Below are 57,671 nucleotides of genomic sequence, written 5' to 3' on the forward strand. Positions count from 1 at the left end.
GTTTTCGCCGATGATAGCCAGGTGCTGGATTACCAGCACAAACCCAGCCTGACACCCAATTTGCAGACCCGTCTGGATAAGGCACTGGAAACCTTCTGGCAAGCGTTGCACCGCCGGGACATTCAGGCGCCGGATTTCCACCTACCGCAAGGAGTCGCGCATGTTTAATCTATTCAAAAGCCGCACGCAATGGCTGGCGTTAAGCGGTTTATTGACGCTTTCCGCCTGGACACAGGCCGCCGAACCGGCACCGGAGAGTTTGCGTATTGGTTACCAGAAAGGCAGCGTCAGTATGGTGCTGGCAAAAAGCTATGACCTGCTGGAGAAACGCTACCCGAACACCAAAATTACCTGGACCGAATTCCCGGCAGGCCCGCAAATGCTGGAAGCGCTGAATATTGGCAGTATCGATCTCGGCAGCACGGGCGATATTCCGCCGATTTTTGCCCAAGCCGCTGGCGCGGATCTGCTGTATGTCGGCGTTGAGCCGCCAAAGCCGAAAGCAGAGGTGATCCTTGTTGCCCAAAACAGCCCGATCAAAACAGTTGCCGACCTGAAAGGGCATAAAGTCGCTTTCCAGAAGGGTTCCAGTTCGCACAATTTACTGCTGCGCGCGCTGCAACAGGCCGGGCTGAAATTCAGCGATATTCAGCCGGTGTTCCTGACACCTGCAGATGCACGTGCCGCGTTCCAGCAAGGTAACGTTGATGCATGGGCTATTTGGGATCCTTACTACTCGGCGGCACTGTTGCAGGGTGGCGTGCGTGTATTAAAAGACGGCACCACGCTGAAACAGACCGGCTCCTTCTATTTGGCCTCGCGTCCCTATGCAGAAAAGAATGGTGCATTTATTCAGGGCGTTCTGGATACGTTTAGCGAAGCCGACGCGTTGACGCTTAGCCAGCGTGACGAAAGCATCGCGCTGTTTGCCAAAACGCTGGGACTGCCCCAGCCGGTGATTGCCACCTATTTCGATCACCGCCCACCAACAAAAATCTCGCCGGTCGATGAAACCACCGCCGCACTGCAACAGCAAACGGCCGATCTCTTTTATGAGAACCGTTTGCTACCGAAAAAAGTCGATATTCGCACCCGCATCTGGCAACCGGCCAAACAAGGAGCCAAGTCATGAGTTTAAATCTGTTCTGGTTTTTACCCACCCACGGTGATGGTCACTATTTAGGTACCGACCACGGCTCGCGCCCGGTAGATCATGCTTATTTGCAACAGGTCGCTCAGGCTGCGGATCGTTTAGGGTTCAGCGGGGTACTGATCCCCACCGGGCGCTCGTGTGAAGATGCCTGGCTGGTCGCCGCCTCGCTTATCCCGGTGACACAGCGATTGAAGTTTCTTGTCGCCCTGCGCCCCAGCGTTACATCACCGACTGTCGCTGCGCGCCAGGCGGCTACGCTGGACAGGCTCTCAAATGGACGTGCGTTGTTTAACCTGGTGACCGGCAGCGATCCGCAAGAACTGGCCGGAGACGGCGTGTTTCTCGATCATACGCAGCGTTATGAAGCCTCTTCGGAATTTACCCACGTCTGGCGGCGTCTGCTGGAAGGCGACACCGTTGACTTCGACGGTAAACATATCCATGTGCGCGGCGCAAAACTCTTTTTCCCACCGGTGCAGCAGCCACGTCCGCCGCTCTATTTCGGCGGATCGTCCGATGTAGCACAAGATCTGGCCGCTGAGCAGGTTGACCTCTATCTGACGTGGGGCGAACCGCCTGAGCAGGTAAAAGAAAAAATTGAACAGGTGCGCGCCAAAGCCGCGGCTCACGGGCGTAAAGTGCGCTTCGGTATTCGCCTGCATGTGATTGTCCGGGAAACGAATGCAGAAGCCTGGCAGGCGGCGAACAACCTGATCGCCCATCTGGATGATGCCACGATTGCTAAAGCACAGGCCGCTTTCTCGCGTCAGGATTCCGTTGGTCAACAGCGGATGGCGGCGCTTCATGGCGGCAAACGCGATCAACTGGAGATCAGCCCCAACTTGTGGGCTGGCGTTGGGCTGGTGCGCGGCGGCGCGGGAACCGCGCTGGTGGGTGATGGCCCGACCGTCGCGGCAAGAATCAATGAATACGCCGCCCTCGGCATCGACAGCTTTATTCTTTCCGGCTATCCACATCTGGAAGAGGCATATCGCGTCGGCGAACTGCTGTTCCCGCATCTTGATGTCGCGGTTCCGCAAATTCCGCAGCCACAGCCGTTGCAACTGCAGGGCGAAACGGTGGCGAACGAATTTATTCCCCGTAAAGTGGCGCAAAGCTGAGGTAATTATGGCAGCAGAAAAGAAATGGCTACTGCACATTGCCCCCTGGCTGCTGCCTGCAGGGGTTGTGGTGGTGTGGCAAGTCGCTTCCTCCACCGGCTTGCTCTCCACGCGGATCCTTCCCTCGCCGGAAGGTGTGCTGGAAGCGTTCTGGACATTAAGCGTAAGCGGTGAATTGTGGCAACACCTGGCGATCAGCTCCTGGCGTGCAGCGATTGGTTTCTCAATTGGCGGCAGTATCGGCCTGACACTTGGGTTGATTAGTGGTCTGTCGCGCTGGGGAGAACGCCTGCTGGATACTTCTATCCAGATGCTGCGCAATGTGCCGCATCTGGCACTGATCCCACTGGTTATCTTGTGGTTTGGTATTGATGAGAGCGCGAAGATATTCCTCGTTGCGCTTGGCACCTTGTTCCCCATTTATATCAATACCTGGCACGGCATCCGCAACATCGACCGGGGATTACTGGAGATGGCACGCAGTTACGGTTTGTCCGGTTTTTCCCTCTTTGCCCATGTGATCCTGCCCGGCGCTCTGCCGTCGATTATGGTTGGCGTACGCTTTGCGCTCGGCCTGATGTGGCTGACGCTGATTGTAGCCGAGACGATTTCCGCCAATGCCGGGATTGGCTACCTGGCCATGAATGCACGTGAGTTCCTGCAGACCGATGTTGTCGTGGTAGCCATTATTCTCTACGCCCTGCTCGGCAAACTGGCAGATGTGAGTGCCCAGTTGCTGGAGCGTCTGTGGCTACGCTGGCATCCCGCTTACCATATCAAGGAGGCAACAGCATGAACACTGCGCGACTCACTCAGGGGATCCCGCTGTTATTGAACGGCGTGAGTAAGCACTACGGCAATAACACCGTGCTGAGCGGGCTGGATCTGCATATTGGCGCCGGGCAGTTTGTCGCCGTGGTAGGCCGCAGCGGCGGAGGCAAAAGCACGCTGCTGCGCCTGCTGGCCGGGCTGGAAACCGCCAATGCAGGAGAACTGCTGGCAGGCAATACGCCGCTGGCGAACATTCAAAACGACACGCGAATGATGTTTCAGGATGCCCGGCTGCTGCCATGGAAATCAGTGATAGATAATGTCGGTTTAGGGTTGAAAGGCCGCTGGCGGGAAGCTGCGCAGGATGCGTTACGCGCGGTCGGGCTGGAAAAACGAGCCAGCGAGTGGCCTGCGGCGTTGTCCGGCGGTCAGAAACAGCGGGTCGCGCTGGCACGTGCGCTGGTACATCAACCGGGGTTGTTACTGCTGGACGAACCATTAGGCGCGCTGGATGCGTTAACCCGGCTGGAGATGCAGGCACTCATCACACAGTTATGGCAGGCACACGGGTTCACCGTGGTACTGGTGACACATGATGTCAGTGAAGCAGTGGCAATGGCGGATCGCGTGCTGCTAATAGAAGATGGAAAAATCGGGCTGGACTTAGCCGTCGATCTGCCGCGTCCACGCCGCCTGGGATCGGTGAGGCTGGCAGAACTGGAAGCGGAAGTATTGAACCGGGTGATGAAACGCAGCGAGTCGGAAACCGTTCCGTTACCTCAAACTCGTCACGCTTAATGTTCTCTGTATTAACCGGCACAGGTCCGCCCATTAAGGCTTATTGCTTACGGCAAACCACGCTCTGTCGGCGTGATCAGCCACCGGTTTGGGTTCTGTCTGGTTGGCTTTGGGGTTAAATCACGAACTGGCAGACGCTTCTTTATAACGGTCTCGACGCGCCCTTTGCGGGGGAAATTATTGCCGCCTTCGGTGAAGGCGGCATTTTTATTACGCCAGTGCTTTGCTGACTTTCTCGTACAGATCGCCGGAAAGGTTCGGCAACGCTTTTAACTGCTCCAGCGCCGCACGCATCATCGCCTGACGTTTAGCGTCATAGCGTTTCAGGCGGATCAGCGGCTCAATCAGACGCGATGCTACTTGTGGGTTGCGGCTGTTCAGCTCAGTGAGCATTTCAGCCAGGAACTGATAACCGCTACCATCCAGCGCATGGAACGCTGCCGGGTTGCTGCCGGCAAAAGCGCCAATCAACGAGCGGATGCGGTTCGGGTTGCTGAGGGTGAACGAGCGGTGTTTCAGTAGGCTGCGCACCGTTTGCAGTACATCTTCCGCCGGGCTGGTAGCCTGCAGGATAAACCATTTATCCATCACCAGACCGTCGTGATGCCATTTGTCATCGTACTCCTGCATCAGCACCTCGCGGCATGGCAGCTGTGCGGCAACTGCCGCTGAGAGCGCCGCCAGCGCATCCGTCATGTTATCCGCACTGTGATACTGCTGGCTCACCAGTTTGTCTGCCAGTTGCGCATCGCCAAACGCCAGGTAGCGCAGACAAGTGTTGCGCAAGGAACGTTTGCCGATATCCGCATGTTCAACGCGGTAGCTATCGAGTTTGTGCGCGTTATACACAGCCAGACACTCATCGGCGAGTTCGGTGGCAAGCGTGCGCGTCAGCGCTTCACGTACCGCTGCGATGGCCACAGGATCGATGGTTTCAAATAGCTCGGCGATCTCATTTGCCGACGGCAGCGTTAGGATCTCCGCAGCCAGCGCTGGATCAATCGTCTCGTCCAGCAGGATCGCGCGAAAAGCATCCGCGACATGCAGTGGCAGCGACAGCGCCTGGCCTTGTTGGTGGCGCGCAACGTTCAGCTTAATATGCGTTGCCAGCAGGCTTTGCGCCGCGTCCCAGCGGGAGAAATCGTTACTTGCGTGGCGCATCAGGAAGGTGAGTTGCTGATCGCTCCACTTATATTCCAGCTTCACCGGCGCGGAGAATTCACGCAGCAGCGACGGCACCGGCTGGAAATAGACATTATCAAAGATAAACGTCTGCTCCGCCTGAGTGACGTTCAGGACGTGATGCACCGGATGACCGTCTTTCTGCAACGGGATCACTTTACCTTCGTTATCGTACAGTTCGATATCGAACGGAATGTGCAGCGGCTGTTTGTCTTGCTGCTCGGCAGTCGGCGGCGTGCGCTGGCTAATGGTCAGCGTATATTGTTCGGTGTTCGGGTTGTAATCATCGTGCACCGTAACCACCGGCGTACCGGCCTGGCTGTACCAGCGGCGGAAATGCGACAAGTCAATATTCGACGCATCTTCCATGGCCTGCACGAAATCATCGCAGGTCGCTGCGCTACCGTCATGACGCTCAAAATAGAGCTGCATCCCTTTCTGGAAATTCTCTTCGCCAAGCAGCGTATGCATCATGCGAATCACTTCCGCGCCCTTTTCATACACCGTCAGGGTGTAGAAGTTATTCATTTCAATGACTTTATCCGGGCGGATCGGGTGCGCCATCGGGCTAGCGTCTTCAGCGAACTGCATACCGCGCATGGTGCGCACGTTATTGATGCGGTTTACCGCACGGGAACCCAGATCAGAGCTGAACTCCTGATCGCGGAACACCGTCAGGCCTTCTTTCAGGCTGAGCTGGAACCAGTCGCGGCAGGTCACTCGGTTACCGGTCCAGTTATGGAAGTATTCGTGACCAATTACGCGCTCAATATCAAGGTAGTCTTTATCGGTAGCGGTATCGGTGCGGGCAAGCACGTATTTCGAGTTGAAGATGTTCAACCCTTTGTTCTCCATGGCACCCATATTGAAGAAGTCGACAGCGACAATCATATAAATGTCGAGATCGTATTCGAGGCCGAAACGCTCTTCGTCCCATTTCATGGAATTTTTCAGTGAGGTCATCGCCCACGGCGCACGATCGAGATTGCCGCGATCGACATACAGCTCCAGCGCCACTTCACGCCCGGAACGGGTGGTGAACGTGTCTCGCAGAACGTCGAAATCTCCGGCGACCAGCGCAAACAGATAGCAGGGTTTCGGGAACGGATCCTGCCACTGTACCCAGTGACGACCATTTTCCAGCTCGCCCTGATCAACGCGGTTGCCGTTAGAGAGCAAGAACGGATAGCGGGTTTTATCGGCAATCAGCTTGGTGGTAAAACGCGCCAGCACATCCGGGCGGTCAAGATACCAGGTAATATGGCGGAAGCCTTCCGCTTCACACTGCGTGCACAGCGCTTCACCGGACTGGTACAGCCCTTCGAGCGCAGTGTTCGCGGCCGGGCTTATCTCATTCACAATGCGCAAGGTAAAACGCTCTGGCAAGCCATCGATCACCAGTTGGGAGCCTTCTTCTTTATAGTTGGTCCAGGGCTCATCATTTACGTGAATGGAAATCAGGGTCAGCTCGCCGCCATCCAGGCGCAGCGGCACAGCAGAGGCGCTATGGCGTGACACTTTGCTCAGCGCGGTGACGACGGTTTTGGCGGCGTCAAGGTCAAAGGTCAAGTCAATATCGCTAATCAGGTAGTCCGGCGCACGGTAGTCGTGGCGGTATTTGGCTTGTGGCTGTTGTGTCATAAAAAACCTTTAGCATCTTCTGTTGGTTACGACTCCAGTCTATTCCGGTTGCCGCAAACGTGCCACGCAGAATCTTCATCTTTTCAGAGGGAAAAGCTCTGTCTGCTACATTTTTATAACAGGAGGCACGAAATGCCATCGACCCGTTCTGTGCGTTATGGTGTGATCAGGGTTCAATAACCTGGTAAACAAGGTATACTCCAGCGACTATTTGCTTTGTTTATTGTACTAAACGCTCCTGTAAGAGGATGCTACTGCGCACCATGACTCAACTCGCTTTCTCTGGGCTGCAAACGCTGCTGGATACCGACGCTTACAAGCTGCACATGCAACAAGCGGTGTTCCACCACTATTATGACGTGCATGTCACGGCTGAATTCCGCTGTCGCGGTGATGACCTGCTCGGTATTTATGCCGATGCCGTCCGCGAACAGGTCGAGGCCATGCAGTCGTTGCGTCTGCAAGATGACGAGTATCTGTGGCTGTCCGGCCTCCCCTTCTTCCAGCCTGACTACCTTAACTGGCTACGTCATTTTCGTTACGACCCGCGCCAGGTCACGATTACTAACGACAACGGCAAGCTGCATATCAGCCTTTCCGGCCCGTGGCGTGAAGTGATCATGTGGGAAGTACCGCTGCTGGCCGTGATCAGTGAAGTGGTTCATCGCTGCCGTTCGCCGCAGACAGGCGTTCAGCAGGCTCTACTGCATCTGGAAGAGAAGCTGGCGGATTTTGCTGCGCGCACCGCGCAGGTTGATATGTCCGGTTTCCGTCTGATGGATTTCGGTACGCGCCGCCGTTTCTCCCGCGATGTACAACTAGCCATAGTCGAACGGTTGCAACAAGAACCCTGGTTTATTGGTACCAGTAATTATGACCTGGCCCGCCGCCTGTCGCTGACCCCCATGGGCACCCAGGCGCATGAATGGTTCCAGGCACACCAACAGATCAGCCCCGATTTGGCCACCAGCCAGCGCGCGGCGCTCGCGGCATGGCTCGAAGAGTATCCAAACCAATTGGGGATTGCGTTAACAGACTGTATTACGATGGATGCGTTTTTACGTGACTTCGGCCCGGAATTCGCAACCCGTTACCAGGGGCTGCGCCATGATTCTGGCGATCCAGTGGAATGGGGTGAAAAAGCCATTGCCCACTATGAGAAGCTCGGCATCGATCCTCTGTCGAAGACGCTGATATTCTCGGACAATCTCGATCTGAACAAAGCGCTGGATCTCTATTGCCACTTTGCCGAGCACGTCAAGCTGGGCTTTGGTATCGGGACACGCCTGACGTGTGATATTCCCGGCCTGAAACCGCTGAATATTGTTATCAAACTCGTTGAATGCAACGGAAAACCGGTGGCGAAATTATCCGACAGCCCCGGCAAAACTATCTGCCACGACAAGGCGTTTGTCCGCGCACTACGCGAAGCATTTGACCTGCCGCAGGTCAAAAAAGCCAGTTAATCACCGGGAGCCTGAAGGCTCCCTTCTTTTTTGCCGATAATTTATTAATTGTTCCTGCGAATTCTGCTTGTCTGATGGCGTACGCCAGGTAACATAGATATCCCCCCTTATCGGGCGGACAAGTGTTTATTTTTTCCGACTATTAACAGAGAGAATATTATGAGCGTTGTGCCTGTAGCCGACGTATTCCATAGCCGCGTTGCCGTTGACAGTGAAGTCACCGTACGCGGATGGGTACGCACCCGCCGAGATTCTAAAGCTGGTATCTCCTTCCTCGCCGTTTATGACGGCTCCTGCTTTAATCCTGTACAGGCCGTTATTAATAATTCTCTGCCCAATTACAATCAGGACATTTTACGCCTGACCACAGGTTGCTCGGTGATTGTGACCGGTAAAGTTGTGGCCTCACCGGGCGAAGGCCAAAGCCTTGAGATTCAGGCGACCTCTGTCGAAGTCACCGGCTGGGTTGAAGATCCGGATACCTACCCGATGGCGGCCAAACGCCACAGCATTGAGTATCTGCGCGAAGTTGCCCATTTGCGCCCGCGCACCAACCTGATTGGCGCGGTTGCGCGCGTTCGCCACACGCTGGCGCAGGCGCTGCATCGCTTCTTTGACGAACAAGGTTTCTTCTGGGTCTCCTCGCCGCTTATCACCGCGTCAGATACCGAAGGTGCAGGCGAAATGTTCCGCGTCTCCACGCTGGATATGGAAAACCTGCCACGTACCGCGGAAGGCAAAGTTGATTTTGATAAAGATTTCTTTGGCAAAGAAGCGTTCCTGACCGTTTCCGGCCAGTTGAATGCGGAAACCTATGCCTGCGCCCTGTCCAAGGTTTATACCTTCGGCCCGACTTTCCGCGCGGAGAACTCCAACACCAGCCGCCACCTGGCTGAGTTCTGGATGCTGGAACCGGAAATCGCTTTCGCCGATCTCGACGATAACGCCCGTCTGGCTGAAGCGATGCTGAAATACGCCTTTAAAGCGGTTCTGGAAGAGCGTCTGGATGATTTGAAATTCTTTGAAGAGCGTGTGGACAAAGACGCGATTGGCCGTCTGGAGCGTTTCATTGCGGCCGATTTCGCCCAGGTTGATTACACCGATGCGGTCGCCATTCTCGAAAAATGCGGAGAGAAGTTCGAGAACCCGGTTTATTGGGGCGTTGACCTGGCTTCTGAACATGAACGTTACCTGGCCGAGAAACACTTCAAAGCGCCGGTGGTGGTGAAAAACTATCCGAAAGATATCAAAGCCTTCTATATGCGCCTTAACGAAGATGGCAAAACCGTGGCGGCGATGGACGTGCTGGCACCGGGTATCGGTGAAATCATCGGCGGTTCGCAGCGTGAAGAGCGTCTTGATGTCCTGGATGCCCGTATGGCGGAAATGGGACTGAATAAAGAAGACTACTGGTGGTATCGCGATCTGCGTCGTTACGGCACAGTACCGCACTCCGGTTTCGGTCTCGGTTTTGAACGCCTGATTGCCTATGTGACCGGCGTACAGAACGTGCGTGATGTAATTCCATTCCCGCGCACGCCACGCAGCGCAACGTTCTGATGTTCTAAAGGCCAGTGTTATCGCTGGCCTTTTTCATTTATGTGATACCCGTCAACTTTTATTAACAGCACCTCGGCGCGCTCATCGAATTTCACTGCTTTTTTACCCTTCTTTGCACATTTTTACGCCTGAAAACCTTCACTACAAAAAACACCCCATCCCTTTATTACGGGATATGTCAGCCTGTTAATTAGCACTTTTGGTTAAAATTCGCACAGACATCCAGATGGCTGAATGTCATTATTAGAAAAAACGTGCCGCAGACATTTACTGGATAAGAAAAGCCTTTATCTTAATTAAATATAAGTAATTCATATAAATAGTAATAGACACGCTCAATAAACCAGCACTCTGTGCCGAATTTTGAGATGGTTCACAAAGTTCCCTTAAATACACAAACTCTTACACAATATTTCTTTTTGTTACTGCTTTAATACATTTGTAGCACTTTCAGACTAGCGAAACGTTGTTATGTTTGGAAAGATGCCTTTCAGACACAGAAAGACACCAAACTCTCATCAATAGTTCCGTAAATTTTTATTGACGGAATTTATTGGCGGCAGTGGCAGGTGTTCAAAAAAAACCAATGAGGGTAATAAATAATGATGAAGCGCAATATTCTGGCAGTGGTTATCCCTGCTCTGCTGGCAGCCGGTGCAGCTAACGCTGCAGAAATCTACAACAAAGACGGCAACAAAGTAGACATCTACGGTAAAGCTGTAGGTCTGCACTACTTCTCTAAAGACAACGGTGCCAACAGCTACGGCGGCAACGGCGATAAAACTTACGCTCGTCTGGGCTTCAAAGGCGAAACCAAAATCAACGACCAACTGACCGGTTACGGCCAGTGGGAATACAACTTCCAGGGTAACAACTCTGAAGGTGGTACCGATGCTCAGAAGGGTAACAAAACGCGTCTGGCATTCGCTGGTCTGAAATTCGGCGACGCAGGCTCTTTAGATTACGGTCGTAACTACGGTCTGGTATACGATGCAATCGGCGTAACCGATATGCTGCCAGAGTTCGGCGGCGACACCGCGAACAGCGACAACTTCTTCTCCAGCCGTAACGGTGGTCTGGCGACTTACCGTAACAGCAACTTCTTCGGCCTGGTTGACGGTCTGAACTTTGGCGTTCAGTACTTGGGTAAAAACGAGCGTGCTACAAAACTCACTGATAGTGCGGATGATATTACTCGCTCCAACGGAGATGGCTGGGCGACGTCTGTAAGCTATGACTTTGAAGGTTTTGGTATCGTTGGTGCTTACGGCGCAGCAGATCGTACCAATACGCAGGAAGCTAACGATGCGTCTGCGACTGGCTACGGCGCGGCAGGTAAGAAAGCTGAGCAGTGGGCGACCGGTATCAAATACGATGCTAACAACATCTACCTGGCAGCTCTGTATGGTGAAACCCGCAACGCAACTCGCCTGAATACTACACCTCCGGGCAGCGTTGAGCGCAATGGTTACCTGAACAAAACTCAGGACTTCTCCGTTGTTGCACAGTACCAGTTTGACTTCGGTCTGCGTCCGTCCATCGCTTACTACAAATCTAAAGCGAAAGATGTTGCAGGTATCGGTAGCGAAGATTACATCAACTATGTTGAAGTTGGCGCAACCTACTACTTCAACAAAAACATGTCCACCTATGTTGACTACATCATCAACCAGATTGATAAAGACAACAAACTGGGCGTAGGTTCTGACGACACCGTAGCAGTTGGTATCGTTTACCAGTTCTAATAGTCACCCTCGACTGTTATATGCATATCAAACAGGGCCATTGGCCCTGTTTTTTTATGCCTGCAAGATTAATTACGATGAGTTTTGAAAAGCATCGCGCTTTTTATCGCAAACGGTTGGCAATTCCTGTGTCAGCCGTTAACCTGATAGCGGATCTCCCTTCTGTCATCAAAATGGAACCTCGTCATGTTTGAGAATATAACCGCCGCCCCTGCCGACCCCATTCTGGGTCTGGCCGATCTGTTTCGCGCCGATGAACGCCCCAATAAAATCAACTTAGGCATCGGTGTATATAAAGATGAAACCGGCAAGACCCCGGTACTGACCAGCGTTAAAAAAGCCGAGCTTTATCTGCTGGAAAACGAAACCACCAAGAACTACCTCGGTATCGACGGTATTCATGAGTTTGGCCGTTGCACTCAGGAACTGCTGTTCGGCAAAGGCAACGCGATTATCAATGACAAACGTGCGCGCACCGCGCAAACGCCTGGCGGTACGGGTGGCCTGCGTGTGGCGGCGGATTTTCTCGCCAAAAACACCTCCGCAAAACGTGTCTGGGTGAGCAACCCGAGCTGGCCGAACCACAAAGGCGTGTTTAATTCAGCCGGTCTGGAAGTGTGTGAATACGCTTACTATGACGCGCAAAACCATGCGCTGGACTTCAATGGTTTGCTGGCAAGCCTGAATAACGCCCAGGCTGGCGACGTGGTGCTGTTCCACGGCTGCTGCCATAATCCGACAGGTATCGACCCAACGCTCGAACAGTGGGAAACACTGGCGAAGCTGTCCGTTGAAAAAGGCTGGCTGCCACTGTTCGACTTCGCTTACCAGGGCTTTGCTCGCGGTCTCGAAGAAGATGCTGAAGGGCTGCGCGCGTTTGCTGCGCTGCATAAAGAGTTACTGGTGGCTAGTTCATTCTCGAAAAATTTTGGCCTGTACAATGAGCGCGTCGGTGCCTGTACATTGGTGAGTGCAGACGCGGAAAGCGCCGATCGCGCCTTCAGTCAGATGAAAGCCGTTATTCGTGCCAACTACTCTAACCCGCCAGCGCACGGCGCGTCGGTGGTTGCAACCATTCTCGGTAACGAGGCTCTGCGTGCCATTTGGGAGCAAGAGTTAACGGACATGCGTCAGCGCATTCAGCGTATGCGTCTGCTGTTTGTTAATACCTTGCAGGAGAAAGGGGCTAATCGCGATTTCAGCTTCATCACCAAACAGAACGGTATGTTCTCGTTCAGCGGCCTGACCAAAGAGCAGGTGCTGCGCTTGCGTGAAGAGTTTGGGATCTACGCGGTTGCTTCAGGACGCATTAACGTCGCGGGTATGACGCCGGATAATATGTCGCCGCTGTGCGAAGCTATCGTTGCCGTACTGTAAGTTACAGCAGCAACAAAAAGGGTCGCCGAAGCGACCCTTTTTTTATTTACCAGACCGGTAATTCATCCTGCAGGAACGGATTGTGCAACCGCTCATTTCCCAGCGTAGACATCGGGCCATGGCCGGGAAGGAAAGTAACATCATCGCCCAGTGGCAACAATTTGCGCTTGATGGAATCAATCAATTGCCCATGATTGCCTTTCGGGAAATCGCTGCGGCCCACGCCACCTTTAAAAATCACGTCGCCGGAAATCAGCAAGCGGGATTGGGCGTCGAAGAACACAATATGCCCCGGCGTATGACCAGGACAGTGCAATACCTGCAGCGTTATTTTACCCACTGTTACGCTGTCGCCTTCATTTAACCAACGATCGGGCGTCAGCGGCTGGCACTCATCCAGGCCAAACATCCGGCTTTGTGCCGGCAGGCCTTGCAGCCAGAACTCATCTTCTTTTTCCGGGCCGATAATCGGCACACCATAATGCTGCGCCAGTTCGGCTGCCGCGCCAACATGATCAAGGTGACCATGCGTAAGCAGGATCTGCGTGAGTGTCACGCCAGAGGCGTCCACTTCCTGAATAATCCGTTCGGCGTCACCGCCGGGATCGACCACGGCGGCAAGTTGGGTCTGCTCACACCAGATAAGCGAACAATTCTGGGAGAACGCGGTAACCGGAATAATACGATAGTTCATACTGCTCCTGTAGCTCAGCCTGAGTTTTACCAGTGCCTTACCGGCCCGGTATCAATATGCACAAAGTTGCTGCTGGGGTAGTATCCTACACCACCCGCGCGCAGAGATAACGCGGCTTTGCGAATATTACTCAGCGAAATCCCTTCAATATGAAAATCCATTGCCTGACCTTTGGTGTGATAGCTCTGTTTCGCCACACCGCGGCTGTGTGCGCGGAGTTCATTGTTGGTATCAACAGAACGGTAGCCGGAGATCAGTTGCACAGGTTTGCGTGTTCCCAGCAGCCCCTGCAAACGGAAAAGATGCTCGAACAAACGAGGGTCGATGGTTTTGATTTTATTCGCGCGGTAATCACGGAAAAAATGGTTAAGTTTTGCTAATTCATCCTGAATATAGCCCCTGCCATCGAAGAACTCAGCTTTAATAGATTCACCGGTATTAAGATTACTCAGCGTCAAAATACGCGGTCGTGGCGTGGAAAGGGTTGCAAAAGCCGGTGTTGGTAAGATGGCAGCACCGAGTGCGACCCCACCCAACGCCAGCAATTTGCGGCGATTAGCGTCAAATTTATCCATGATAATAAATTCTACAGATAAGCAATGTTGAACAAAATTTATGCACTCTTTTAGCGCACGAGAGGCACCTTACCGGGCAACAAACGCCACGTCAAGGCTGCCTCATCCCAGCAAATACGGGCTCTGTGGCCTTCAGAGCCCGTTTTATGCCAGTTATTACGACAACACGCTGACTGAAACTGCTTCATTTATCTGATCAATTGTTCAGCTTTCGACAAGATTTGTGCACCCGATCGCGCCGTCAGATCATAATTGTAAATATCTGTACGATACTGCGTCCGGCCGTCGGCACCGACAAAAGCGGTCAGGTAGTAGAGATTGACCGGGATATCATGACGAATATTGACATACCGCGTATCCCCCTGTTTTAGCGCATCTGAAATCCGCGTATCGTTCCATCCCGCATCCTGCAAAAGCATATTAGCGAGCTCAGAGGCTTTATTGACGCGTACGCAGCCCGAGCTTAATGCCCGCGCCTCTTTCTGGAACAGATTATGGTTCGGCGTGTCATGCAAATAAATGGCATCCGAACTCGGCATATTGAATTTATAACGCCCCAGCGAATTCTGCGCGCCAGGCGCCTGCTGGAAACGGAACGGTAAATTCGAGGGAGTAATGGTCGCCCAATCGACCATATACGGGTCAACCGCTTCCTTGCTGTTCCATCCTCGCAATACAGTGTAACCGTGGCGCTCAAGGTAAGTCGGATCGTTCCAAACCTTCGGTAGAATATCATTGCGCGCCAGGGTTGGCGGCACGTTCCATGGCGGGTTAACCACCACGTTATTAAGCGCGCTGCTCATCATCGGCGTTTTACGATCCGGGCGGCCCACGATCACCCGTGATGCCAGCACCTGGTTCCCGTTGAGGTAATAAACCAGCGAATATTCAGGAATGTTGACCATGATGCCGGTCGAAAGCGTGCCCGGTAGCAAACGCAAGCGCTGAATATTCAGCGCCAGCAACCCAGCGCGCTGTGAAGGACTCACGTTCAGCCAGTCACGCGTGCCTTGACCAATCACGCCATCCGCATGTAATCCCTGCCATGACTGGAAGCGTTTTACCGCTTCCACCAGTTGGCGGTCATATGCCGCGCGCGTCTGCTGCACTTTTTTCACGGGCCGGGCCGAAGGGCTGACGGCGACGTTATCACCTGGCAAGGCGATATTTGGTCCGCCATCCAGCATACCGGTACGCTGCAGGATCTCACGCAGAGCCGGAATATCATTGCTCCACTGCCCCGGTCGCAGCGTCACCGTGCTGGTGATTTGCGGCCACGGGCGCGAATCACCTACCAGCGCCAATAGCGATTGGTGCATAGCCGCATACTGCGGATGGTGCGGTGCAAGATGATTGATAAAGGCAGGCAGAGATCCATTGTCCAGCGCCAGTTGCCACTGGTTAATGACCGAAATGGCTGGTGTTGCAAGCGCATAGGGTTTGTCGCTATAAAGCCAGCGCTGCCCCTTTGACTGAATGCCCGAGACAAATTGCAGATAACCCAACATCGCGTCAGACAGCACAACATCACGTGCCATGCCAGAAACCGCGGGATCGGTTAACAGCTCAACCCAGGTCGTGAATTGTGGTTGAAACCCTGCAATCGCCACTTCTGCCAGTTGCTGCTGAAACGCCTGTACCGCTTCACGGTTGTCCCACATTGGTTTCTGCCCGCGCGCAGCATACAACGCGGCGAGCTGATCCATATAGACCGGCGTCCAGTTGGCAGGTAATTGCGTCTGGAGTTGTGTACGCACATCGGCAACGGAAACACCGGGCGGGAAAGATTTAACGCCAATCAACATTGCCGTCGCAGGCGACTGTTCCTGCGGCTGTGGCAGCACAGTTGGCTGCTCGCCTGGCGTCGTCGTGCTATCCACCGGCACGATTTCAGGCTCATCGGCCTGCACATTAAACAGTGGAGCGAATGCGAATGCCAGGCATAAACTGAGTGCCGACATCCGACGACCATACGACTTCTTAAGCAACATCCCTTGCCCCCTGTTTCTCTTACATTGCTCGTGACGAATTCGTCACCTTTCTCTCAGTATATAAAGACAAAAAAGCATTTGCCTTACCTAATGTAAAGAAGTTTAAAGGTTAAACGCGGGCTGGCAATAGCTTTCCGCAAACAAAAAGGGCGACATTGCTGTCGCCCTTTCGCATGAGACTGCTTTACGATGCATCCGCCGTGCCGGGAAGCGTTTCCGGGAGCTGGGCGGCAAAACCACGCAGACCGACAACGTGCACATGTTCATGATTTTGCACGACTTTACGAACCAGCTTGTAGGTGGTGCCTTTTTCCGGGCTGATATTTTCCGGTGCCGCGATAATCAGCTGCATTTCCAGACGTTCGCACAGCTCAAACAGTGTAGCGATAGAGCGGGCATCCAGACGTGCGGCTTCATCAAGGAACAACAAGCGGCACGGAGAGATATCTTTGCCGCGCAGTCGACGCGCTTCATCTTCCCAGCTCTGTACCACCATCACCAGAATCGACATCCCGGTACCAATCGCTTCACCGGTCGACAGCGCACCGGATTCCGCACGCAGCCAGCCGTCGGAACCACGGTTGACTTCCACTTCCATCTCAAGATAGTTACGGTAGTCCAGCAGCTCTTCACCGATGGTTTGCGGCGTACGCTGACCCATATCGATTTGCGGATTCAGACGTTGATAGAGCTTTGCCAGCGCTTCAGAGAAGGTCAGTCGGCTGCTGTTAAACAGATCCTGATGCTGCTCGTGCTGTTCAGAAAGTACCGTCAACAATGTGGCATGGGTTTCCCGCACGTTCACATTCAGGCGCACGCTATTCACCTGGCCGAAAGAGACGCTTTGCAGCCCCTGGTTCAGCATACGGATACGGTTCTGCTCGCGCTGAATGGTTTTGCGAATAATATTCGCCACGCTACGCGAGCTGATCGCCAGCTTCTGTTCACGGGAAGTCAACTCTTCCGTCAGGCGGCTAAGCTCGATTTCCATCTGTTCGATGGCTTCAACCGGATCATCGGTACGAATAATATCCTGGCGGATACGCTCACGCAGATGCTGATATACCGCGACAAAGAACTGAATCTTGCGCTCAGGACGTTTCGGATCTTCCGACAGGCGCAGCACATCACGTAAATGTTCGTTATCCGCGACCGCCGGCCGCAGAGCACCGAGCGCCTTATCCGACATTGAGCGTAATTCATCGGCAGAAAGGTAAGCCAGCTCGCGACGGTGCAGACGGCGTTCAACACCGCTGTCTTTCACCATTCGCATCACCGCGCACCATCCTGCTTTCGCGGTGACAACCTGCTCACGCATTTCATGGTAGTCACGTTCCAGGCGGCGTAACTTACGCGTCAGGTTATCCATCTCCGCTTCGCAGAAGGTGATGGCTTTTTCCAACTGGTTACGACGCGCACGGTTGCCAGCGAGCTGAGCATGCAACTCGTCACGACGGATACGTGCTCGTTCTTCTGCTCCGCTATCAGCGCGAACGCCAATATCCTGCAGCTCTTTTTGCAGATCGTTGAGCAACTCTTTTTTGGTATCGAACGAGCTTTTCAGCGAAGCCAGTACCTGGTTGTATTGGCTGTACTGCGCTGCATGGCTGCGCATCGCTTCACGCGCTTTGGTGCGTTCAGCTTCTGCTTGCTCCAGACGCTGGCGCAATTTTTCGTTGAGATCGTTATTACCGTTAAACATTTCGGCGACATCGGAGTAGCTGAAGTGCGCACGGCGCTGTACCACTTCCGCTAGGGCGAAAGCTTGTTGACGGGCATCACGCTGCACCTGCTGTGAGGTCGCGTAATCCGTTTTTAACTGTTCAAACTGCTCCGGATCGCTTTGCAGTACGGAAACAACCGGTTCGAGCTTCGCCAGTTGGTTGCCAAACTGCTGGATAAACCGGGCTGCTTCCTGCGCTTCGTCCAGACGTTCCTGAATTTCATCCACACGATCGGCGAGCGTATCGTCAGCCAGCAAGTTGATGCGCGGCAGCAAACGGTTAAGCTGGGCAACACCCTCTTTCGCCTGTTCAAACTGTACGCGGTTTTGCTGGTTGTCATTTTCATGGTTACTGATCGCACGTTCCAACTCGCCACGGCGGCTGCTGAGTGTGCGAATTTCCGCTTCCGGATCGTCATCAAATGCCACCGCCAGGTGGCTACCAATAAAGCGGCTAAATGCCTGATGCAGGCGTTGTGTTTTCTGCACATCAAAAGAGAGCGTGGCAAAACGTTCCGCCAGCGCTTCACGCTCCGCATGCAGGCTTTCGATACGGCTTTCGCGCGCCGCGCGGCCAAACAGCGGCAGCGTTGGGAAACGTGAATAACGCCACTGGCGATCGGCGATTTTCACCACCACCGCTTTTTCCAGCTCGTCGACGCTGAACACGCTGTCATCGAAGGACTGAGGATCGCCTTCGATCAGATAGAGATCTTCCGGGCAATCTTCCAGCCCTTCCAGCATGTCAGCGACCCGTGACAGATCCGGCACCACAATCGCATGCCGCGATGGCCCGTATAGCGCGGAGTAATACGGCGCGTCGTCAATGCTGACATCGTCATAAATCTCCGACAGCAGTACGCCGCCAAAACGCTCTGCCAGCGCATTCAGTCGACCATCTTCGGCACCGCCCGGCTGGCTTAAACGTTCGATTTCATCATCAACAGCACGTTTACGCGCGCCCACTTCATCGCGCTCAACGATGGCTTCACGCTCACGTTCCAGCAACTGCTGCAGATACTCTGTAACGTCCTGCCCGGACTCAAACTGCTCACCGCTTTGCTCACACAGTTGCGTCAAGTTACTTTGCGCCGCCAGCCACACCGGCGCGCGCTTGGTCAGCGACTGAATGCGCGAGTGTAGTTGTTCCAGTTCCTGACGCAGCGCCATGCGTTGCTCACCAGCGGCGGAAACGTTGTCAGAAAGTGCGGCGATTTGCGCTTCCAGTTCCTGATGCAGCGCTTCAAGCTCTTGCGCGTCATATTGTTTGCCCTGTCGCTTACAGAACTCTGCCAGTAAACGCTCGGCATCCTGCTGTTCACGCAGACGCTGTTCCAGCTCATTCAGGCGCATACGCAGCGGCTGGACTTGCTCGGCCAGATGGCGCTGGTTAACGCCATCACGCAGCAGCTCACGCGCCACATCCCAGGCTTCGTTACGCGCCAGCGGGCCGTTAATCGCCGCCACTAATTGGTAAGCCTGCTCGAACTGGCTGTGCGCGGTTTGCGCCACGCTTAATTTCTGATCCAGCGACAGCAGTTTTTCCGTCGCTTCTTGCTCTTTGGCCTGGAAGGTTTCCAGCCATTCGTCTGCGCTTTCTGGCGTTAAATCCGGCAGATGACACAGCTCTTTCGCACGCTGCAACGCCTGCAAGGCTTGGTTGTACTGAATGGCACGCGTTTGCTGAACATCCAGCGCTTGCTGGTAATCGGCAAGCTGGTTTTTCAGCTCATCCACTTCAAGCTCGGCGGCTTCCGCGCGGGCCTCGTTCTCTTCCTGACGCTCGGCGGCTTCAGCAACGACTTCATGCTGTTCTTCAAGGCGAACTTGCAGTTCGTCGAGATCCGCTTCATAACGCTCGATTTTTTCCTGTTGACGCAGCGCGGTTTGCACCAGGTTCAGGTGATCGCTTGCGGCTTGATAATCGGCCTCCAGATCCCCTTCCGCACCGCTATGCTCGGAGAGTTCGCGCGCCATATCGACATGCTTATACTGCTCTGCCGCCAGTTGCTGGCGCGAGGTAAACAGATCGCGACGAAATTCGAGCGCTTTGTCCAGATGCACCCGCCGTTCGTTGGCGTGGCGCATATAGTCCGCCGCCACATAGTTGGTCGCTTCGCTGATCAAATGCTTGAACAGGTCACGATCCGACTGGGTCACGCGAATCGCTTCCAGCGTCATGCGGTTTTCACGCAGTGCCGCCTCCATATCCTGGAACGCTTTGCGCACGCCGCTGTTTTCCGGCAGCAAATAGTCGCGCAGCGAACGCGTAATGGCACTGGAAATCCCGCCATACAGCGAGGCTTCAATGAGGCGATAGAACTTGCTGCGATCGGAGGCCGAGCGCAAACGACGCGCGACAATCCCTAAGTCAAACATCAGCGCGTGGTAATCGGTGATGGAGTTGAACTGCTTGAACTGCACCCCTTCCATCGCATCCAGTTTGTCTTTCACTTCCTGCAGCGACAGCACGCGCGCCTGCCGCTCATTCAGCGTTTCCGTCAGCAACTGCGTCGGCAGCATGGATGTGGGCAAGCCCTGAATGGCGAAAGGTTTGATATCCACTTTACGATCGCGTCCCGCGACCTGTTGTAAACGCACCCCCACCAGCACACGCTGATGGCGAGAGTTGATAACATCCAGCACTGAGTAACAGACGCCCGCTTTCAACTTACCGTGCAGGCCTTTATCGCGAGAACCAGACGTCGCGCCCGCTTCGGTGGTGTTACGAAAGTGCAGCAGCGTCAAATCCGGGATCAATGCCGTAACAAAAGCGGCCATTGTGGTCGATTTACCGGCACCGTTGCCCCCGGAGAGCGTCGTCACCAGCTCATCGAGGTCAAACGTACGGGCAAAAAAGCCGTTCCAGTTAATCAGCGTCAGCGAACGAAATTTACCGCGATCAATCATTACTCTTCCTCCGAGCTATCCGGCTGATTATCTTCAGGCTCATCATTGAGCTGCAGATGGTTTTCGACAGGCATCGCTTCACCGTCGCGGATCATGCGCAGTTGCGCTTCACGCGCATCATCGCCCGAACGCACATCAGCGCCAAAGCGGAACACGGACTCAGTGATGCGGAATTTACTGCTGTCGTTACCCATAAACCAGATCATGCCGAGACGGCGCAGGCGGTTCAGCGAGGAGCGCACCTTTTCCTGCAGTTTTTGTCGGTCAAGATCGGAACCGGTAGAACGGTTATTTACCAGCTTCAGCAGCTTCGCTTCATCCGCCAGCGACATCAGCTCGTCGTACAGCTCTTGTTGGGTGAAGATCCCTTCATTCGCCAGACGTTCCGGGCTGAGGTAGAGATAGCAAAGAATTTTGCCCACCATCATATCCAGCTCGGAGAGCACCGAGCGCGGGATAAGCGTGGTGGAGCGCGGACGCAGATAGAAAAAACCTTCCGGTGCGCGGATCAGCTCAACGTTATAACGCGCGTAAAACTCTTCCAGATACTCCTGGAAATCCATTAAAAAAGCGTGATTATCCAGCTCGTCGAGGCCGATATGTCGCCCTGAGCGCAATGCGCTGTCCAGCGACGGAAACAGAGAATTAGCCAACGCCTGTGCCAGTTTAACCGGCATCACTTGTTCAATATTTGTCGATGACATGCGCCTGTACCTTGGCTCCGTAATCATTAATCGGCTGCCACTTCGGCGGCAGTCCGGTGAAATCTGCTTGCGCTACGCCAAGACGTACCGCCTGATCAACCACGATGCGCGCGATGTCGAAATGACGAACACGCGGATATTGCGCCAGATACTCGCGTGCCACCAAGCCGAGATCCAGCGGCACACCTTTGGTCTTATAAATTGCCAGTTGTTGCTCAATAAGCGCCGCAAGCTGCTCACGGATTTCGTTAAACTCTTCGAACTCCAGATCGGGCGGTAGCTCGCCCGTGACCTCTTCATCACGTAGCGTCATCTCTTCATCACGCATGTCCAGCAGCCTGTCGGCGCTGGCGTAAGTTAACGCCCACGGCGCATCGAAGTAGGATTGTACCGACTGACGCAAACGCTGAGCAAAGACGCGGTTCTTATCCATATCGATAGCGGTACGGATAAATTTGTGTACGTGGCGGTCGTAACCAATCCACAGATCGATGGCCTGCTGGCCCCAGCTCACGATACGATCCAGTTTGCTTTGCAGGTTGAAGACCAGTTGATCGAGAAACTCAAGATCATCGCGCCCAAGGGTAGCATCCTGAATACTCAACAGATTGGTCTGCAATTTATCCCCGGCGGCATCAAGCGTATCCTGCAGTTCGCGTAACGTACCGGAGGTTTCAGACAGCAGCAATTCACAGCTGGAGATGGCCGCGCGCCAGTCTTTATTCAGCAGTTGTGCAATATCATCTTTGACCTGTTGCTGCTGTTCATCCATCAGGCGCTGAGTCAGATCGATGCTGTCAAAAATCTCCGCAACCGAGTATTTCAGCGGCGCGTAAACGTTGCGATGCCAGTGAAATTCATCTCCACCTTCTTGTGCTGCGTCTGCGGCGCGTTTTAACTCGCTGGCCACAATTGACAGTTGCATAGAAAGACGCAGCGTGGAGAACTCTCGCTGGCGAATGTAGTAATCGGTAATGCCAATACCCAGCGGCGTCAGACGGTAGATGGCATTGCCCTCCACCAGCTCACTGGTAAAGCGATTTAACAAACGCTGGCGCACCATATCATTAATGGCGTTATTGGCACGCTGGGTAATGGTTTCACTGGTTTGCTCAAACGCATCACTTACATGACGGAAAGCATCTACCAATTCACCTTCGCTCATTTCGCCATCCAGACGCTCACCATTGAGCGTGGCGATAGCCAGCAAAAAAGAGAGCCTGTCGACCGGCAGCGAGATGGAGAAATCATTTTTCCTGGCCCAGGCAACCAGTTCGGGGACTGTCTGGGAAAATTCACTCATCGTTTGTCCTTTCATCGATTTGCGGCTTAAGCGCGGTCACGTGAATATAGCGGCCAAGGCTAATATAGGGTTCCTGGCGGCAATAGTGTGTTTCCAGTTCGAGTAGCGCGTCAAAGCAGTCATGCTGCTGATGTTTTTCGCGCAGATAATCGTGAAACACGCGCACACCCGTTTTGCCCGTTACCTGCCAGCCAATCTGTTCGAGCCAGCCATAAACATCCGCGGGAGCACGCGGAAAATCCGGGGAAAGGGTACGTTTTTTGCGCTTCGGCATACCGACTTTCACATAGTCAAAATTTCCTGCCACCATATTGTGCATCAGCAAGCCGTCGGCATTGTAAAACATTAATGACAACGCACCGCCGGGGCGCAACACCGACCACAATATTTGCAGTACAGGAACCGGTTCGGCGACCCACTCCAGCACAGCATGGAACAATATCAGATCAACCGGCGATTCCAAATGCTGAGCAACGTCCTGAACGGCGCATTGTATAAAATGCATGTTACCGCTCACACCTTTCTCTTCGGCCGCCACCTGGGCACGCGAGATCATCGCTTTCGACACATCACAGAGCGTGACATGATGGCCCAATTGCGCCATGCGAACCGCCGTCTGGCCTTCCCCACCGCCAGCATCCAGCACCCGTAATGGCTGGTTGCCCATCCGGGCCAACAGTGCCTCAAGATCCTGCCACAGAATCGCCTGACGCAGCTGACCTTTAGTCGTGCCGTAGATGTTGCGTGAGAACTTCTCGGCAATGTCGTCGAAATTGCGATCCTTCATGGGTGCTCCACGTTCCTGGCAAAACCGCTATTTTGTCACAGCCGTGCCGATAATGAACCCATCTGGTGTAAGATCGGCGCAAAAGGCCTGCTATATGGTCAAAAAGGAGACGGATACGGTGCTTTTTACCCTTAAAAAATACATCGGCGGCCTGATGCTGCCTCTGCCTTTTTTGCTTTTGCTGATCGGTCTGGGCATTGCACTGATCTGGTTTAGCCGCTGGCAAAAAACCGGCAAAGTCATTATCAGCGTCGGGTGGCTGGTTTTATTACTGCTGAGCGTACAGCCCGTAGCGGATCGATTGTTACAGCCGATCGAAGACACCTACCCCACCTGGCGCGGTACACAGCCGGTGAAATACATCGTGATACTCGGCGGGGGTTATACCTGGAACGACGCGTGGGCGCCGAGTTCTAATTTGATCAATAACAGCCTGCCGCGTCTGACGGAGGGCATTCGTCTGTGGCAGGCCAACCCCGGATCGAAAATCATCTTTACCGGTGCAGCAGCGCAAACCAACCCGGTCAGCACGGCGGAAGCGGGTGCGCGTGTCGCTGAAAGCCTGGGTGTGCCACGCAGTGACATCATGACGCTGGATCAACCGAAAGACACCGAGCGGGAAGCGCTTGCGGTGAAACAGGCAATTGGTGATGCACCTTTCCTGCTGGTGACATCGGCATCTCATCTGCCACGCGCAATGATTTTCTTCCAGCATGCTGGCCTGCATCCGTTGCCTGCGCCGGCAAACCAGCTGGCAATTACCTCTCCGCTTAATCCGTGGGAACGCATAATCCCATCCCCGGTGTGGCTGATGCACAGCGACCGGGTGGGTTATGAAACGTTAGGGCGTCTCTGGCAATGGCTGAAAGGCAGCTCAGACCAGCCAGGGGAGCAGTGATTTAGAGGCAAGATCGAAGTTAGCGCGGTTAAATCTACCGGTATTCACCAACTGCGCCACTTCATCCCATAACAGATAGAGCCAGCGCCGCCACAGGAAAGATTCCGCGACTGGCGCGCGCTGGAGATAGTGCCAGAGCAGCCCTTCCGCCTGCACGCCTTCTACCAGCCGGAACAGCTCATATTCACGCGGCGCCCATAGCATAATTCCCGGCCCAACCATTGCCAGAAGCTGATCGCTGCGGGCGTCTTTCAACATACTGCGCAAGTTAAAACTGCCATGCACCAGCACGCAATTATCGTTAAAACCATCAAACAGCGCGGGTAGACACTCGCGAGTGCGAAACAGCACGCGCTTATCCTGCATTGTCAACCCAGTGTTGTGATACTGGTTGAGCGTGGTCCACAACACTTCCACTCGCTGTCGATACCAGGAGGGCCAGATATTTTCCTGAGTACTGTCAACGGTGCCAACACAACCATGGCTATCCTGTCGGTGCCACGAGAGCAATGCCTCAACAATTTGGTCTTTGAGTTGCTCCCAGCGCTCTGGCGTACGCGTTGGCGCTTCTACCGGTACGCCGCGCAAGCGTTCTATGAGCAGCACATCCGGCCCCGGATGCTCTTCGTGGGTCATTACACCGTAAACAACCGGCATGCGAACGGCCCCACCGCGCGCCAGCATTGATATTTTCCATGCCAACTGTCGCGCAAGGCCAGGCGTTGAGAAGCTTCGTGCCAGCAGCGGCATCGGATTTCCCTGGCTGTCATACAGCGACCAAAGTGCGGAATCCGGCTTTTCGCTGACGCACTCCATGCGGCTCAGTTTTTCACCCAACAGATGACTCAGTTCAGCGCGCAGTTGTTCCATAGCAGATTGCCCTCACAAAGATGACTGCTTTTATAATGAGCGCCGATAGCACAGATGTCATCCTGATGAGATCAAAACAGCGTGAGAATTTCGCCGGCAAGCGGCAAATCCCCTCCGGGTGGAGGGGACGGAAGGATTAACGCAACGCCTGACGGACGCGCGCCAGATCTTCAGGTGTATCAACACCAGTACCCGGCACCACGCTGGCAACAGCTACGTGGATTTTCTCGCCGTACCAAAGCACGCGAAGTTGCTCCAGCATCTCTATCTGTTCAAGCGGGCTGGTCTGCCAACTGACATAACGGCGGATAAAACCAGCGCGATAACCATAAATGCCGATATGGCGCAGCAAAGTATCGCCAATCGTCTCGCGAGATTGTGCGAAACGATCACGATCCCACGGGATCGTGGCGCGCGAAAAGTAAAGTGCGTAACCTTCCGCATCCATCACCACTTTCACAGCATTCGGATTGAACGCCTCTTCCGCGCTATGAATCGGCACCGCCAGCGTTGCCATACCAACATCACGTGCAGCAAGATTTTCTGCTACCTGGCGAATGATAGCCGGAGGGATCATGGGTTCATCACCCTGCACATTGACGATGACGGTGTCGTCGCTGAAACCGCATTTTTCCACGACTTCAGCAAGGCGTTCAGTTCCGGACTGGTGATCGGCGCGGGTCATACAGACTTCGCCGCCAACCGCCTGCACTGCACGCATCACCTCTTCGTTGTCTGTCGCCACAATAATACGCTCAGCGCCGGATTCACGGGCGCGCTCCAGCACATGTACCACCATCGGCTTACCGTTAATATCGACTAAGGGTTTGCCGGGTAAACGTGTAGAGGCATAACGCGCGGGAATGATCACAACGAAACTCATGGCCGGCTCTCTTCCGCAGTTAATGAACGCGCTTCAGTTTCCAGTAATACTGGAATACCTTCCCGAACGGGATAGGCGAGGCTGTCGATTTTGCAGATTAGCTCTTGTTTATCCTGCGTGTAATTCAGTTTGCCGTTACACACCGGGCAGGCAATAATTTCAAGTAAACGGTGATCCATCTTTCCTCCTGATACACCGATAATTAACGGTTTAAGCTTATCATATTCACTTCTTACGCCGCGTCTATTTCAAGCCCGGCGCGGGATGTAGCAAATAATCCCTCAGGCAGTCGCGAGAACGTGACCCGCCGCGCTCCCTGCCAGCGGGCAAACTCGGTAATGGCACCTAGCAGCCCCTTTTCCAGCGAATGCCCGGGTTTAACGCCATCTTCCAGATACAGCGCAATAATCTCCAGAATGCCATCTTTACGGTGCATTTTGGCATCCATACGCCCCACCAGTCGCCCGCGATGCAACAATGGCAACACAAAATAGCCAAATTGCCGTTTAGGGGCCGGGGTATAACACTCCAGACGATAGCTAAAATCGAACAGTTGTTCGGCTCGTTTACGATCCCAGACCACCGGATCGAACGGTGAAAGTACTGCGCTGTGAGTAGCGACAAGCTTGCCGGACTGCGCCTGCTCAAGCAGCGGCAATAAAGAGGCATGCAGCCAGGCGGGACCAATGTTTTCGACATTGACGGGATATATGGTTCCCGCGTCCTGCATCTTCTCCAGCACTAAGGGTAATGCCAGTTTCCGCAAGCGATAGTAATCCGCCAGCCACTGCGCACGAAACAGCCCTAAACTGCGCGCGCTGTTTTCGAGCATCTGATACTCCGCAATATCCTGCGACAGCAGATCGCGAGCATCATCCCAGTGCGGAATAACCCGCTGAGTTAAATCATAAACACGCTGGAAATTGCGACGTTCCACTACCATCACTTTTCCGGCGGTAAACAGCCCTTCCAGATGCCTCTTATGCGGCTTCCACTCCCACCAGCCGCTGGCACCTTTACGTGGATGTTCAAAATCCGCCGAACGCACCGGGCCATTTTGCTCAATATGTGCAATGAGCTGTTCAATTTCCATCGAATGTTCTTGCATCCACGCTTCGCGATACTTCCAGCCCATTTGATCTGGCGCCAGCATGCGATGACGCACCAGCGCAAAATCCTCGCGCGGCAGGAAGCAGGCTTCATGCGCCCAATACTCTATCAAGTCACCGTTGCGTAGCGCGTCATCAAGCCAGTGCTGTGGGTAGTGTCCAAGGCGGCTAAAAAGCACCAGATAAGGGCTGCGGGCAACAATATTGATGGTGTCAATTTGCAGCAGCGACATGCGCTGAATAGTGGAGAGAATATCGCCCGGTTTTGCCCGACGGGAAGGTTTACGTAATAGACCCTGGGCTGCGAGATGCAGATGACGAGCAGCAGTCAGAGAAAGTTGCGGCACGGACATGGGAGTTCCTGTTTAAGTAACAGGGCGCAGCCGATACCCTCAGCGCGCCAGAGTGAACAATTCCTGTAGTAATCCTTGCGCCTGCTCGCCTTCAAGCTGCGCATCTACAGGCAAATACCACCAGTTATCCTCAGCAAACGACCGACACTTTACCGCGTCTTTTTCGGTCATCACCAATGTTTGCCCCGGTTTCACCAGTGGCTTTACATCATGCAGCGTTAATGCCTGATGATCGGCAAGCGCCACCGTCCGTTGCAGCGTCGCACCGCACTCGGTGAGAGTAGTAAAAAAACGCGGCGGATGGCCGATTCCAGCCATCGCAACGATATTAGTCAGCGAGTTAACTTCACGGCGTTCGCCGGTAAGCAGATTGACTGCCATCCCAGGCCGCAAACGCATCGGGATCTCTCCCGCTCTGGCTTCGCCGCCGTTGGTAATGATGGCATCCACACTTTTTAAACGCGATGCCCGCTCGCGCATTGGTCCTGCGGGCAACCACCAGCCATTGCCAAAACGCCTGACGCCATCGACAACGACAATCTCTTTATCACGCGCCAGCTTATAATGCTGCAAACCATCATCCGTAATGATCAGCTGTACCGGGTGTTGCGCAAGAATCGCACTGACGGCGTCACGTCTGACGGGAGAAACCGCAACCGGCGCGCCAGTACGTTGATAAATCAGAACCGGTTCATCCCCTGCCTGGGTCGTAGAGGTTTCAGGTGTCAGCACGAGCGGATAACGATCCGCTTTACCGCCGTAGCCACGCGACACCACACCAACACGGATGCCACGCTGCTGTAGTTGCTCCACCAACCAGATGACAACTGGCGTTTTACCGTTGCCACCAGCCGTTAGATTACCAACGACCACAACAGGAACAGGTGCCCGCCAGGATTTTTTTAAACCAATGCGATAGGCGAAACGAATAGCACCGCTCACCAGGCCGTAAAGCAAGGAGAACGGTAGCAACAGTAGCCACAGGCGGGATTCACCGGACCAGATGCGTGCAATCATTCGCCAAACTGCATTTTGTGAAGCTGAGCATAGACACCACGTTCTTCCAGCAAATCTGCGTGGGTACCACGTTCAACGATACGGCCATCTTCCACCACCACAATTTCGTCGGCCTGTTCGATGGTCGACAAACGGTGAGCAATAACCATTGAGGTACGGTTCTTTTGCAGCTCGTTCAGCGCAGCCTGAATGGCACGCTCAGATTCGGTATCGAGCGCCGAGGTCGCTTCATCAAGAATGAGGATCGGGCTGTCGCGCAGCAGCGCGCGGGCAATCGCAATGCGCTGGCGCTGACCGCCTGAAAGCAGCACGCCATTCTCCCCTATCATCGTATCCAGCCCCTCATCCATCTTATTGATAAAGTCGTAGGCATAGGCCATTTTTGCTGCTTGTTCAATCTCTTCGTGGCTGTACTCTTCCGTTCGCGCGTAAGCGATGTTATTGGCAACCGTGTCATTAAAAAGATGTACGTTTTGCGACACCAGCGCGACCTGATCACGCAACGAAGTGAGCTTATATTCACGCAAGTCGTGACCATCCATCAGGATCTGCCCTTCGTCGACATCATAAAAACGTGTAATTAGGCTTGCCAGCGTCGATTTACCCGAACCGGAACGCCCCACCAGCGCGACGGTTTTGCCCGCCGGAATTGTCAGGTTGATATTGCGCAATGCAGGCGTTTCACGTCCCGGATAGGTGAAAGTCACGTTGCGAAACTCAAGATCACCGCGAGCACGGTCAATCACCAGTGTGCCTTCGTCTTTTTCTTGCTCGCTATCCAGAATCGCAAACAGTGTCTGGCAGGCCGCCATACCACGCTGAAACTGAGCATTGACGTTGGTGAGCGATTTCAACGGTCGCATAAGCGCGATCATTGAAGAAAAGACCACGGTAATGGTACCCGCACTTAAGGTGGACATTACGCTTGGGAAACTGGCCGCATACAGCACAAACGCCAGCGCCAGTGACGCAATAAGCTGGATAATAGGATCGGAAATAGACGATGCCGAGACCATTTTCATGCCCTGCAAGCGCATCTTGTTACTGACCTTATCAAAGCGGCTGGTTTCTACTTCCTGGCCGCCAAACATCAGCACTTCTTTATGCCCTTTCAGCATCTGCTCCGCACTGGTGGTCACCTGCCCCATTGTGTTTTGCATATTTTTACTGATGTTACGAAAGCGTTTGGAAACCACGCGAATCGCTATCGAAACGATCGGTGCCAGCACAATGAGAATCAAGGAGAGTTGCCAGCTGTACCAGAACATCATGATAAACAAGCCGATGATCGATGCCCCCTCACGCACAACAGTAATCAATGCGCCGGAGGACGAGGAAGCGACTTGTTCAGAGTCATAGGTAATACGCGAGAGTAAAGTGCCTGTAGATTGCTTATCAAAAAATGAGACCGGCATGCCCATCATATGGCTGAACAGGCGACGACGCATGGTCATCACCACTTTTCCGGAAACCCAGGAAATGCAGTAACTGGAGATATAGCTGGTGATACCACGCAGGATCATCAGCCCAATAACCACCAGCGGCATCCACAGCAGCACAGATCGGTCGGTTTTACCAAAACCATCATCCAGTAACGGTTTGAGCAGCGATAACATAAAGGTATCGCTGGCTGCGTTGAGGATTAACGCTATCCCCGACACGATCAGACCCGCTTTGAAAGGCGCAATAGTTGGCCATAATCGGCGGAATGTCTGCCACGTGGAGAGATCTTTGTCGTTATGCATTCAAAAAACCAGCACTTGTTGAAATAGCCGCATATTCTACCTGTTATCACTGGGGACGCCAAACCACTGATGATACCAACGCGGTAAAAGTTGATCTCGTAAGCTATGGATTTCCCAGCCTTGGGGCGAAAACGATACCGTTAACTGCCCTTGATGCGGCGTGTCGTACCAGCGATATCCCTGTTCACGGTAGCGGTTTATCACTTTTATCGAGGGGAACCGCCAGGCGTTGTAACGCGACGCCGAGGCCAGCGCTGCTTCGCCACCAATTCGCTGCACAAAGGGCAGCGACGATGAACTATTGCTTCCATGATGAGGCACTTGCACTAGTGTAGACTGCAAATGTTTCCAATAGTGGCTCAGCATCGCCATCTCTCCCGACGCTTCAATATCCCCCGTTAACAGGAAGCTGTGTCGGCCATCGTCGACTCTGACTACACACGAACGATTGTTACCTTTCATCCCGGTGCCGCTTAACGGCCAATGAACGGTAAATGTTAGTCCCTGCCATTGCCATTGCTGGCCACGAAAGCATGGTTGATGAGCAGACCAACCCAGCGGGCTACGGATCCATAATTGCGGCCAGGCATTCATCAGTGAGTCCACCCCACCACGATGATCCAAATGTTCATGACTGAGAATAATGCCTTCAGGCTGTAAAGCGTGCCAACGTAGCCACGGAATAATTAACTGCCGTCCACTGTCGCCGCCGGGCCACGCAACGCCTGTATCATAGAGAATCGCTTTACCATTACGTTCAATCACCATTGCCAGGCCCTGCCCAACGTCCAGCATATGAACTGCCCATTCCCCCTGCCGTTCTGTGCGCCAGAACGGTAGAGTAAGCAATGTCAGCCCTGCCAGACACAGCGCCGGTATGCTCCGCCATAAATGCAAACGCCAAACAACCAACACTAGCCACGGCAACCAGGCGAACCACCGCCAACGCATATCCACATTAAGCCAACCGACGGGTAGCCAATGCAGAAAAGCAAACAGGAAATCCAGTGTCTTATCTGCAAGGTACCAGCAAGCCAACTCTCCCGTTGCAGGGCCGACCAGGTGTAGCAACATTCCCAGCAAAATGAGTGGTACGCTAATGAAAGTCACTAACGGAATGGCCAACAAATTTGCCACTAACGAGCTCAGGCTTATACCGTGGAAAATGGATAACTGCACAGGGAGCAGCAGTAACGTCATCCCTACTTGTAGATGAAGCAAATTAATACAACCCTGGATCAGCCTGGTATGTTGTTTTGCAGAGGCCGGTAACCATTGATACCAAAACAGCAATGCGGCTACTGCAAAAGCGGACAGCCACAGACTGGTTGATAGCACGGCAAGGGGATCAATGAATAAAATAGCGGCAATGCAACAAAGCCATACCTGCCAGGGCGACCACAATCGCCCGGATAGCCGTAACACGGCCCAGACGCTAAGAGAAATAGCGGTACGCAACGCCGGAGGTTGTAGCCCGGTCAGCCAGGCGTAACTTACTGCAAACCCTACGCCAATAAGCAATGGTAAACGCCAGCTAATCCAGCCGCCGGGAAAGAAAAATTGCGCGCCGCGAACAATCTGCCAGCCCAACATTGCTGCCAGAGCAATATGTAGTCCGGATATCGCCATCAAATGCGCCGTACCGGTTTGCCGCATGATCTCTTTGACGTTGGCATCCAACGTTGCGCGCTCGCCCATCCCTAACGCCAGTATCACCTGCTGCCAGTGGTATTTAGCCAGCGTTTCAGTTAATGATTGCAGGTAGCGTGCGCGCCATGTGCATTGGGGTTCGGTCAGGCGAGCATCCATAAAACGGCCACTCAGCGGCAGATGGGAAGCCATTGCATAACGCTGTGTATCGAAACCGCCATCATTCAATTGCCCGTGGACGGCACGTGCTCTAATCGTCATCGTCCATAGTTGGCCGGTACAAACTGGCTCAGGCAAATACTGGCCATAGAAGCTTATTCCTACTGACGGAAACAAGCGCTTGCCATCCAGACGTGTAATTTTGCCCCAATGCCGGGTCATATGATCCGTATCGGTAATCACCACTTCAACCTGGCGATTCGCTTCAGGTAGATGCTCGGCAGGCCATACAGCCTGCATTGCTGCCAGCACTCCCCATGCGAATGCAAGTAATGTGACTGCGCAATAACGAAACAGGCGATGTCGAAAACACGCGAACAGACACCCAATGCCAATCAGAAACCACACACACCCAAGAGTTGGTAGTGAAGGCATCCACTGTAATGGCAAAATACCAATTATCAGGCATATAGCTAATGCCGGTAACGTCATGCATACCTCCTTGTTGCGTGGAGAGTATGCCCGCTGTCGCCAATACTTTCTGTTTGTAATCGCCGTTTTGCGGTGCAGGCTGGTTGCTTTCGACACACTTACAAGGCATCTGCAAAATTGTGCGAAGAAGCTTCAGAAATGATGAGGTCAGAGAAACAAAAAAAGCACCTACAGGTGCTTTTTTCGTCAAAGTGAATTTTAGCGTGTCGCTAAAAATTACTCATAAATATTGGCGCGGTCGCGTAATTCTTTACCCGGTTTAAAGTGCGGAACGTATTTTCCTTCCAAATCCACTTTATCGCCTGTTTTCGGATTACGCCCGGTGCGAGGTGCACGATAGTGCAGGGAAAAACTGCCGAAACCGCGGATCTCAATGCGCTCGCCCTGGGCAAGAGTAGAGGCCATATGCTCCAGCATCTCTTTCACAGCATCTTCCACAGCTTTAGCCGGAATATGCGACTGCTGGCTTGCAAGTCTTTCAATCAATTCTGACTTGGTCATGATTCCTCCGGTTTCCTTCAACGCAAAATTAGCTTTACTAGCTTTAACAAGGGCGGCCGTAGCCGCCCTTTGTCATTGATTACAGGACGAATCCTGTAATCTGTCAAGTAACTCCTCATTGTTCACGCTGCAGCCGTGTGACTTGCGTCCTGGTACAGCGTAAATAATTTAGAGCGCTTGATATTACTCGCCTTTCGCTGCTTTGAAAGCTTCAGCCATAGCGCTAGAGAAGTTGCCTTCTTCCTGTTTGTTGTTAACAGAAGCGATTGCATCTTTCTCGTCAGCTTCGTCTTTCGCACGAACAGACAGGCTAACTACGCGGTTTTTACGATCAACACCGGTGAATTTAGCTTCAACATCGTCGCCAACATTCAGAACCAGAGTTGCGTCTTCAACGCGGTCACGGGAAGCTTCAGAAGCGCGCAGGTAACCTTCAACGCCGTCAGCCAGTTCTACGGTCGCGCCTTTAGCGTCAACTGCAGTCACTTTACCGTTTACAATTGCACCTTTCTTATTCAGTGCAACGTAGTTGTTGAACGGATCTTCTGCGAGCTGTTTAACGCCCAGAGAGATACGCTCACGCTCAGCGTCAACCTGCAGAACAACGGCTGCGATTTCGTCGCCTTTTTTGTATTCACGAACTGCTTCTTCGCCTGCAACGTTCCAGGAGATGTCAGACAGGTGAACCAGGCCATCAATACCGCCGTCCAGGCCGATGAAGATACCAAAGTCAGTGATAGACTTGATTTTACCTTCAACGCGGTCACCCTTGTTGTGGGTTTCAGCGAACTGCTGCCACGGGTTGGATTTGCACTGTTTCAGGCCCAGGGAGATACGACGACGTTCTTCGTCGATATCCAGAACCATAACTTCCACTACGTCGCCAACGTTAACAACTTTGGACGGGTGGATGTTTTTGTTGGTCCAATCCATTTCGGAAACGTGAACCAGGCCTTCAACACCTTCTTCGATTTCAACGAAGCAGCCGTAGTCGGTCAGGTTGGTCACGCGGCCAGTCAGCTTGGTGCCTTCCGGGTAACGTTTAGCGATAGCTACCCACGGATCTTCGCCCAGCTGTTTCAGGCCCAGAGATACACGGGTACGCTCGCGATCGAATTTCAGCACTTTAACAGTGATTTCGTCGCCAACGTTTACGATTTCGCTCGGATGCTTAACGCGTTTCCATGCCATATCAGTGATATGCAGCAGGCCATCAACGCCACCCAGATCAACGAATGCACCGTAGTCAGTGAGGTTCTTAACGATACCTTTAACTTCCATGCCTTCCTGCAGGTTTTCCAGCAGCTGATCGCGCTCTGCGCTGTTTTCGGATTCGATAACCGCACGACGGGAAACAACAACGTTGTTACGCTTCTGGTCAAGCTTGATTACTTTGAATTCAAGCTCTTTGCCTTCCAGGTGCAGAGTGTCACGGACCGGACGAACGTCTACCAGGGAACCCGGCAGGAACGCGCGAATACCGTTCAGCTCAACAGTGAAGCCGCCCTTGACTTTGCCGTTGATAACACCGGTAACAGTTTCAGCGTCTTCGTAAGCTTTTTCCAGCGTGATCCAAGCTTCGTGACGTTTAGCTTTTTCACGGGACAGCAGGGTTTCACCGAAGCCGTCTTCTACTGCATCCAGAGCAACGTCAACTTCGTCACCAACCTGGATTTCCAGCTCGCCCTGGGCGTTTTTGAACTGCTCTGCCGGAATGGCGGACTCAGATTTCAGACCGGCGTCAACCAGAACTACGTCTTTGTCGATAGCAACAACAACACCACGAACGATAGAACCCGGGCGGGTTTCGATTTCTTTCAGGGACTCTTCAAAGAGTTGAGCAAAAGATTCAGTCATATTGATAATCTTCAGGATTCTTCAATTTAACGTCCACCTGGCTTCATGCCGGATGGGGTTGTTTCACATGCCTGCTCACATTCCATTGCAGCAGGTACTACGAATTCGGTCGCTTACGCGAGAGCCAATTTTTGGCGAGCATATTGTAGCGCTTTCTCAATCACTTGCTCAATACTTAAACTGGTTGAATCCAGTACTAGAGCATCGGCAGCGGGAACCAGCGGTGCAACAGGACGATTTCGATCGCGATCGTCACGTTCCTTTATCTCGGACAAAAGGCGTTCAAAGTTAACACTAAAGCCCTTCTCCTGCAACTGTAGCATGCGCCGATGCGCACGCTCTTCAGAAGAGGCGTCAAGAAAAATTTTCACCGGCGCATCCGGAAAAACCACGGTGCCCATATCGCGCCCGTCGGCGATAAGACCCGGCGCGTCACGGAATGCGCGTTGGCGGCGTAATAACGCTTCCCGCACTCGCGGAAAAGCCGCAATCTGCGAGGCCGCATTCGCTACGTCCTGAGTACGGATTTCGCTGCTGACATCTTCGCCTTCCAGAATGACTTCCAGATGACCATTTGTTGAGACAAAACGCACATCCAGGTGCGCTGCCAGCGGAACCAAAACATCTTCGGAAGAAACATCGACATGGTGATGCAGCGCGGCGAGCGCCAGAACACGATAAATTGCGCCTGAGTCCAACAGATGCCATTGCAACGCTTCCGCCATTGCCTTGCAAAGCGTGCCTTTACCCGCGCCGCTTGGCCCATCAATGGTGATTACCGGGGCAATTGCCGTCATCTTTCTCTCCTTAATCAAGGCATATCGTTACATAACCGCGCGCATTATACGCGCCAATGACCACAACCGTTACTGTTGCGTGCGAATAACCGAAGAGGATGCAGCTGAGTGTAGAATAATTGCGCGGGGAGCGGGCTGATTTACACCAGCCCGCAAGAGCGGGTTATGCCAGCGTACTAATATGGGCTAATTGCTCGAAATAGTCCGGGAAGGTCTTCGCTGTACATTTCGGATCAAGAATGGTGACCGGCGTATCAGACAGCGCCACCAGCGAGAAGCACATCGCCATACGGTGATCGTTATAAGTCCCGATTTCCGCAAGCTGCAGTTTGGCTGGCGGTGTCACGCGGATATAGTCTTCGCCCTCTTCCACTTCGGCCCCGACTTTACGCAGCTCCGTCGCCATCGCAAATAAGCGATCGGTCTCTTTTACGCGCCAGTTATAAATGTTGCGTAGAGTGGTCGTTCCTTTGGCAAACAGCGCTGCCGTCGCGATGGTCATTGCCGCATCGGGAATATGGTTCATATCCATATCGATTGCGTTCAATTCACCACGAGTGCAGGCAATATAATCATCGCCCCAGACAACAGTCGCGCCCATTTTTTCCAGCACATCGGCAAAACGAATATCGCCCTGCACGCTGTTACGGCCTATACCGGTCACTTTCACCGTGCCGCCTTTAATTGCACCGGCCGCGAGGAAATAAGAAGCAGAAGACGCATCGCCTTCGACCAGATAATGGCCCGGCGACTGGTATTGCCGCGCACCACGCACAACAAAGCGTTGATATTGCTGGTTTTCAACCTCAATACCGAATGTCTTCATCAGATGCAGCGTGATATCAATATACGGTTTGGATACCAGGTCACCTTTGATAGTGATAACCGTGTCGTTGGGTGCCAACGGGGCTGTCATCAACAATGCGGTTAAGAACTGGCTGGAAACGCTGCCGTCGACGCTCACATCACCGCCAGTAAAACCACCGCGCAAATGCAGCGGCGGATAATTTTCCTGCTCGAGGTAATCAATCCTTGCCCCGCCCTGACGAAGCGCTTCGACCAGATGACCAATCGGGCGCTCTTTCATACGCGGCTCGCCAGTGAGCACAATATCGTTCTCGCCAAGGCACAGTGCAGCGGCCAACGGACGCATCGCGGTTCCTGCGTTACCCAGAAACAGCTCCAGTTTTTCTGCTGAGTGCAGCGGACCACCAACTCCCGCCACTTCACACCGGGTACGATCGGCAGACAACGTGTAATGAACCCCCAGCGCGCTGAGGGCATTGAGCATGTGGCGCACATCATCACTGTCGAGCAGGTTAGTCAGGACAGTCGTGCCACGAGCAAATGCAGCCAGCAACAAGGCGCGGTTGGAGACACTCTTTGAACCAGGCAAATTGATGGTGCCATCTACTCGCGCGATGGGTTGTAACGTCAGGGATTCCATGAAACTTCACTCTCTACAAACAGAATAAAACCCCCGCAGTCAAACTACGGGGGTACGTCAAAACAGTGTGATTAACCGTGGCGGCGTTCGAAATCGACCATAAAGTCAGTGAGCGCCTGCACGCCAACCAGCGGCATCGCATTATAGATAGATGCACGCATCCCGCCGACAACACGGTGGCCTTTCAGCGCATGCAGACCCGCAGCAAACGACTCTTCAAGGAAGACTTTATCGAGCGCGCTGTCCGCCAGTTGGAACGGCACATTCATGCGCGAACGGTTCGCTTTCGCCACATCGTTGCGGTAGAAATCGCTGTTGTCGATCACGCCGTACAACAGGTCAGCTTTTTGCTGGTTGATTTCGTCCATTGCCGCCACGCCACCCTGTTTTTTCAGCCACTTAAACACCAGCCCAGAGAGATACCAGGCGAAGGTCGGCGGCGTGTTAAACATCGAGTCGTTTTCGTTCAGCACGGAATAGTCAAGGATCGACGGGCAAGCCTGATGCGCTTTACCCAGCAGATCGTCGCGCACAATCACCAGCGTCAAACCCGCCGGGCCAATATTTTTCTGTGCGCCTGCGTAAATCACACCAAAGCGGCTTACGTCAATCTGGCGAGAGAGAATAGTCGAGGAGAAGTCAGCAGCAACAACCACGTCACCGAAGTCCGGCGTTTCATCGATCGCGATACCGTCAATCGTTTCGTTTGGACAGTAGTGCAGATAGGCCGCATTATCACTCAGTTGCCAGTCACGCATCGGTTTCACCGCGCGCAAACCATCAACAGTGGTTTTGGCGTCAATAACGTTCGGTGAGCAGTATTTTTTCGCTTCTTTTACCGCGCTCGCCGCCCAATAGCCCGCATCAACGTAATCTGCGGTGGTTTTATCGCCCAGCAAGTTCAGCGGAACGCCCGCAAACTGGCCGCGACCGCCGCCGTGACAGAACAGAACCTTATAGTTAGAGGGAATATTCAGCAGGTCGCGAAAATCCTTTTCTGCTTCTTCCGCCACGTGGATAAATTCTTTACCACGATGGCTAATTTCCATCACCGACGTGCCAAGGCCTTGCCAGTCGCACAATTCTTGTTGCGCTTGTTTGAGCACATCCGCCGGTAATACTGCCGGGCCAGAACTAAAATTAAAGACCTGAGTCATTTCCCCTCACCACGCTATAAAGCAATAAGTTATTCCTGTGACATCGGTTTTATCATTCAGCGCTACGCGCCGCAACGGGTAATGGGCGACAGCGCCAGGATGTGCGCTAACTCACATAGCAGAAAGTTTTGTTTGCCCACTGCAGACCCGATAAAAACGCTGTTATGTCACGCGAACGGCCCGGCTTGCCTTCGACCATTCCGGATTTGCACAACGCGGGCAAGATTGTTTTTCCCCTTTTTGCATGGCGACAATTTTACTGCAACGGACACAAACATAATCCCCCGTTTCGGGAACCGTCGTGAAACGCTCACTGCAACCTTCAGGCAAAATACATAACCCAGGTTTCACCTCATCGTCCGGGAAGTAGTAAACGCTGATTTGACCGTTGGTTTCCATTATTGCCAGACGAATCTGTCCGAGTTGTTCCACGCCACTTAAACGTAGCTCCATAAAGAACTCGAACTCGGTCATGTTTGCCGCATGCACCTTTTCCCACGCCAGTTCACCATTTTCAACGATGACAACCGGTTTGCCTTCCAGCAAATCTTCCAGCTTTTCGCTGTGCGACATCAGCCACATCACAAACCGATAGAGCAACGCTAAAGTGATAAAAACCACCAGCACCGGCAGCATGGGAACATCGTCGTAGAAAGCGACATCCCCGGCGGCCGATCCCAATGTCAGGATTATCAGCACCTCAAACAGGGACATCTGGCGTACGCCGCGTCGCCCGGTGATTTTGAGAAATAAAAAGACCAAAACAAAGGTATAGACACTACGCAGTGCGACTTCCCCGAGAAAATCAAGAGGGACCTTGTCGAGCGCCATACGGTGCAGATCAAATGCTTTCATTTTTTATGCCTGAACAGTTCGTTATTTTTCTTAATCATAGCCAGAACTTTTATTTTCGTCGGTCAGATGTGGAAGATAGCGTCAGTCACGCAAAACCCGTATCATTGCGCGCTTTACGTACGAAAAAAGTGACCGCCATGACTCAAACATTTATTCCCGGCAAAGATGCCGCGCTGGAAGATTCCATCGCCCGTTTCCAGCAAAAGCTCACCGATCTCGGTTTTAACATCGAAGAGGCCTCATGGCTGAACCCGGTGCCAAACGTCTGGTCTGTACATATTCGCGATAAAGAGTGCGCGCTGTGCTTCACCAACGGCAAAGGTGCGACCAAAAAAGCCGCACTGGCCTCTGCGCTGGGCGAGTATTTCGAGCGTCTTTCCACCAACTACTTCTTCGCTGACTTCTGGCTGGGTGATGCTATCGCACAGAGCCCGTTCGTCCATTATCCGAATGAGAAATGGTTCCCACTGCCAGAAGATGACTCCCTGCCGGAAGGCATTCTGGATGCGCGTCTGCGTGCCTACTACGACCCGCAGAACGAACTGGCTGCAGGGATGCTCGTTGATCTGCAATCCGGCAACGATGAGCGCGGTATCTGCGCCCTGCCGTTTACCCGCCAGTCTGATGAGCAGACGGTTTATATCCCGATGAATATTGTCGGCAACTTATACGTTTCGAACGGCATGTCAGCCGGGAACACGCGCAATGAAGCCCGCGTGCAGGGGCTGTCAGAAGTGTTCGAACGCCATATTAAGAATCGCATTATTGCCGAGAGCATCAGCCTGCCAGAAATCCCGCAGGAGGTGCTGGCGCGCTATCCTGGCGTTGTCGAAGCGATTGCTAAACTGGAAGCGGAAGGTTTCCCGATTTTTGCTTACGACGGTTCTCTGGGCGGTAAATATCCGGTTATCTGCGTGGTCCTGTTCAACCCGGCCAACGGCACCTGTTTTGCCTCTTTTGGCGCACATCCTGATTTCGGCGTGGCGCTTGAGCGTACCGTTACCGAGCTGCTGCAAGGCCGCGGGTTGAAAGATCTGGATGTTTTCACACCGCCAACCTTTGATGATGAAGAAGTGGCTGAACATGCCAACCTCGAGACTCACTTTATCGACTCCAGCGGCTTGATCTCCTGGGATCTGTTCAAGCAGGATGCAGATTATCCGTTTGTTGACTGGAGCTTCGCAGGTACGACTGAAGAAGAGTTCGCCACACTCATGGCTATCTTTAAGGCAGAAGATAAAGAAGTCTATATTGCCGATTATGAGCATCTGGGCGTTTACGCCTGCCGTATTCTGGTACCAGGTATGTCCGATATTTATCCGGCGGAAGATCTGTGGCTGGCGAACAACACCATGGGCAGCCATTTGCGCGAAACCATCCTCTCTTTGCCAGGCAGTGAATGGGAAAAAGAGGAGTACCTCAACCTTATCGCGCAGCTTGATGACGAAGGTCATGATGACTTCACCCGCGTTCGCGAACTGTTGGGGCTGGCGACCGGCAAAGACAATGGCTGGTACACGCTGCGCATTGGCGAACTAAAAGCGATGTTGGCGCTGGCAGGCGGCGATTTGGATCAGGCATTAGCCTGGACTGAATGGACGATGGAATTCAACGCCTCGATCTTTAGCGCCGAACGGGCAAATTACTACCGCTGCCTGCAGACATTATTGTTACTGGCACAGGAAGAAGAACGCGAGCCGCTGCAATATCTGAATGCATTCGTACGTATGTATGGTGCGCAAGCAGTTGAAGCCGCCAGCGCCGCATTGAGCGGTGAAGAGCCGTTCTATGACCTGCAACCGGCAGACGGTTCCTTGCAGGCATTCCCGGCGCATCAGTCACTGTTAGCGGCTTACGAAAAATTACAACGAGCCAAACGGGCATTCTGGTCGAAATAGCGACAAGTAGTACGACAATATGTAGGCTTAATGCGTGGTCTACGCTATATTACGGGGCAATTTCATTGCCCCGTTTTATTTATTTTTGGGCGATGACAGCCATATGTAATATTAAAGTTAAATATGGGTAAATATAATTATCCACTCCAACGAATAATGTTACTTCTTATGGCAATTACTCCATTTTAATTAACTGATTTTTGGGAGGTCACATAAAAAATTTCAACTCATTTTGCAATTTTTAAAATTTATTTTTATTTTGATAATCAACAAGTTACTCCGCATTCGTAGAAAAACCACGCTCTTTGCGGTCCTATAAGCCAGGCGAGATATGATCCATATCAAATTCTCTTCTATAATGCTTTGTTAGTATCTCGTCGCCGACTTAATAAAGAGAGAGTTAGTGTGAAAGCTGACAACCCTTTTGATCTTATTCTTCCAGCCGAGATGGCCAAAGTTGCCGAAGAAGCTGGTGTCTATAAAGCGACTAAACATCCGCTTAAGACTTTCTATCTTGCGATTACCGCAGGTGTGTTTATCTCCATTGCTTTCGTTTTCTACATCACCGCCACCACAGGTACCGGCGCAATGCCGTACGGTATTGCTAAACTGATCGGTGGTATCTGCTTCTCATTGGGGCTGATTCTTTGCATCATCTGCGGTGCGGATCTCTTCACTTCAACCGTACTGATTGTCGTAGCGAAAGCGAGTGGGCGTATCACTTGGGGGCAACTGGCCCGTAACTGGATTAACGTCTATGTCGGCAACCTGGTGGGGGCGCTGCTGTTTGTGCTGTTAATGTGGTTATCTGGCGAGCATATGGTCGCCAACGGTGGCTGGGGTTTAAACGTGCTACAAACCGCAGACCATAAAGTACACCACACATTTATTGAAGCCGTTGCGCTTGGCATTCTGGCTAACCTGATGGTTTGCATGGCCGTGTGGATGAGTTATTCCGGCCGCAGTCTGATGGACAAAGCCATGATTATGGTTCTGCCGGTGGCGATGTTTGTTGCCAGCGGTTTTGAGCACAGCATTGCGAATATGTTTATGATCCCGATGGGTATTGTAATCCGCAACTTTGCAAGCCCGGAGTTCTGGACCGCAGTTGGTTCCAGCCCGGAAAGTTTCTCTCACCTGACCATTATGAATTTCATCACTGATAACCTGATCCCTGTAACAATCGGGAATATCATTGGTGGAGGATTATTAGTCGGGTTGACATACTGGGTCATTTACCTGCGTGGCAACGACCATCATTAATGGTTGTTTCAGGCAGTAAATAAAAAATCCACTTAAGAAGGTAGGTGTTACATGTCCGAGCTTAATGAAAAATTAGCCACAGCCTGGGAAGGTTTTGTAAAAGGCGATTGGCAAAACGCAGTAAACGTACGTGACTTTATCCAGAAAAACTACACCCCGTACGAAGGCGATGAGTCCTTCCTGGCTGGCGCTACTGACGCGACCACCAAACTGTGGGACAAAGTCATGGAAGGCGTTAAACTGGAAAACCGCACCCACGCGCCAGTTGATTTTGACACCTCCGTTGCCTCAACCATCACATCTCACGACGCTGGTTACATCAATAAAGCGTTAGAGAAAATTGTTGGTCTGCAGACTGAAGCTCCGCTGAAACGCGCAATCATCCCGTTCGGCGGCATCAAAATGGTTGAAAGCTCCTGCAAAGCGTACAACCGCGAGCTGGATCCGCAACTTAAAAAAATCTTCACCGAATACCGCAAAACCCATAACCAGGGTGTATTCGATGTTTACACCAAAGACATTCTGAACTGCCGTAAATCCGGCGTTCTGACCGGTCTGCCGGATGCTTACGGCCGCGGTCGTATCATCGGTGACTACCGTCGCGTTGCGCTGTACGGTATCGACTATCTGATGAAAGACAAATACGCACAGTTCCTGTCTCTGCAATCTGACATGGAAAATGGCGTAAACCTGGAAGCAACTATCCGTCTGCGTGAAGAAATTGCTGAACAGCATCGCGCACTGGGTCAGATCAAAGAGATGGCGGCAAAATATGGCTGTGATATCTCTGCTCCGGCTACCAACGCTCAGGAAGCAATCCAGTGGACCTACTTCGGTTACCTGGCCGCTGTTAAGTCTCAAAACGGCGCTGCAATGTCCTTCGGTCGCGTATCCACCTTCCTGGACGTGTACATCGAACGTGACCTGAAAGCAGGCAAAATCACTGAGAAAGACGCTCAGGAAATGATTGACCACCTGGTCATGAAACTGCGTATGGTTCGCTTCCTGCGTACACCTGAATATGATGAACTGTTCTCTGGTGACCCGATTTGGGCAACTGAATCTATCGGTGGTATGGGCGTTGATGGCCGTACACTGGTTTCCAAAAACAGCTTCCGTTTCCTGAACACTCTGTACACCATGGGCCCGTCTCCGGAACCGAACATCACTGTTCTGTGGTCTGAAAAACTGCCGCTGAACTTCAAAAAATTCGCTGCAAAAGTCTCCATCGATACTTCTTCTCTGCAGTACGAGAATGATGACTTGATGCGCCCGGACTTCAACAACGATGACTACGCGATTGCATGCTGCGTAAGCCCGATGGTTGTGGGTAAACAAATGCAGTTCTTCGGTGCGCGTGCTAACCTGGCGAAAACCATGCTGTACGCCATCAACGGCGGCGTTGATGAAAAACTGAAAATGCAGGTAGGTCCGAAATCTGAACCTATCAAAGGCGACGTTCTGAAGTTCGACGAAGTGATGGAACGTATGGATCACTTCATGGATTGGCTGGCTAAACAGTACGTCACCGCACTGAACGTCATCCACTACATGCACGACAAATACAGCTACGAAGCTTCACTGATGGCGCTGCACGATCGTGACGTTATCCGTACCATGGCTTGCGGTATCGCTGGCCTGTCCGTAGCGGCTGACTCCCTGTCTGCTATCAAATACGCGAAAGTTAAACCGATTCGTGATGAAGACGGTCTGGCTATCGACTTCGAAATCGAAGGCGAATATCCGCAGTTTGGTAACAACGACGCTCGCGTTGATGATATGGCGGTTGACCTGGTTGAACGTTTCATGAAGAAAATTCAGAAACTGACCACTTACCGCAACGCTATCCCGACTCAGTCTGTTCTGACCATTACTTCTAACGTTGTGTACGGTAAGAAAACGGGTAATACCCCGGATGGTCGTCGCGCTGGTGCTCCGTTCGGACCGGGTGCTAACCCGATGCACGGTCGTGACCAGAAAGGTGCTGTTGCCTCTCTGACTTCCGTCGCTAAACTGCCGTTCGCTTACGCTAAAGATGGTATCTCTTACACCTTCTCTATCGTGCCGAACGCGCTGGGTAAAGACGACGAAGTACGTAAAACCAACCTGGCGGGTCTGATGGATGGTTACTTCCACCACGAAGCGTCCATCGAAGGTGGTCAGCACCTGAACGTGAACGTAATGAACCGCGAAATGCTGCTCGACGCGATGGAAAACCCGGAAAAATATCCGCAGTTGACCATCCGTGTTTCCGGTTATGCCGTGCGTTTTAACTCCCTGACTAAAGAACAGCAGCAGGATGTTATTACTCGTACTTTCACTCAGACCATGTAATGGTATTGACTGAAACTACGCAGTAATAAGCGTATAATAAAGGCTCCACGACTGTGGGGCCTTTTTAACGCCTGAAGTGTGCTTCGTCAGCCATCTATACTTGCTGGATGTCTGCCAAAACAGACTTAGCGCAGAAGGAATTAAACTGCGCAGACACAGGCCCCGGATGGGCCACATCTGGAGAAAACACCGCAATGTCAGTTATTGGTCGCATCCACTCCTTTGAATCCTGCGGCACGGTCGACGGCCCGGGCATCCGTTTCATCACCTTCTTCCAGGGCTGCCTGATGCGCTGCCTGTATTGCCATAACCGCGATACATGGGATACACACGGTGGCAAAGAGATCACCGTTGAAGAACTGATGAAAGACGTCGTTACCTATCGGCACTTTATGAACGCCTCCGGCGGTGGCGTAACGGCATCCGGTGGGGAAGCAATCTTGCAGGCGGAATTCGTTCGCGACTGGTTTCGCGCCTGTAAAAAAGAGAGCATCCACACCTGCCTCGATACCAACGGCTTTGTGCGCCGTTACGATCCGGTGATTGATGAATTGCTGGAAGTTACCGATTTGGTGATGCTCGATCTGAAGCAAATGAACGATGAGATCCATCAGAATCTGGTAGGCGTATCCAATCATCGAACCCTTGAATTCGCCCAGTATTTATCGAAGAAAAATATCAACGTATGGATCCGTTACGTCGTTGTGCCCGGCTGGTCTGACGATGACGATTCTGCACACCGCCTTGGTGAATTTACCCGCGACATGGGCAACGTCGAGAAAATCGAACTCCTTCCCTATCACGAGCTCGGTAAACATAAATGGGTGGCGATGGGTGAAGAGTACAAGCTGGACGGTATTCACCCGCCGAAAAAAGAGACGATGGAGCGCGTTAAAGGTATCCTGGAACAGTACGGTCACAAAGTGATGTACTGAGCCCTCTCTGAGACAAAAAAGCCACAACGCACCGTTGTGGCTTTTTTATTGCTAACCAGGGGAGCGACCTTCAGCAAAGGAAGTGAGATCTCCGTTTTAGCGCTACCAGGATTTAAACTCAGCAAACGTCTGGCACCTTTTTAAGGTTTCAGTAGCCTCTACAGGGACAAACCATCACTTTTATAAAAACTCATTTTGACTTGTCAAACGGTATACATCAGGCGTGTGCCACTGGCGTTGGATGATGTCCTGCTTTGCGCATCAGCATCACCAGATAGATAAACGACACACCAGCAATCATGATAAACAGCAAGCTATCTGAATAACTTTGCATCAGCATTGCGGTCAGCGTCGGACCAAGCAGGCTGCCAATGGTGTAACTCAATAGCAGCGCCTGGTTCATTGCCACCAGTTGATGATGTTCCACTTTCTCACAGGCCCATGCCATCGCCACCGGGTAAAGGGTAAAACCCGCCGTCCCGAGCACAAAAAGCGCGGGTGCCATGGCTGCATTGCTCAACATCGCAAAACAGCCCACGATCACGACAAACACCTGCACACGCAGCACCAGCAGACGACCAAAACGATCTGCCAGCCGACCAATCGGCCACTGACCTACGATACCGGCGCTGACCATCAGCGCCATCCAGAAACCAATGCCTGAATCGCTAATCCCCTGGTGGGAAAGATAAAGCGGCATCAAGCCGTACAGCGAACCAAGGATGATCCCGGAGATAATACAGCCATTCACGCCCAGGCGAGCATGGCGCAGACGCAACATCGGCCATACCGAGGTCGGAGCCTGTTCTTCGCTCTGCTGGTTGACAATGCGGGTAAATAGTAGCGGCAGGATCGCCGCCAACACCAGCGCAGTCGTCCACGGTAGCACACTCATCAGATCTGTCGGTAATTTACTGACCATTACCTGGCCAAGCACTGTGCCGACGTAGTAAACCATCATATAGGCTGCCAACAAGCGCCCACGATTGCGCGATGTGCCGCTACACATTAAGGCGCTTTCCACAACTACCCAAATCATCGCACAGCCTACGCCAGCGACGAAGCGCCAAACCATCCAGCTCCAGAAGCCAATCATCAACCCCAGGCCAACACAGCCTGCGGCAAAAATCAGCGAAGCAAGATAATAACTGCGGTTAAAACCCAGACAGCGAATTAAACGCCCGGTCAGTAACGTACCCAGCAAGTTGCCAGTGAAATAGGAAGAACCCACCATCCCCACCTGCCAGGTCGGTAAATTTTCGTGGGTGAGCCAGAGCGGCACGAGCGTATTTAGCGTCGCGATCGCCAGCGTCAACAGCATTAAGCCACAGAGCAATAGCAGCACTGGCCGGGTATAGATGGACATGGGTAAAAACCGTGAGGAAGTTCAGTTTGCGTGCGCATCATGCCACCGGTAAGAACATTGTCAATCCACGGATTTTAGACGCTGACATATTTTGCACCTCGACGATTCGTAAAACTTATCCAGCATTGGGCTTAACAAAGGACGATACGATTCCCCCTATTGATAATGAAAGAATATTTTTGCAAATAGACGGAATTGTCGGTCGAAAAAATTCATGATGAATACCGGAACAAAAAGACTGAAACAGACGCGGAAAAGGTGAGGTAAAATTATTCACCTGCACAGCAGGCAGTAATGATTTTGTCCCGAAAAGGCGCGCCAAAAACTCTAAAAGTAGCTTCTGGCAGAGCTATAAAATTTTGATCCAAAACCAGGTGCTCGCTGCATACATCTCCAAGACGCCGCTTTTCTTTTATCAGTAAAAAACGACCTGCAAAGCAGACGATATAGATAACGACTTTAAAATGCGGACTAAAAACCCTGGAAGAAAGTCTTACCCGTTCGTTAGCTGTAAACCCAGAGACAGTTAGGCAAAGAGCTGAGCACGCTCACGGCGTCTGGTTTTAAATCAGCAATAAAAAAGCGCCCGCAGGCGCTTTCAGAATTAACATTCACTGCAAGCAGATTAGCCGATAAACTCAAGGCCATTCATGTACGGACGCAATACTTCCGGTACTTCAATTCGACCATCAGCCTGCTGATAGTTTTCCATTACCGCCACCAGCGTACGGCCAACTGCCAGACCGGAACCATTCAGCGTATGAACCAGACGGGTTTTCTTGTCAGACTTGCTACGGCAGCGCGCTTGCATACGACGAGCCTGGAAATCCCATACGTTAGAACAGGAAGAGATTTCGCGGTAAGTATCCTGTGCCGGCACCCACACTTCCAGATCGTAGGTTTTGCACGCACCGAAGCCCATATCACCCGAGCACAGCAGCACTTTACGATAAGGAAGCCCCAGCAGCTGCAACACTTTCTCAGCGTGGCCGGTCATCTCTTCCAGCGCCGCCATAGAATCTTCCGGGCGAACGATCTGCACCATTTCAACTTTATCGAACTGATGCATACGGATCAGACCACGCGTATCACGCCCATAAGATCCCGCTTCTGAACGGAAACATGGCGTGTGGGCAGTCATTTTGATCGGCAGATCATCTTCATCAATGATCTCATCACGCACCAGGTTCGTCAGCGGAACTTCGGCAGTCGGGATCAACGCGTAATTACTGCTGTCTGCTTCTTCTTCCAGCGGACGAGTGTGGAACAAATCACCCGCGAATTTCGGTAACTGCCCGGTGCCGTACAATGTATCCTGGTTGACCAGATACGGAACATAGTTCTCTGCGTAGCCATGCTGTTCAGTGTGCAAGTCCAGCATGAACTGTGCCAGCGCACGGTGCATACGCGCAATCTGCCCTTTCATCACAACAAAGCGAGAGCCTGTAAGTTTCACCGCTGCGGCGAAATCCAACCCGCTGTGCATTTCACCCAGCGTTACGTGATCGCGAATGTCGAAATCGAATTTGCGCGGCGTACCCCAACGGCTGACCTCAACGTTGTCGTTTTCGTCACGGCCTACTGGAACACAATCGTCTGGCAGGTTGGGGATCGTCAGTGCGATGTCGCGGATCTCCGCCAACAGGGTTTCCAGCTCCGCTTTAGCCGCGTCCAGCTCTTCACCCAGTTTGTTCACTTCCAGGCGTAAAGGCTCGATATCTTCCCCGCGTGCTTTCGCCTGGCCAATGGATTTCGATCGCGAGTTGCGTTCCGCCTGCAAGTTTTCAGTATTAACTTGCAAGACTTTACGACGCTCTTCGAGCGCACGTAATTTATCTACGTCCAGCTTAAAGCCCCGGCGTGCCAGTTTTTCAGCGACTGCGTCTGGCTCGGTACGCAGCAGATTGGGATCGAGCATGCTTTTCCTGTGCTTATCGAATTGAAATAAAAGGATACGACCGCAGCCTGCGGTCGACGGTGTAAGCCGTAACCTTACCGCAACGCCCGCCCTAGCGATAGCGTTTTATAGGGCTTTTATGATCCTGTTCGGTAAGCCAGGCGAGCTTTTCGCCAATCTTACCTTCAAGGCCTCTTGTCGAGGGATGATAATAGCGCGTCTGCGCCAGTTCTTGCGGGAAATACTCTTCACCGGCCGCATAGGCATTGGGTTCATCATGAGCGTAGCGATACTCTTGTCCGTAACCCATCTCTTTCATTAGCTTGGTTGGCGCATTACGCAAATGAACTGGCACATCATAATCGGGGCGATCGCGCGCATCAGCCAGCGCCGCTTTGAACGCCGAATAAACCGCATTACTTTTCGGCGCACAGGCAAGGTAGACGATCGCCTGAGCAATCGCACGCTCACCTTCTGCAGGACCAACGCGCGTAAAACAATCCCAGGCTGCAATCGCGACCTGCATCGCACGCGGATCGGCGTTGCCTACATCTTCAGAGGCAATTGCCAGGCAGCGTCGCGCGACATATAAAGGATCGCCGCCAGCCGTGATAATTCTCGCATACCAATAAAGCGCCGCATCCGGCGCACTGCCGCGGACCGATTTGTGCAACGCGGAAATTAAATCGTAAAAACGATCGCCTTTATTGTCGAAACGGGCGCTGCGTTCACCGGCAATTTCCGTAAGCAGTTCTGGCTTTAATACACGCTTGCCGGAATTGTCGAGTTCCGCCATATCCGCCATCATCTCAAGCGTATTAAGCGCCCGGCGCGCATCACCGCCAACTAGCTCGGCAATTGCCCGCCGGGTTTCATCCGGCAGAACAATATCCTGCCCGCCGTAACCGCGCGCTTTGTCTTCCATCGCCTGCGTTAAGACCTGTTCGATATCCTCGGTGGTCAGCGATTTAAGCAAATAAACGCGCGCACGAGACAGCAATGCAGAATTGAGTTCAAAAGAGGGGTTTTCCGTCGTCGCGCCAATAAAAGTGATAGTGCCATCTTCAATATGTGGCAGAAAAGCGTCCTGCTGGCTCTTATTAAAACGATGAACTTCATCGACAAACAGAATGGTACGGCGCCCGGCATTACGGTTTTGACGCGCACGCTCAATAGCTTCGCGGATCTCTTTCACCCCGGAGGTCACTGCCGAAATACGCTCCACATCTGCATTGGCGTAACGCGCAATCACTTCGGCGAGCGTGGTTTTGCCCGTTCCAGGCGGTCCCCATAGAATCATGGAGTGTAAGTGTCCGGCTTCAATCGCGCGCGGGAGCGGCTTACCCGGCGCAAACAGATGTTGCTGACCAATGTACTGCGCTAAATTTTCTGGCCGCATACGCGCGGCCAGAGGTTGAAACGCATTATCGGAAAAGTCGAGCGACATGTTACTCATGCACGCCTCTTACTTGCGCTGATCGTCAACCGTTACGCCCTTCGGCGGGGTAAAGGTAAATTTAGACGCATCAACGGTGCCGTTTTGCTGTGATTTCAGCTGATAGCTGCTGCGCTGATCGTCCTGCTCAATGGCGCTAAATTGATGGATAGTGCCATCACGCCCTACATTGATGGTGAACTGCTTCAGGTTACCGTTGTTGCCTTTCGGCGTCAGAACGAAGTCATCACCCTTCTGCTCAATATTGTACTGCTGCCAGTCGCTTGCCTGATTACGGGCAATCAGCATAAACGGCGTGTTACCCGTGGCGTCTTTCAGCCAGGTTGCTGTTGCCTGCTCAACAAAGGGGTTATAAAACCACAGCGTTTTACCATCCGACACCAGCACACTTTCATCCGGCTGGGTCATATGCCAGTTGAACAGATTCGGGCGTTTCACCCACAGATCGCCCTGACCTTCCTGCACCGCAGCGCCGCTGCTATCGGTCACTTTTTGAGTGAAGGTAGCATGAAAGCTGCTGACCTTATCGAGACGGCTTTTCAGGTCGCTGGAAGCATCAGCCCACACATTGCTGACCAACAGACTACCCATTAATGCACAAACCAAAGCGACTTTTTTCATTGCTGTTCCTTAAATACGTCACTCCCGACGCGGGAGAATACTTCTGTCACTCTAAGCACCGAGTACCAGGAGCAACAGAAGAAAAGACTGAATTTCTATTGCGTTACACATCTTTGCAATCAGTCAAACGGCGGCGGAGCCAGCACTTCACGGTTTCCGTTATGTCCTTGTTCGCTGACGATTCCCTGGGCTTCCATCTGCTCGATGATGCGCGCCGCGCGGTTATAGCCGATACGGAATTGGCGCTGTACGCCGGAGATTGAGGCTTTACGTTTTTCGGTCACGAAATTAACCGCCTGATCGAATAACGGATCCAGCTCTTCTCCTCCCTCAAAACCGCCACCTGCACCACCTTCGCTTTCGCTATCCGAGGTAATGCCATCGACATACTGTGGACGCCCGCGCGCTTTCCAGTCCTGCACAACGGCGTGCACTTCCTGGTCACGAACGAATGCACCATGTACACGCACCGGCGCAGAGGTCGAGTTCGGGCCGGAATAGAGCATATCCCCCATTCCCAGTAGCGATTCTGCACCGCTCTGATCGAGGATGGTGCGCGAGTCAATTTTGCTCGAAACGGTAAAAGCGATACGTGTCGGGATGTTGGCTTTAATTAGGCCAGTAATGACATCCACAGATGGACGCTGAGTCGCCAGCACCAGATGAATCCCGGCGGCGCGCGCTTTTTGCGCCAGGCGCGCAATCAACTCTTCCACTTTCTTACCGACGGTCATCATCAAATCGGCGAATTCATCCACCAGCACTACGATATACGGCAGTTTTTCCAGCACCGGATGCTCGACATCCATGCTATCACCGGGTTTCCAGTAAGGATCCGGGATCGGGCGGCCCATTCGTGCTGCTTCAGCGATCTTCTCGTTGTAGCCCGCCAGATTACGCACTCCGAGCGCCGACATCAGCTTGTAGCGACGCTCCATTTCGTTGACGCTCCAGCGCAAGGCGTTAGCAGCGTCTTTCATGTCGGTGACGACCTCGGTAAGCAGGTGCGGAATCCCTTCATATACTGACAACTCGAGCATTTTCGGGTCGATCATGATAAAGCGCACCTCTTCCGGCGTCGCTTTATACAGCATGCTGAGGATCATGGCATTCACGCCCACCGATTTACCGGAACCGGTCGTACCCGCAACCAACAGGTGCGGCATCTTCGCCAGGTCGGCGATTACCGGATCGCCCGCGATATCTTTACCCAGCACTACAGTCAGCGGCGACGGGTTTTCGCGGAATTTCACGCAGTCCAAGACTTCACGCAGGTAAACGGTTTGCCGTTTCTTGTTCGGCAGTTCCAGACCAACGTACGGTTTACCCGGAATAACTTCCACCACACGCACCGCAACGGTCGACAACGAACGCGCCAGATCGCGGGAAAGGTTCGAAATACGCGCAGCTTTCACACCCGGGGCGAGATTCAACTCAAAACGGGTGATAACCGGGCCTGGAGAATAATTGACCACATCAGCTTTGATGCGGAAATCCGCCAGTCGCGCTTCCACCAGACGCGCCATCTGTTCCAGCGCAAACGTGTCTACCGGTTCGACTTCCGCTGGCGGCTGCGTCAGCAAATCCAACGACGGCAACGGTGTCGTTGGTTTTTGCATCGGGCGACTGTCGCCATTACGCATTAGCAGCGGGTGAATCAGGCTCTCTTGCGGCTGTGCAGCAGGTTGTTGCACTGGCTGCTGATACTGCTGCGGCTGTGCAACAGGATGATGCACCGGCTGCTGATACTGCTGCGGCTGTACAACAGATTGATGCACCGACTGCTGATACTGCTGCGGCTGTGCAACAGGATGATGCACTGGCTGCTGATACTGCTGCGGCTGTGCAACAGGTTGATGCACCGGCTGTTGATACTGCTGCGGCTGTGCAACAGGTTGGTGAGCTGGCTGCTGATACTGCTGCGGTTGTTGATGATGATACGGCACAGCCAGCGTTTCCTGCTCTGGCATCCCACCCGGCGTAAACAACGGTTCACTCGGGCCATCATCTACGAGTGTCTTCATTGGTGAGAACGCAAAGTCCTCCGGCATAAACGCCTGAGTCCCGGCAGGTTGTTCACCCGCATACCGCTGCTGCTGCGATGCAGCGAACTGACGCGCCAGTTCCGCCTCTTCTGCGTCTTCTTCACTCGGTACAGCATGTACAGCATGCTGCGACTGGAATTGCGGCGCCTCATGCTGGAATCCATCACCATAGCGATCGTGCTGCGTAGCGGCAAACTGGCGCGCCAGTTCATCCTGCTGCAGCATATCAGCATCATCTTCCGTGAATTGATCGTTATGATGGCGCGTTTCATCTTCTTCGCGCGCACGCTCTTCTGCCATCCGCTGAGACGGCAGCTTAATGCCATAAGAAGCCAGTTCACGGCGCGTCGGTACACGGATCCGGTTCGGGCGCGGAAGCTGCGGGCCAATCCCCTCTTTCACCTGCGGACGCGGTGTACCACCAGCCGCAAGGCTGAACATCGGACCTGCAGCAGCTGTTGCCACGGTGACACTACTGGCGGCCTGCTGTATTCCGGCTGCAACTGGCGCAACGGTTGCCTCAACAGGCGGTATCGATGGCATAGCCGGTGCAACTGGCTTCGAAACCGGTTCAATATTTTCGGGCTCAGGAATCGGCTGATACCACGCCGCCAGCTGCTCACGCTCGCGCGCACGCTTCTCCTCTACTTCTTCGAAGTAATAGAGCGGTGGACGAGTCTGTTTCACTTCTTCAACTACAGGTTCAGGTTCGACGACGAATTCTGGCGCCGGGGAGATTTGCGGCTGTGATTCACCCTGCCATGGCAGCGGATCGTGTAGCGGCTGCGTATAAACATCGTTTTCTTGCGGCTGTGCCGTCACCGAAGCTTCTGGCGTCCAACTATCCTGCGCGACAGGCTGCTGCCACTCTGGTTCAGCGTATTGTGCAGACGAATATGCAGCTTCCTGTGAAACCGACGGGTTTGGTACAGGCTGGTAAGATGCGAGTGAGTTCTGCTCATCTGGTGCTGGCTGATACGCAGCGGCCTGCTGAACGGGCGGCTGAGCATAGGGCCACTCAATTTCCTGCGGTGCCTGCACAACTGGCTCAACAGGCGTAGCATAAGCCTGCGTAGCGACAGTCGTCGCGGCAGCAGCAGCGGCCACAGGTGCCGTTATGCTGCGGCCATTGAGCAGCGGATCGTATTCCTGTTCAAATTCAGTTGCGCGATGCCCAGAGAACAACACGTCGTCAGCATCCGCAGGGATACCACGAGCGCTATAAGCAATATCGTCTTCATCGTCATCCATCCGCTTGCCGGAGAACAACGCCTCATCGGTTTTGCGCCCCATCGGATTCGCAAACTTTTCGGCAACGCGTTTTCGCCGCGCCAGTGCACCACGCAAAATACGCGTACGGCGAGATTCACGCGGAGCGTCTATTTCACCTTTATCTTCATCATCCTCTTCATACTCTTCGTCATCGACCCAGGTGTCATCACGACGGGTACGATTACTGGCGAAAGTGAGAATGTTGAGAATCACACTGCCAATTTTCTCGGCAATGGTCACCCATGACCACCCGGTGAACAGCGTCAAACCGGCGGCCCAGATACAGAGCAGCGCCAGTGTACCGCCACTGCTACGCAGCAAGGGTTGTAGCGTGGTACTTAGCAAGCTGCCAATGACGCCGCCGGAGGCGAAATACCAAATGTCATCCGCATTAATCGCCGCCAAGCCACAAGAAGTGAGAATAAGCGCCAGCGCGCCAATCATGCGCAGCGATACGGCAAAATAGTCGATATAGTCTTCACTGGCCCGGTGGCGATACGCAAACCAGCAGCCGCCGATAATGATCACCGGGATGGTATAAGCCATGATGCCAAAAATGAAAAACAACGTATCAGCAAGCCACGCGCCGGGCACGCCGCCAATATTATGGATAGGCTCATGCCAGGCCGTTTGCGACCAACTGGGATCGGACGGGTTAAAGCTGAGAAGCGCTGCCATTAACCAGACGGCAGAAAGTGAAACGAGGATCAGCAACGCCTCCAGGAGTCGACGCCCGCTGCTTAACTTGGTCAGTGTGACTTCTTTGTCTTCGGTGTATTCCTGGCTCAAGACAGGCTCTCCAGGTCCTTGATGCTAAAACGGACAACAGCGCCGGGTCTCCCCGGCACTGTTGCTGTATGGATTAACAGGAGTGTAATCAAAAAACAGCGATTTTGCACCTGTTCCGTATTAGCGCGTCTTAATAACCAGACGATTGCTCTGTTTGACTTCTTCCATTACCACATATGTGCGGGTGTCGTTTACGCCCGGCAGACGCAGCAGGGTTTCCCCTAACAGTTTGCGGTAAGCCGACATATCCGGCACACGCGTCTTCAACAGGTAGTCGAAATCGCCTGAAACCAAATGACACTCTTGAATCTCTTCAAGCTTTTGCACGGCAGAGTTGAATTGTTCAAACACATCCGGCGCGCCACGATTCAGAGTAATCTCAACAAATACCAGAAGTGATGCATCCAGATAATGCGGGTTCAGCAGCGCCGTATAGCCCTGAATAAACCCTTGTCTTTCCAGCCTGCGCACACGCTCAAGGCATGGCGTTGGGGAAAGCCCCACTCGTTTAGAAAGCTCGACGTTGGAAATACGCCCATCTTTTTGCAATTCATTCAGAATATTACGATCGATGCGGTCGAGATCTTTGCCAGGGCGCTTCTTGCTATCTACCATTATTATTGTCTCTCTGTATTCCTTCCCTACTCCTGTCTTGACCCTGTGCACTTCACTGTTCAGAGTCTTTGCCCGTCGCGCTACGCGGCGCGTAATTTAAATTAGCGCGTCACGTAATCCCAGGGGCAGTATTGAGAAGACCGTTGCCAGGGGCAGCTATCGATATCACGAATGGCGTCTGTCCACGCCATACGTAGATTTCGCTAGCCCGGTAAAAATGGCATTTACATGCATGAATTTGCGTCACGCGCGAAACACTGCTTTTTTTCTTCCTTTGATGTTTTCGCAAATGCGCAGGGGATTGTCAAAGCAAAACATCTTTTTTTAGTACAACATGCCAGATATTCATCAGGGTCGTTCCCTAATCATCATTTTATCACCTTATAACTGACCCTTTTTCAGTAGGAATTATTATATTTAGGCGGTTAACAACCCTTCAGCCATCGGCTCTTTCTATTACACATATCGTTAACAAAATCGCTGCACCCTTTTTTTACGCCGGTAAATTCCCTACAATCCAGCCCAATGTCTGCCAAACAACAACGAGGATCTCATGGGTACGGCCAAACACAGTAAGCTGCTTATCCTTGGTTCAGGACCTGCCGGTTATACCGCGGCGGTCTATGCTGCACGCGCTAACCTGCAGCCAGTTCTGATTACCGGTATGGAAAAAGGCGGCCAGCTCACCACCACCACTGAAGTGGAAAACTGGCCGGGCGACCCGCACGATCTGACCGGGCCACTGCTGATGGAACGCATGCATGAACATGCCACCAAATTTGATACCGAAATCATTTTCGATCACATCAATAGCGTGGATTTGCAAAATCGTCCGTTCCGCCTGACTGGCGACAGTGGTGAGTACACCTGCGACGCATTGATTATTGCCACGGGTGCGTCTGCGCGTTATTTGGGCCTGGCGTCTGAAGAAGCGTTCAAAGGCCGTGGCGTTTCCGCCTGCGCAACGTGTGACGGTTTCTTCTACCGTAACCAGAAAGTCGCGGTGATTGGCGGCGGTAACACCGCAGTGGAAGAAGCATTGTATCTGGCAAATATTGCCTCTGAAGTGCATCTGATCCATCGCCGTGACACCTTCCGTGCGGAAAAAATCCTCATCAAACGCCTGATGGATAAAGTCGAAAGCGGCAACATCGTGTTGCACACCCACCGTACGCTGGAAGAGGTGACGGGCGATCAGATGGGCGTTAGCGGCCTGCGTCTACGCGATACGCAGAATGCAGATAATGTCGAATCGCTGGAGGTTGCCGGTCTGTTTGTGGCTATCGGCCACAGCCCGAACACCGCCATCTTTGAAGGTCAGTTGGCGCTGGAAAACGGCTATATCAAAGTGCAGTCCGGTATTCATGGCAATGCCACGCAAACTAGCATTCCTGGCGTCTTTGCTGCCGGCGATGTGATGGACCATATTTATCGTCAGGCGATCACTTCTGCAGGTACAGGCTGTATGGCTGCGCTGGATGCAGAACGTTATCTCGACGGACTTGCTGAACGTAAATAATCTTTACAAGTCAGTAACAAAGGTAAAAAAGGCGACTATAAGTCGCCTTTATTTTTGCTCCGATGTAACATTGCGCCAGCTCAAAAATCCGATAACTCCACCTGCAAAGCGCGCAATGAATAAAACCCGTCAACAAGAACTGACCCGCTGGTTAAAACAGCAAAGCATTATTTCCCGTCGCTGGCTGACACTCTCCCGCCTGCTCGGGGTGGTCAGCGGCGTGCTGATCGTCGCGCAAGCCTGGATTCTGGCGCGTATTCTGAACCACATGATTGTGGAGAATATCCCGCGCGAAGCCCTCTTACTGCCGTTCATCTTGCTGGTGCTGATTTTTATCCTGCGCAGTTGGGTGGTCTGGCTGCGAGAACGT

General features: G+C 52.9%; 43 protein-coding genes (2 of these 43 running past the window's edge). 16 read left to right on the top strand and 27 right to left on the bottom strand.

Going from position 1 to position 57,671, the window contains the following annotated elements:
* The 5 genes in view from ssuE to ssuB are tightly spaced (at most 7 nt apart) and all read left to right on the top strand, a layout consistent with a single transcriptional unit that may run on beyond the window.
* Positions 1-168 carry the end of an NADPH-dependent FMN reductase gene (gene ssuE, locus ACFX4O_RS01155; protein WP_131411005.1) on the top strand. Its footprint begins 408 nt before the window's first position, so only the last 168 of its 576 coding nucleotides appear in the window; its start codon lies off the left edge, out of view; its stop codon occupies positions 166-168.
* On the top strand, positions 161-1,132 hold the full coding sequence (locus ACFX4O_RS01160; RefSeq protein WP_131411003.1) for a sulfonate ABC transporter substrate-binding protein: 972 nt from the start codon (positions 161-163) through the stop codon (positions 1,130-1,132). The genes ssuE and ACFX4O_RS01160 overlap by 8 nt, the downstream gene beginning before the upstream one ends.
* Positions 1,129-2,274: an FMNH2-dependent alkanesulfonate monooxygenase gene (gene ssuD, locus ACFX4O_RS01165; protein WP_131411001.1), complete on the top strand. Its 1,146-nt coding sequence runs from the start codon at positions 1,129-1,131 to the stop codon at positions 2,272-2,274. Before ACFX4O_RS01160 ends, ssuD begins: the two co-directional genes overlap by 4 nt.
* 7 nt (positions 2,275-2,281) lie before the next feature.
* Entirely contained in the window at positions 2,282-3,070 is a 789-nt protein-coding gene (gene ssuC, locus ACFX4O_RS01170) for an aliphatic sulfonate ABC transporter permease SsuC (RefSeq protein WP_380206708.1), read from the top strand.
* Entirely contained in the window at positions 3,067-3,843 is a 777-nt protein-coding gene (gene ssuB / locus ACFX4O_RS01175; RefSeq protein ID WP_380206710.1) for an aliphatic sulfonates ABC transporter ATP-binding protein, read from the top strand. The genes ssuC and ssuB overlap by 4 nt, the downstream gene beginning before the upstream one ends.
* A 210-nt stretch (positions 3,844-4,053) precedes the next feature.
* Here ssuB and pepN read toward each other — a convergent pair whose 3' ends face one another.
* Positions 4,054-6,666, bottom strand: a complete 2,613-nt coding sequence (gene pepN, locus ACFX4O_RS01180) for an aminopeptidase N (RefSeq protein WP_380206712.1) — start codon at positions 6,664-6,666, stop codon at positions 4,054-4,056.
* Between the two features lie 263 nt (positions 6,667-6,929).
* Between pepN and pncB the strand changes: the two genes are divergently transcribed.
* From pncB to ACFX4O_RS01200, 4 genes are all read left to right on the top strand, one after another.
* On the top strand, positions 6,930-8,132 hold the full coding sequence (gene pncB, locus ACFX4O_RS01185; protein ID WP_380206714.1) for a nicotinate phosphoribosyltransferase: 1,203 nt from the start codon (positions 6,930-6,932) through the stop codon (positions 8,130-8,132).
* Positions 8,133-8,291: 159 nt separating this feature from the next.
* Complete coding sequence (gene asnS / locus ACFX4O_RS01190) at positions 8,292-9,692, top strand: asparagine--tRNA ligase (protein ID WP_380206716.1); 1,401 nt, start codon at positions 8,292-8,294, stop codon at positions 9,690-9,692.
* Between the two features lie 602 nt (positions 9,693-10,294).
* On the top strand, positions 10,295-11,437 hold the full coding sequence (ompF, locus tag ACFX4O_RS01195) for a porin OmpF (protein ID WP_328590667.1): 1,143 nt from the start codon (positions 10,295-10,297) through the stop codon (positions 11,435-11,437).
* A gap of 186 nt (positions 11,438-11,623) precedes the next feature.
* A complete protein-coding gene (locus ACFX4O_RS01200; protein ID WP_380206718.1) occupies positions 11,624-12,814 on the top strand; it encodes an amino acid aminotransferase in 1,191 nt (396 codons plus the stop codon).
* Positions 12,815-12,860: 46 nt separating this feature from the next.
* Here the strand turns inward: ACFX4O_RS01200 and ACFX4O_RS01205 are convergent, their stop codons facing one another.
* From ACFX4O_RS01205 to cmoM, 7 genes are all read right to left on the bottom strand, one after another.
* A complete protein-coding gene (locus ACFX4O_RS01205; RefSeq protein WP_380206720.1) occupies positions 12,861-13,508 on the bottom strand; it encodes an MBL fold metallo-hydrolase in 648 nt (215 codons plus the stop codon).
* A gap of 26 nt (positions 13,509-13,534) precedes the next feature.
* Positions 13,535-14,083 (bottom strand): YcbK family protein, encoded by a 549-nt coding sequence (locus ACFX4O_RS01210; RefSeq protein WP_131410983.1) that lies wholly within the window; start codon positions 14,081-14,083, stop codon positions 13,535-13,537.
* Between the two features lie 188 nt (positions 14,084-14,271).
* Positions 14,272-16,074 carry a L,D-transpeptidase gene (ldtD, locus tag ACFX4O_RS01215; protein WP_380206723.1) on the bottom strand — a complete coding sequence of 601 codons (1,803 nt, stop codon included), beginning with the start codon at positions 16,072-16,074 and terminating at the stop codon, positions 14,272-14,274.
* A 184-nt stretch (positions 16,075-16,258) separates the two neighbouring features.
* Complete coding sequence (gene mukB / locus ACFX4O_RS01220) at positions 16,259-20,707, bottom strand: chromosome partition protein MukB (protein ID WP_380206725.1); 4,449 nt, start codon at positions 20,705-20,707, stop codon at positions 16,259-16,261.
* A complete protein-coding gene (gene mukE / locus ACFX4O_RS01225; RefSeq protein ID WP_380206727.1) occupies positions 20,707-21,411 on the bottom strand; it encodes a chromosome partition protein MukE in 705 nt (234 codons plus the stop codon). The genes mukB and mukE overlap by 1 nt, the downstream gene beginning before the upstream one ends.
* Entirely contained in the window at positions 21,392-22,714 is a 1,323-nt protein-coding gene (gene mukF, locus ACFX4O_RS01230) for a chromosome partition protein MukF (RefSeq protein ID WP_131410977.1), read from the bottom strand. The genes mukE and mukF overlap by 20 nt, the downstream gene beginning before the upstream one ends.
* Complete coding sequence (cmoM, locus tag ACFX4O_RS01235; protein WP_380206730.1) at positions 22,707-23,501, bottom strand: tRNA uridine 5-oxyacetic acid(34) methyltransferase CmoM; 795 nt, start codon at positions 23,499-23,501, stop codon at positions 22,707-22,709. The genes mukF and cmoM overlap by 8 nt, the downstream gene beginning before the upstream one ends.
* 118 nt (positions 23,502-23,619) lie before the next feature.
* On the opposite strand from cmoM, the gene elyC reads away from it, so the two are divergent.
* Positions 23,620-24,399: an envelope biogenesis factor ElyC gene (elyC, locus tag ACFX4O_RS01240; RefSeq protein ID WP_380207622.1), complete on the top strand. Its 780-nt coding sequence runs from the start codon at positions 23,620-23,622 to the stop codon at positions 24,397-24,399.
* Here elyC and ACFX4O_RS01245 read toward each other — a convergent pair.
* From ACFX4O_RS01245 to ACFX4O_RS01305, 13 genes are all read right to left on the bottom strand, one after another.
* A complete protein-coding gene (locus tag ACFX4O_RS01245) occupies positions 24,376-25,269 on the bottom strand; it encodes a YcbJ family phosphotransferase (protein ID WP_131410972.1) in 894 nt (297 codons plus the stop codon). The two genes, elyC and ACFX4O_RS01245, sit on opposite strands and share 24 nt — an antisense overlap.
* 136 nt (positions 25,270-25,405) lie before the next feature.
* A complete protein-coding gene (kdsB, locus tag ACFX4O_RS01250; RefSeq protein ID WP_380206732.1) occupies positions 25,406-26,152 on the bottom strand; it encodes a 3-deoxy-manno-octulosonate cytidylyltransferase in 747 nt (248 codons plus the stop codon).
* Positions 26,149-26,331: a Trm112 family protein gene (locus ACFX4O_RS01255; RefSeq protein WP_017456193.1), complete on the bottom strand. Its 183-nt coding sequence runs from the start codon at positions 26,329-26,331 to the stop codon at positions 26,149-26,151. Before ACFX4O_RS01255 ends, kdsB begins: the two co-directional genes overlap by 4 nt.
* A gap of 53 nt (positions 26,332-26,384) precedes the next feature.
* Entirely contained in the window at positions 26,385-27,614 is a 1,230-nt protein-coding gene (locus ACFX4O_RS01260; RefSeq protein ID WP_380206735.1) for a winged helix-turn-helix domain-containing protein, read from the bottom strand.
* A 39-nt stretch (positions 27,615-27,653) separates the two neighbouring features.
* Positions 27,654-28,631, bottom strand: a complete 978-nt coding sequence (lpxK, locus tag ACFX4O_RS01265) for a tetraacyldisaccharide 4'-kinase (RefSeq protein WP_380206737.1) — start codon at positions 28,629-28,631, stop codon at positions 27,654-27,656.
* Positions 28,628-30,376 (bottom strand): lipid A ABC transporter ATP-binding protein/permease MsbA, encoded by a 1,749-nt coding sequence (gene msbA, locus ACFX4O_RS01270; protein ID WP_380206739.1) that lies wholly within the window; start codon positions 30,374-30,376, stop codon positions 28,628-28,630. The genes lpxK and msbA overlap by 4 nt, the downstream gene beginning before the upstream one ends.
* A 36-nt stretch (positions 30,377-30,412) precedes the next feature.
* Positions 30,413-32,677, bottom strand: a complete 2,265-nt coding sequence (locus tag ACFX4O_RS01275) for a ComEC family protein (RefSeq protein ID WP_380206741.1) — start codon at positions 32,675-32,677, stop codon at positions 30,413-30,415.
* A 216-nt stretch (positions 32,678-32,893) separates the two neighbouring features.
* A complete protein-coding gene (gene ihfB, locus ACFX4O_RS01280) occupies positions 32,894-33,178 on the bottom strand; it encodes an integration host factor subunit beta (protein ID WP_007374142.1) in 285 nt (94 codons plus the stop codon).
* A gap of 183 nt (positions 33,179-33,361) precedes the next feature.
* Complete coding sequence (gene rpsA, locus ACFX4O_RS01285) at positions 33,362-35,035, bottom strand: 30S ribosomal protein S1 (RefSeq protein ID WP_131410962.1); 1,674 nt, start codon at positions 35,033-35,035, stop codon at positions 33,362-33,364.
* Positions 35,036-35,148: 113 nt separating this feature from the next.
* Positions 35,149-35,832, bottom strand: a complete 684-nt coding sequence (gene cmk / locus ACFX4O_RS01290; protein ID WP_131410960.1) for a (d)CMP kinase — start codon at positions 35,830-35,832, stop codon at positions 35,149-35,151.
* A gap of 163 nt (positions 35,833-35,995) precedes the next feature.
* Positions 35,996-37,279 (bottom strand): 3-phosphoshikimate 1-carboxyvinyltransferase, encoded by a 1,284-nt coding sequence (gene aroA / locus ACFX4O_RS01295; RefSeq protein ID WP_380206743.1) that lies wholly within the window; start codon positions 37,277-37,279, stop codon positions 35,996-35,998.
* Positions 37,280-37,350: 71 nt separating this feature from the next.
* On the bottom strand, positions 37,351-38,436 hold the full coding sequence (gene serC / locus ACFX4O_RS01300; RefSeq protein ID WP_380206745.1) for a 3-phosphoserine/phosphohydroxythreonine transaminase: 1,086 nt from the start codon (positions 38,434-38,436) through the stop codon (positions 37,351-37,353).
* Between the two features lie 162 nt (positions 38,437-38,598).
* Positions 38,599-39,291, bottom strand: a complete 693-nt coding sequence (locus ACFX4O_RS01305; RefSeq protein WP_131410953.1) for a DUF421 domain-containing protein — start codon at positions 39,289-39,291, stop codon at positions 38,599-38,601.
* Between the two features lie 137 nt (positions 39,292-39,428).
* On the opposite strand from ACFX4O_RS01305, the gene ycaO reads away from it, so the two are divergent.
* The 4 genes from ycaO to pflA all read left to right on the top strand — a co-directional run bounded on the left by ycaO (position 39,429) and on the right by pflA (position 45,721).
* The gene (ycaO, locus tag ACFX4O_RS01310; RefSeq protein ID WP_131410951.1) at positions 39,429-41,189 is read left to right on the top strand and encodes a 30S ribosomal protein S12 methylthiotransferase accessory factor YcaO; all 1,761 of its coding nucleotides are present in this window, start codon (positions 39,429-39,431) and stop codon (positions 41,187-41,189) included.
* 405 nt (positions 41,190-41,594) lie between these two features.
* Entirely contained in the window at positions 41,595-42,452 is an 858-nt protein-coding gene (gene focA, locus ACFX4O_RS01315; protein ID WP_131410949.1) for a formate transporter FocA, read from the top strand.
* Positions 42,453-42,503: 51 nt separating this feature from the next.
* Positions 42,504-44,786, top strand: a complete 2,283-nt coding sequence (gene pflB, locus ACFX4O_RS01320; RefSeq protein WP_131410947.1) for a formate C-acetyltransferase — start codon at positions 42,504-42,506, stop codon at positions 44,784-44,786.
* A 194-nt stretch (positions 44,787-44,980) separates the two neighbouring features.
* Complete coding sequence (gene pflA, locus ACFX4O_RS01325) at positions 44,981-45,721, top strand: pyruvate formate lyase 1-activating protein (RefSeq protein WP_017456180.1); 741 nt, start codon at positions 44,981-44,983, stop codon at positions 45,719-45,721.
* Positions 45,722-45,938: 217 nt separating this feature from the next.
* Here the strand turns inward: pflA and ACFX4O_RS01330 are convergent, their stop codons facing one another.
* From ACFX4O_RS01330 to lrp, 6 genes are all read right to left on the bottom strand, one after another.
* Positions 45,939-47,087, bottom strand: a complete 1,149-nt coding sequence (locus tag ACFX4O_RS01330) for an MFS transporter (RefSeq protein ID WP_380206749.1) — start codon at positions 47,085-47,087, stop codon at positions 45,939-45,941.
* Positions 47,088-47,712: 625 nt separating this feature from the next.
* Positions 47,713-49,005, bottom strand: a complete 1,293-nt coding sequence (gene serS, locus ACFX4O_RS01335; RefSeq protein ID WP_017456177.1) for a serine--tRNA ligase — start codon at positions 49,003-49,005, stop codon at positions 47,713-47,715.
* 91 nt (positions 49,006-49,096) lie between these two features.
* Positions 49,097-50,440, bottom strand: a complete 1,344-nt coding sequence (gene rarA, locus ACFX4O_RS01340; protein ID WP_131410943.1) for a replication-associated recombination protein RarA — start codon at positions 50,438-50,440, stop codon at positions 49,097-49,099.
* 9 nt (positions 50,441-50,449) lie between these two features.
* Positions 50,450-51,061: an outer membrane lipoprotein chaperone LolA gene (lolA, locus tag ACFX4O_RS01345; protein ID WP_131410941.1), complete on the bottom strand. Its 612-nt coding sequence runs from the start codon at positions 51,059-51,061 to the stop codon at positions 50,450-50,452.
* A 119-nt stretch (positions 51,062-51,180) separates the two neighbouring features.
* The gene (gene ftsK / locus ACFX4O_RS01350) at positions 51,181-55,167 is read right to left on the bottom strand and encodes a DNA translocase FtsK (protein ID WP_380206752.1); all 3,987 of its coding nucleotides are present in this window, start codon (positions 55,165-55,167) and stop codon (positions 51,181-51,183) included.
* A 120-nt stretch (positions 55,168-55,287) separates the two neighbouring features.
* Complete coding sequence (gene lrp, locus ACFX4O_RS01355; RefSeq protein WP_002439523.1) at positions 55,288-55,782, bottom strand: leucine-responsive transcriptional regulator Lrp; 495 nt, start codon at positions 55,780-55,782, stop codon at positions 55,288-55,290.
* A gap of 553 nt (positions 55,783-56,335) precedes the next feature.
* Here lrp and trxB point away from each other — a divergent pair.
* Both trxB and cydD read left to right on the top strand, forming a co-directional pair.
* Positions 56,336-57,301 (top strand): thioredoxin-disulfide reductase, encoded by a 966-nt coding sequence (gene trxB, locus ACFX4O_RS01360; RefSeq protein WP_086871895.1) that lies wholly within the window; start codon positions 56,336-56,338, stop codon positions 57,299-57,301.
* 115 nt (positions 57,302-57,416) lie between these two features.
* Positions 57,417-57,671, top strand: partial view of a cysteine/glutathione ABC transporter permease/ATP-binding protein CydD gene (gene cydD / locus ACFX4O_RS01365; protein ID WP_380206754.1) — the beginning only. 1,512 nt of this gene lie beyond the right edge of the window; 255 of the gene's 1,767 nt are visible here — the first part of the coding sequence; it begins with the start codon at positions 57,417-57,419; its stop codon lies off the right edge, out of view.

Source organism: Kosakonia sp. YIM B13571, assembly GCF_042788095.1.
GTDB classification, from domain to species: domain Bacteria; phylum Pseudomonadota; class Gammaproteobacteria; order Enterobacterales; family Enterobacteriaceae; genus Kosakonia; species Kosakonia quasisacchari.

Bases quoted from the DNA above. Each gene is read 5' to 3' on its own strand.
- ACFX4O_RS01160 (WP_131411003.1), top strand. From the start codon at position 161: ATGTTTAATCTATTCAAAAGCCGCACGCAATGGCTGGCGTTAAGCGGT.
- ssuD (WP_131411001.1), top strand. From the start codon at position 1,129: ATGAGTTTAAATCTGTTCTGGTTTTTACCCACCCACGGTGATGGTCAC.
- ssuC (WP_380206708.1), top strand. From the start codon at position 2,282: ATGGCAGCAGAAAAGAAATGGCTACTGCACATTGCCCCCTGGCTGCTG.
- ssuB (WP_380206710.1), top strand. From the start codon at position 3,067: ATGAACACTGCGCGACTCACTCAGGGGATCCCGCTGTTATTGAACGGC.
- pepN (WP_380206712.1), bottom strand. From the start codon at position 6,666: ATGACACAACAGCCACAAGCCAAATACCGCCACGACTACCGTGCGCCG.
- pncB (WP_380206714.1), top strand. From the start codon at position 6,930: ATGACTCAACTCGCTTTCTCTGGGCTGCAAACGCTGCTGGATACCGAC.
- asnS (WP_380206716.1), top strand. From the start codon at position 8,292: ATGAGCGTTGTGCCTGTAGCCGACGTATTCCATAGCCGCGTTGCCGTT.
- ompF (WP_328590667.1), top strand. From the start codon at position 10,295: ATGATGAAGCGCAATATTCTGGCAGTGGTTATCCCTGCTCTGCTGGCA.
- ACFX4O_RS01200 (WP_380206718.1), top strand. From the start codon at position 11,624: ATGTTTGAGAATATAACCGCCGCCCCTGCCGACCCCATTCTGGGTCTG.
- ACFX4O_RS01205 (WP_380206720.1), bottom strand. From the start codon at position 13,508: ATGAACTATCGTATTATTCCGGTTACCGCGTTCTCCCAGAATTGTTCG.
- ACFX4O_RS01210 (WP_131410983.1), bottom strand. From the start codon at position 14,083: ATGGATAAATTTGACGCTAATCGCCGCAAATTGCTGGCGTTGGGTGGG.
- ldtD (WP_380206723.1), bottom strand. From the start codon at position 16,074: ATGTTGCTTAAGAAGTCGTATGGTCGTCGGATGTCGGCACTCAGTTTA.
- mukB (WP_380206725.1), bottom strand. From the start codon at position 20,707: ATGATTGATCGCGGTAAATTTCGTTCGCTGACGCTGATTAACTGGAAC.
- mukE (WP_380206727.1), bottom strand. From the start codon at position 21,411: ATGTCATCGACAAATATTGAACAAGTGATGCCGGTTAAACTGGCACAG.
- mukF (WP_131410977.1), bottom strand. From the start codon at position 22,714: ATGAGTGAATTTTCCCAGACAGTCCCCGAACTGGTTGCCTGGGCCAGG.
- cmoM (WP_380206730.1), bottom strand. From the start codon at position 23,501: ATGAAGGATCGCAATTTCGACGACATTGCCGAGAAGTTCTCACGCAAC.
- ACFX4O_RS01245 (WP_131410972.1), bottom strand. From the start codon at position 25,269: ATGGAACAACTGCGCGCTGAACTGAGTCATCTGTTGGGTGAAAAACTG.
- kdsB (WP_380206732.1), bottom strand. From the start codon at position 26,152: ATGAGTTTCGTTGTGATCATTCCCGCGCGTTATGCCTCTACACGTTTA.
- ACFX4O_RS01255 (WP_017456193.1), bottom strand. From the start codon at position 26,331: ATGGATCACCGTTTACTTGAAATTATTGCCTGCCCGGTGTGTAACGGC.
- ACFX4O_RS01260 (WP_380206735.1), bottom strand. From the start codon at position 27,614: ATGTCCGTGCCGCAACTTTCTCTGACTGCTGCTCGTCATCTGCATCTC.
- lpxK (WP_380206737.1), bottom strand. From the start codon at position 28,631: ATGATTGCACGCATCTGGTCCGGTGAATCCCGCCTGTGGCTACTGTTG.
- msbA (WP_380206739.1), bottom strand. From the start codon at position 30,376: ATGCATAACGACAAAGATCTCTCCACGTGGCAGACATTCCGCCGATTA.
- ACFX4O_RS01275 (WP_380206741.1), bottom strand. From the start codon at position 32,677: ATGACGTTACCGGCATTAGCTATATGCCTGATAATTGGTATTTTGCCA.
- ihfB (WP_007374142.1), bottom strand. From the start codon at position 33,178: ATGACCAAGTCAGAATTGATTGAAAGACTTGCAAGCCAGCAGTCGCAT.
- rpsA (WP_131410962.1), bottom strand. From the start codon at position 35,035: ATGACTGAATCTTTTGCTCAACTCTTTGAAGAGTCCCTGAAAGAAATC.
- cmk (WP_131410960.1), bottom strand. From the start codon at position 35,832: ATGACGGCAATTGCCCCGGTAATCACCATTGATGGGCCAAGCGGCGCG.
- aroA (WP_380206743.1), bottom strand. From the start codon at position 37,279: ATGGAATCCCTGACGTTACAACCCATCGCGCGAGTAGATGGCACCATC.
- serC (WP_380206745.1), bottom strand. From the start codon at position 38,436: ATGACTCAGGTCTTTAATTTTAGTTCTGGCCCGGCAGTATTACCGGCG.
- ACFX4O_RS01305 (WP_131410953.1), bottom strand. From the start codon at position 39,291: ATGAAAGCATTTGATCTGCACCGTATGGCGCTCGACAAGGTCCCTCTT.
- ycaO (WP_131410951.1), top strand. From the start codon at position 39,429: ATGACTCAAACATTTATTCCCGGCAAAGATGCCGCGCTGGAAGATTCC.
- pflB (WP_131410947.1), top strand. From the start codon at position 42,504: ATGTCCGAGCTTAATGAAAAATTAGCCACAGCCTGGGAAGGTTTTGTA.
- pflA (WP_017456180.1), top strand. From the start codon at position 44,981: ATGTCAGTTATTGGTCGCATCCACTCCTTTGAATCCTGCGGCACGGTC.
- ACFX4O_RS01330 (WP_380206749.1), bottom strand. From the start codon at position 47,087: ATGTCCATCTATACCCGGCCAGTGCTGCTATTGCTCTGTGGCTTAATG.
- serS (WP_017456177.1), bottom strand. From the start codon at position 49,005: ATGCTCGATCCCAATCTGCTGCGTACCGAGCCAGACGCAGTCGCTGAA.
- rarA (WP_131410943.1), bottom strand. From the start codon at position 50,440: ATGAGTAACATGTCGCTCGACTTTTCCGATAATGCGTTTCAACCTCTG.
- lolA (WP_131410941.1), bottom strand. From the start codon at position 51,061: ATGAAAAAAGTCGCTTTGGTTTGTGCATTAATGGGTAGTCTGTTGGTC.
- lrp (WP_002439523.1), bottom strand. From the start codon at position 55,782: ATGGTAGATAGCAAGAAGCGCCCTGGCAAAGATCTCGACCGCATCGAT.
- trxB (WP_086871895.1), top strand. From the start codon at position 56,336: ATGGGTACGGCCAAACACAGTAAGCTGCTTATCCTTGGTTCAGGACCT.